A 57,671-nucleotide genomic window follows, 5' to 3' on the forward strand; every position below is an offset into this window, starting at 1 on the left:
TCACCCAGCTCGTCCTTGCCGCTGTAGTCCAGGCGTTTGGTCAGGTCGCCTTCGCCGCTGGCAATGTTGCGCAGCATGGCGGCGACGTTGAGGATCGGCCGGGTCACGCCGCGGGCGGTGAGCCACACCAGCAGCAGGCCGACGATGGCGGCGGCGAGGCCGAACAGGGTCTGCCACAGCGCGCCGCTGGAGTTGCGTTCATCCAGTCGCTTCTGCAGCTCCAGCGCCGGAGCCAGCAGCACGCCCTGCGGCACGTCGAGTACTACCGCCCAGGGCTTGGTGGCATCCGGGATCGGCAGCAGCGGCTCGAGCACGCGCAGCTGGCCGCCCTGCTCCAGCACCTGCGGACGACCGCCGGCCTGCAGGGACAACAGCTCGGCGGCCTGGTCGGGAATGGCCTTGGCCAGCGGCTGGCCGAGCAGCGCTTCGTCGCTGCTGTAACCGGCGAGCAGGCCCGCCGGGCTGACGATGCTGACGCTGCCGGCGCCGTCGTAGAGTTGGTTGTCGCCATCGACAGAGAGCTTCTGCAGGCGGCTGAGGCTGATATCGATGCCGATCACGGCGACGACCTTGCCCTGGTCGATCAGCGGGAAGGTCACGGTGGTCATCAGCACCTTGGTGCCCGAGGCGCTGTCGAAATAGGGATTGAGCACGCAAGCCTTGCGGGTCTGCAGCGGGCACAGCTGCCAGGTGTTGAACGGGCTGCCGTCGAGCATCGCCGAGGTGTCGGCGATCATGTCCTCGGTCACTGCCAGGCCGGTCATCTCGCCGGAGGCCTTCTGCGCCCAATAGGCGCCGAAGCGGCCCTTCTCATTGCTGCCGGCGTCGGGCTGGTCATGGAAGGCAGCGTCCTGGCCGTCCAGCGCGTCGGGCTCGAAGACCACGTAGAGGCTGAGCAGGTTGGGGTTGCTCTTCAGACCATCGCGCACCAGCTGGTTGAGGTCCTTGCGCACGCTGGCGGCGTCCGCGCCGTGCTGGGTTGTCTGCTCGCGCAGCTGGGCGACCTGGCGGGAGAACTGGTTGCCGAAGTGGTAAACGTCGGTGAAGAAGCGCTGGATGATCTCCGCCTGCTGCTCGCTGCGCGCCTGCATCCGCGACTTGGCCGCGTCCTTGAGCATGTCCGCGTTGGCCGCCTTGATCAGCTGCGCATCATGGTTCATCCGGAACAGCGAGAGGCCGACCAGCAGGCAGACGATGCAGAGCAGGCAGAGGCCGGTCAGCAGCGTGATCTTCCACTGGATCGAGAGGCGGGACAGGGGCATGGTTGGCGTCCTTGAGCAACAAGCAATTCTTTGAGGTTTTATCGGCTTGTAAGGCGGCTACTTGAGCTGCGCCCTTAAATTTCAGGGCTCCTGGCGGATCAGCGCGCGGTACTGCCCGGGCGTCGATCCGGTCCATTTGCGGAAGGCCTTGTAGAAGGCGCTGGTGTCGGCGAAACCCAGCTCCTCGGCCAGGTCGGCGAAGTTGCCGTCGTCGCTGTCCAGCCTGGCGATGGCGAGGTCACGGCGCAGCTGGTCCTTGAGCGCCTGGTAGGACTGCCCTTCGGCGGCGAGCTTGCGGCGCAACGTCGAGGGCGCCATGTAGAAGTGCCCGGCGAGGGCGTCGAGGTCCGGCCAGCGTTCGAACTTCAGGCTGCGCAAATAGGCCTTGGTGCGTGCGGCAAGACTCTGCGGGTCGCGGTAGCGCACCAGGATGTTCGCTGGCGCGCCACCGAGGAAACGCCGCAGCTCGCGCTCGTCACGGCGCACGGGGAGATCGAGCGCCTCGGCGTTGAACAGCAGGCGCGACTGGCGACGGGCGAAATTGAGGTTCTCGGTGAACATCACCCGGTAGTCGGCGATGAAGTCCGGCTGCGGGCAGCGCAGCTCGATGGCAAGCACCGGGATGCGCCGCCCCACCAGCCAGCAGGCCAGGCCGTGCAGCATCAGCCACAGGGTGAAGTAGCAGAAGGCGCGCGGCGCCGGGCCTTCGGGCTCATCGAGGACGATGGCGGCCAAGCCTTCCTGGCGAGTCAGGCGCGGGGTGAAGTCGTCGAACACCAGCCCCATGAAGCGCAGCGCGGCGTTCATCGCCGTCTCCAGGGTCGGCTCGCGGACGGCAGCGGCAGTCATGAAGTTGAAGCTGCCGGATTTCATCCGGCGGGCGTTCATGCCGAAGAACTCGTCGTCCATCTCCCTGGCCAGGCGCAGCCAGAGCCGCGCATAGGCCTGGCTGGAAACCCGCGCGTAGGGCTTGCCGAACAGCTCCGGGGCAATGCCGGCGGCGGCCAATAGCGCGCCGTCGTCGCGGCCGGCGCGACGAAACTCAGCCAGCGCTTCGCTGACCAGGCGGATGGAGATGGTGCCCTTTTCTACGCCCATGGCGCCCCGGCAGTCCGGGCACGCGCCAGGGCGCAGGCAGGCATCGGGCGATCAACCACGCTGGCTGCGCACCTCTTCGATGCTGATCTCGCGCATGCGGAACTTCTGGATCTTGCCGGTCACCGTCATCGGGAACTCGTCGCAGAAGCGGAAGTGGCGCGGCACCTTGAAGTGGGCGATGGCGTTCTTGCAGAAGGTCCGCAGCTCGTCTTCGGCGACGCTGTGGCCGGGGTGGAACTTGACCCAGGCCACCAGTTCCTCGCCGTACTTCTCGTCGGGGATGCCGATCACCTGGGCGTCGGCCACGGCGTGGTGGGTGTAGAGGAACTCCTCGATCTCGCGCGGATAGATGTTCTCGCCGCCGCGGATGATCATGTCCTTGCTGCGGCCGACGATACGAACGTTGCCGGCTTCGTCCATCTCGGCGAGGTCACCGGTGAGCATCCAGCGCGCCGGACTGATGGCCTCGGAAGTCGCCTGCGGGTTGTTCCAGTAGCCGAGCATCACGCTGTAGCCGCGGGTGCACAGTTCGCCGATGGTGCCGCGCGGGACGATGCGGCCGTCGGCGTCGATGATCTTGCTTTCCAGGTGCGGCTGGGTGCGGCCCACGGTGGTGACGCGGGTTTCCAGGTCGTCTTCCGGGCCGGTCTGCAGCGACACCGGGCTGGTCTCGGTCATACCGTAGGCGATCTGCACTTCGGCCATGTGCATCTCGTCGATAACCCGGCGCATCACCTCGATCGGGCAGGTGGCGCCGGCCATGATCCCGGTGCGCAGGCTCGACAGATCGAAGTCGCGGCGGGTCGGGTGGTCCAGCTCGGCGATGAACATGGTGGGCACGCCGTACAGCGCGGTGGCCTTCTCTTCCGCCACTGCCGCCAGGGTCGCCTCGGGCTCGAAGCTGGGCGCGGGGTAGATCATGGTGGAGCCGTGGGTCAGGCAGCCGAGGTTGCCCATCACCATGCCGAAGCAGTGGTACAGCGGCACCGGGATCACCAGGCGGTCGTGCTCGGTGAGGCCGAGGCTGTCGCCGACCATCAGGCCGTTGTTGAGGATGTTGTAGTGGCTGAGCGTGGCGCCCTTGGGGAAGCCGGTGGTGCCGGAGGTGTACTGGATGTTGATCGGCTCGTCGAACTGCAGCAGCGCCTGGCGCTCGGTGAGTTCGACGGCGGCGATGCCACGACCCAGCGGCTCCAGCTGACTCCAGCGCAGGAAGCCGGCGGGCGCGGTATCGGACAGGCTGATCACCCCGCGCAGCTCCGGCAGACGATCACTGGACAGCTCGCCCGGTCGCCCCTGCCCCAGCTCGGGCAGCAGGTCGGCGAGCATGCCGTGGTAATCGGAGGACTTGAAGGCGTCGGCGCACACCAGCCAGCGGCAGCCGGATTGCTTGAGAGCGTATTCGAGTTCGTTCACCCGGTAGGCCGGGTTGATGTTGACCAGCACGGCGCCGACCTTGGCGCTGGCGAACTGGGTGACGCACCACTGCGCGCAGTTGGGCGCCCAGATCCCCAGGCGGTCGCCGGGACGCAGGCCGAGGGCGAGGAAAGCACGGGCGATGCCATTGACCACCTCGGCCAGCTCGGCCCAGGTGTAGCGCAGGTTCTGGTGACGCACGACCAGCGCCTCGCGCGCGGCGAAACGCTCGACGGTGGCGTCGAAGGCAGCGCCGACAGTCATGGCCAGCAGGGATTTGTCCTGCGGGCCGCGGGTGTAACTCAGGTGGTTCATGGCTTTCCCTTGTTGTGCTTGTTCTGGGATCAACACTGAACGATCGGTTCGGGCAGCGACGCAGAGCGTCGGGAACCGCGCTTACTTACCGGCAGCCGCGCGGCTGACTGGCCGGTCGCGGGCTGCGGAACATGTTTACGTTAACGTAAAGGTAAACGCAACCCCGACCATCGACAGCGCAGCAGGCCGGGCGCCTCCGCTCATTGCAGGATAGCCACTCACAAAGCGTGCCATCCGGCCTGAACGCCATATGCAGCGCGGCTTTGAGAAGGTTTTCAGTCGTTCGGGGGGAAGCCGTCCCGGTTGCATTTCGCAACAGCTCGGGCAAGCTTCCGCGCCGCGACTGCCAGCACGGCGCACGGCCTCTGCGCAGCGGGCGGCGCCACGTCTCAATCTGTCGCAATCTGAGACGCCCCGCGCCGCGTGCGCTATGACGGACCTTGCATTAGAATTCGCCGAAAATGCCTACATGGATGTAGATACATTCCCACTCACGCTTGCGAATCCCGTCCATGACTAGTCGTCGTTCGATACTGAGCCTGCTGTTTGCCTGTGCCGCTGTTGTCTGTTCATCGAACACCTTCGCCGCCTCCCCCGCCAAGGCAGCTTCCCCCAAGGAGCTGGTGCTCGCTTCCGGCAGCGCCCTGGTGGTCGATCTGGAGAACGGCAAGACCCTCTACTCCAGCAATCCCAACCTGGTAGTACCCATCGCCTCGGTGACCAAGCTGATGACCGCCATGGTCACGCTGGACGCCAAGCTGCCGATGAACGAACTGATCCCCGTGGACATCTCCGAGACCGCCGAGATGAAGGGCGTGTTTTCCCGCGTCCATCTGGGCAGCATGATCAGCCGCCAGAACATGCTGCTGCTGGCCCTGATGTCCTCGGAAAACCGCGCCGCCGCCAGCCTCGCCCACAACTATCCGGGCGGCTCAAAGGCCTTCGTCGCGGCGATGAACGCCAAGGCGAAATCCCTCGGCATGACCAGCACCCATTACGTCGAGCCCACCGGTCTGTCGATCCACAACGTCTCCGACGCCAATGACCTGATCCGCCTGGCCAAGGCCGCCTACACCTACCCGCAGATCCGCCAGCTGAGCACCACGGCGACCAGCGACGCGCGCTTCAGCAAGCCCAGCTACTCGCTGAGCTTTTTCAACACCAACCCGCTGGTGCGCAACGGCAAGTGGGACATCCGCCTGACCAAGACCGGCTTCACCAACGACGCCGGCCACTGCCTGGTGATGGTCACCATGATGAACGGCCGCCCGGTCGCCCTGGCCCTGCTCGATGCCTTCGGCAAGCGCACCCATGTGGCCGACGCCGGCCGCATCCGCCGCTGGGTGGAAACCGGTGTCGCCTCGCCGGTGCCCGCCGTCGCCCTGCAGTACAAGGCCCAGCGCAGCCAGGCGCGTGCAGCCAACATCACGGCCACCGCCGAGTAAGCCCCTCCCCGCGCTGGCGGAGCCCACTCCGCCAGCCGCGCTTTTTCTCCCCTCCCCCTCCTCTCGCACTGTCGTTTCAGCCCTGCTGGATGGCGCTTCCGTCACTTATATGCAGATCATCATTCAATGCTAGTATGACGACCGTAATATTTGATTGCCGGAGCCTTGCGATGACCGAACTGACACTCACCCGTGAACAGAAGATTGCCGCCTGGGAAGCGGCGGCTGCGCAGATGCGCCAGCGCCTGGCCGAGCCCGGCGTGGTTTCGCTGCAGGAGTTGCGCGGCAAGACGCCCCAGGAGTTCTTCGACGGCATTGGTGCCGGCGAACTGCCGGCCCCACCGATCAATGCGCTGATCGGCTTCGTCCCGCTGGAATGGGGCCAGGGCCGCTTCATCTTCCAGGGCACCCCGGACATGCGTCACTACAACCCGCTGGGCAGCGTGCATGGCGGCTACGCGGCGACGCTGCTGGACTCGGCCATGGGCTGCGCGGTGCACACCATGCTCGAACCGGGACTGGGCTACACCACCACCGACCTGCGCATCAGCTACATCCGCGCACTGACCCGCGATACCGGGCCGATCCGCGCCGAAGGCACCCTGGTGCACATTGGCCGCTCCACCGCCCTGGCCGAAGGCCGCCTCTACGACGTGGACGGCCGGCTCTACGCCACCGGCTCCACCACCTGCCTGATCCTCGGGCGCTGAACCCTCAGGAGACTGACCATGACTTCCGTCGTCATCGCGGGTTATGCCCGCTCCCCGTTCCACTTCGCGAAAAAAGGCGCGCTGGTCGACGTGCGCCCGGACGACCTCGCCGCGCAGACGGTCAAGGGGCTGGTCGCGCGCAGCGGCCTCGATGCCCGTTTGATCGAGGACCTGGTCATGGGCTGCGCTTACCCCGAGGCCGAACAGGGCATGAACCTGGCGCGCATCACTGGCTTCCTCGCCGGCCTGCCGGAAACCGTGGCCGGCGCCACGGTGAACCGCTTCTGCGGCTCGTCCATGACCTCCATCCACTTCGCCGCCGGGCAGATCCAGCTCGGCGCCGGGGATGCTTTCATCTGCGCGGGCGTGGAGTCCATGACCCGCGTGCCCATGGGCGGCTTCAACCTCTCGCCCAACCCGCGCCTGCTGGCGGAATTCCCCCAGGCCTACATGCCCATGGGACAGACCGCCGAGCTAGTCGCCGAGCGCTTCGGCATCTCCCGCGCGGACCAGGAAGCCATGGCCGTGGACTCCCACGCCAAGGCCGCCCATGCCCGCGAGCAGGGCCTGCTGGCGGCGGAGATCGTGCCCATCGACACGCCCAATGGGGTGGTCAGCGAGGACGGCTGCATCCGCCCCGGCACCAACCTGGAGGCACTGGCGCAGCTCAAGCCGGCCTTCGGCGGCAGCGTCACCGCGGGCACCGCCTCGCCGCTCACCGATGGCGCCGCGGCCGTTCTGGTGTGCAGCGAGGACTTCGCCCGCGCCAACGGGCTGGACATCCTGGCGCGGGTAAAAGCCGTCGCGGTGGTCGGCTGCCCGCCGGAAATCATGGGCATGGGCCCGCTCTACGCAACCCGCAAACTGCTCGACCGCACTGGACTGCGCATGGCCGACATCGACCTGGTGGAGATCAACGAGGCCTTCTCCAGCCAGGCACTGGCCTGCCTGCGCGGGCTGGAGCTGGATAGCGACCGGGTCAACCTGCACGGCGGTGCCCTGGCCATCGGCCACCCGCTGGGCGCCACCGGCGCTCGCATCACCGGCAAGGCGGCAGCGCTGCTGAAGGAAACCGGCGGGCGCTACGCCATCGCCACCCAGTGCATCGGCGGTGGCCAGGGCGTGGCGACCTTGCTCGAAGCCGTTCGCTGATCTCCATGCCCGTAGGGCGCATAACGCGCCAACGTTATGCGCCGCAAATCTGCCGGCGGATAACCTGTGCCAGGTTATGCGCCCTACGGTGCTGATGATTCCCCTGTAGGAGCGCGCCATGCGCGCAATCGCGGGCACGGCCCGTTCCTACAGGTTAAATCCATGCCCCGAATCACCTCCCCTCGCCCTCCCTGCGTTAGAATGACATCCAGCATTCCATGATCCGCAGGAGACCGGTCATGCGTTACTCCGAAGACCACAAGGCCCAGACCCGCGAACGCATCATCAACGAGGCGGCGCAGCGCTTCCGCAGCGAGGGCGTGGACGCCACCGGCCTGCAGACGCTGATGAAGGCGCTGGGCCTGACCCACGGCGGCTTCTACGCGCACTTCAAGTCCAAGGACGAGCTGGTGGAGATCGCCCTGCAGCAGGCCGCCGAGCAGCTGCGCCCGGTCGTCGACCAGCAGTTCGAAAAGGCCGAGCCGCTGCCCGGCTTCATCGACCAGTACCTCTCCCCCGGCCACCGCAATGCGCCCGGCAAGGGCTGCCCGCTGCCGACCATCTCGGCCGAGCTGGGCGCGCGCGGCCATGCCAGCGCCACCACCGACGCCATCGTCCAGGCACGCATCGACGCCATCGAAAAGGCACTGCCCAGCGAGCATGCCGAGGATGAGAGCGTGGCCATGCTCGCCACCCTGATCGGCGCGCTGGTGCTATCGCGCAGCGTGGCCGATCCGGAGATGTCTGACCGCATCCTGGAGAGCACCCGCCGGCACCTGAAACGCGAGATCGGCGCGGCGGAGTGAGGCGCTTTTGTAGGGGGCATACCGCGCCAGCGTCATCCGCCGTTCAAGGGCCGGCGAATAACCTGTTCCAGGTTATTCGCCCTACGCTCCTGCGTATTCCCCTACCCTAACTCTCTCCCCCTGGGAGAGGGTTAGGGTGAGGGCCAATCCGAGCGCGGATGCTCATCCCGAGCGGCCATGACCCGCTCCCACGAAAGCCGCGCATAAAAAAGCCCCGGCGCAAGGCCGGGGCAAGCTTTTCGCCACTCAGTTATCGATCAAGCCACCGCCACGCCATAGCGCTGTGCCGGGGCGCTGCGCGACAGGTTCGGCGCCATCTTCAGGCGCGCGGCAGTAAAGGCTTCGAATTCGCTCGCATCCGGCAGCGCCGGCAGGGTCACCACTTCACCCTGGGCCAGGCCGGCCAGTGCGGCGTCGACCATGTGGTTCACGTCCATCAGCATCTCCGCCGGCAGTGCGGAGATGTCGGTGCCGGCGCGGTCCCAGATTTCGGTGCGGGTGGCGCCCGGCAGCACGGCCTGGATACGCAGGCCCAGCGGCGCCAGTTCCTGCTGCATGGATTGGGTCAGGTTGAGCACGAAGGCCTTGGTGGCGCTGTAGCTGCCATTGAACAGTTCCGGCGCCAGCGCCAGCACCGAGGCCACGTTGATGATGGTGCCGCGGCCACGCCCGGCGAAAGCCTTGGCAGCAGCGCCAGCCAGGCGCGCGGTGGCGATGACGTTCAGCTCGATCATGCTTTCCAGGCGGTCCAGGTCGGTTTCCAGCAGGGTGCCGTTGATCGCAACGCCGGCGTTGTTCAACAGCAGGCTGAGACTCGTATCCTCGGCCAGGCGGGCCTCGATACGGGCGCGGTCTTCGCGACGGGTCAGATCGGCCTTCAGCACATCCACCGAGACGCCGTGTTCCTCACTGAGGCGCGCGGCCAGGGCGTCCAGGCGTTGCTGGTCGCGGGCCACCAGCAGCAGGTCGTAGCCCTGCGCGGCGAGGCGCTGCGCGTAGGTGGCGCCGATGCCGGAAGAAGCACCGGTGATCAGTGCGCGGCCCAGTTCGGATTTGGCATTCATGGTTCTTGCTCCAGGGAGGCGGTTGCCCCGCTTGCAGGATTGAGTGGGCCGGGTGGCCGTCTGGAATGTCCGGCCACTGGAATGATGGCCGTCATCTGAAGGTTAATATTATGCTTATAATATTATCTGTCAAGACCTGCCATGCGGTGCTGACGAACGGCCAGGGAGTCGCTGGCAAGCCTTGCGGGGCGGGCGCCGGGTGCCATCCGGCAGTTTAGGTTGCCCATTCCAGAGCGCTCGCGAGAGGCTCGCTGGGTCTCCACACAAGAACAATCCCGGAGCGTCACCTGCACCCTGCTGCCTGTCTATGCACCGGAGCGATCCGGAGGAGGACACATGCGATTGCGCTGCTTTTTCCTGGGATGTGTTTGGGATGAAGGGAATCTGACCGAAGTCGGCCGCGTGCCGATGCTCTGCCAGCGCTGTGCGCGCTGCGGTGCGCAGCGGTACCTCAGTCCCGAACCGGAAATTTGAAGTCGGCCCAAAGAAAATGCCCGGAGCACGTTCGTGCTCCGGGCATGGGGTGCTGCTCGATAAGGATCAGTTGGCCACGAACGCCTGGCTGGTGGTGATCGCCATGTCGCCGCCGGGCAGCTTCAGATCGCCGATGCGCTCCAGGCTGTCAGCATCGAAGATCGCCACGTCGTTCAGGGTGCCGGTCAGGTACAGCTTGTTGCCGGCCTTGTTGGTCGACAGGCAGTAGTAGGAGTGGTCCAGGTTCGCCGCCTTGACCAGTTTCTGCTCCTTGATGTCGTACTTGGCCAGTCGATTCAGCACGCCGTAGACGATATTGCGGTCCTTGGCCGAGCGGATGCCGCTGAAGTACACCTCGGTGACCGGGCCGAAATCGACGGTCTCGGTCTTGCCGGTGGCCAGGTCGATGTTGAAGAAGCCATAGAGGAAGTCGGCCGTGGCCATGTCCTGCTTGGCGTCCTTGAACTTCGCCGTGGTGTAGAGCAGCGAGAAGTCACGCGGGTAGGTCTGCTGGTTCCACACGTAGAGCACATCTGGCGGCGCGTAGTTGGGGCGCTTCCAGTTGCGGCTGGGGATTACCACGTCGAATTTGCCGGTCTTCACGTCCACCTTGTAGATGTCCGGGCCCGCCACGTAGAGGGTGCCGTCGTCGCCGCTCTGCATGATGGTCAGCTGGCGCGGCGCCGGGAAGGTGCGCACCGGCTTGGCGTCCATGCCGTCGGCGACGGAATACACCTGCAGGCGCGGCTGCTGCACCTCGTAGTGCTCGGCAAGGATCAGCGTCGGGTTGGCGATGGCGTAGATCTCCTTGCCGTCATGGCTGACGGTCATGGAGAACATCGCCCGCGCGTTCTCGCCCGGTTTCTGCGCGATGGTGGCGTGGAACACCGGTTTGCAGTCATCGAGCTGGATGCCGTAGATGTCCGCATAGTGGTTGCTGAGGATGTAGACGGTCTTGCGGTCCGGCGACAGCTGGGTCATGCCCGGGCCGTAGGCGCCGGGGATGGTGCAGGTCTTGAACAGCTTGTCGGTCTGCATGTCGATGACGTGCAGGTTGTTCGGATAGTTGGTGCTGATCAGGTACTCGTGGCCACTTTCCAGCGCTTTGCTCACGTCTGCGCCGGCGTCGGCGGCTACAGCTTGCAGCGCGCAGGCCAGCGAGAGGCCGCCGAGGGCGGCGGCGAATGCTTTTCTGGACATGCAGGTTTTCCTCTTGTTCTTCTGTCCCATATGTTTCAGGGCGATCATTTGTCGTCCGGGAATACGGTGCCGAGGTTGCGCCAGTTCTCGGCCGAGGCCTGCGCATCCTTGTTCCAGTCGGGGTAGGTGCTCATCATGTCCGGCACCTGGGCCGGCCACCAGCAAGGATCGGAGCAGCCGTAGAGGTCCGCTTCCATCGGCTGGCAGAGCGAGGACACGCCGCCGAACACGTCGACTTCCCAGCCCGGGTCGGTGGTCGCCGCGCAGCCGGCCACGGAGTTCATCGCCACCACGTCCTCGATGCGATCCTCGGCGGCGGCCTGTTCGAGCTTCTGTGCTTTGGTGTTGATCGCTTTCAGATGTTTCATGTCAGTGCGCCTTCCGCGGAGTGATGTGGCGGTCGATGAAGCTGGGGTTGGAAGCCATGATCCGGCTGTAGACCTCGATGCCGAAATCGACCCAGTCCCTCATCAGTTCGCAGTAGTGGTAGGTGGGGTGCGCCGGGTCGCCGTAGCGCGCGTAGCTCTCGTGGTAGCAGCCGCCGGAGCAGAGGTTGCGGATGTGGCAGCTGGCGCAGCCGGTGTCGGTGCGGTCCAGGCGCTGCGAGAGGAACTCGTTCAGCTCGGCCTGCTTCACCCCTTCATGCACGTTGCCGAAGGTCGGCAGCGAAGAACCGGTGAAGCGGTGGCACAGGTTCAGCTCGCCCTTGTGGTCCACCGCCAGCATCTTCAGGCCGGCGCCGCACGGCAGGGCCTTCTTCTGCCCTTCGTGGATGTCGGTGATCAGCTGGTGCAGGTTGGAGAAGCCGATGTTGCGCCCTTCCAGCGCCTCGTCCAGGTAGCGGCGACCGAGGGCCTTCATGCCGGCGAAGACAGCCTTCAGCTCATCGGTGGTGAGGTTGTAGCTGCTGATGTCGCCCGAGGTGACCGGGGCAAAACCGACTTCGGCGAAACCCATCTCGTTGAACAGGTGATTCCAGATGGTCTCGACGTCGGTGACGCCGGTGGTCAGGGTCACCCGTGCGCCCACCGGCCGCGCGGTGTAGCGCGACAGCAGCATGTCGGCCTTGCGCCGCACCACGTCATAGGTGCCCTGCCCGCCCACGGTGATGCGGTTGCGGTCGTGCACCGTCTTCGGCCCGTCGATGCTGATGGACAGCCCGAAGCGATGGGCATTGAGCCAGTCGACGATTTCCTCGGTGAGCAGCGTGGCGTTGGTAGTCATGACGAAGTCCACCGTCTTGCCCAGCTCGCCGAAACGGCGCTCGCAGTACGCGACCATGTGCTCGATCAGCGGACGGTTGGACAGCGGTTCGCCGCCGAAGAACACCACGGTGTAGCGCTGCTCGTCGGGGGATTCCTGGATCAGCATTTCCACCGAGGCCTCGGCGGTTTCCGCGCCCATCTTCTTGCCGGCGGAGGGCTTGTCCAAGTCTTCCTTGTAGCAGTAGGTGCAGCTGAGGTTGCAGCCGGTATTGACGTTCAGCACCACGGTGTTGAGCGCGGTGCGGTCAACCTTCTTGATGCCGATTTCAGGGGTCAGCGGCGAGCCGTCGCTGACCAGTTCCAGCGCGATCAGCTCGCGCAGGGTCTCGTCGATATCCTCGGCGGCGAAGCGGCCACTCAGACGCTGGGTCAGCTCGTCCGGCGAACAGGCATGCCCGCGCAGCGCGTCGATGATCCCGCCGGTCAGCTCGTCGCTGGCGAACAGCGAGGAGCTGGGGATGTGGAACAACAGGCGGTCGGCGTCGACCTGCACTTCATGCAGGTTGCGTTCGACCAGATTCAAGATGGCGCCCATGGCGACCTCCCGGAACTTGCTTGGTACGCCCGCCCGCAGGCGGGGCTCATGCGTTCAGTTCATCCGATACCGACGGTTACGGGATCGGCGGGTTGTTCCAACGCTGCACGGTGACGATCATGTGCCCTTCGCCCTTGTGCGACTGGCCGGCGTCGTCCACCGCGGCGATCACCTTCAGGTTGCCGGCGTTGTTGGTCATCATCTTGCGTTCCGGGTTCGGGCCGGCATCGCCCGGGGTGAAGATGCCAGTGGCGGCGTCCATCGCGCCGGCGAACTTCACATCCTGGTCTTCCTTGGCGCGGTCATCGAAGGGTTCGACCGACCACTGCGCCGGGAACACGCCGATGCGGAACGGCTTGCCGTCGGCGCCCTTGCCCCAGGCCTCGGCATCGAAGCTGCCCTGGACCTTGGGCGTGGAGCCGCCATTGCCGCCGATGCGGGAGATGGAGAATTCCGGCACCACCTTCACTTCGGCGATGTCCTTGTACACCGCGAGGCTGCCGCCCTTGGCGGTGCCCACGGTGACATCGCGCTCGCCGGCGGCGGCCGCATCGCTGGCCTTGACCTTGACGGTCACGCGCTCGGGTGTCTCGGAAACCACCGACACCACCTCCACACCCTTGCCGAACGACGGCTTGCCCTTCAGGCCGGTGCCGACCACGCTGACTTCGGTCTCCGCCCCCGCCTTGATATAGGCCGGCTGCACACCCAGCACGTGGCTGGTGCCGTCCTTCGCCGCGACGAAGTCCAGGCCGCGCTCGTCGTGGGCCTTGTCGAACATGCGGCCCTGCATCTGGCCATTCAGTGCGGCGAATACCTGACGCATGGTCACGTCACCGACGGTGATCGCGCCGCGCCATTCGTAGCCGTTGTAGAGCACCGCGCTGCCCTCGCCGCTGAACGGCGAGCCGTCGGCGTACTGGCCCTTCACGCTGACCTTGAAGGCGTCGGCGCCGTCCTTGCTCACGCTCATGCTGCCGGCCAGGTCGCCCTTGCCCGGCATGTGCCCGGCGAAGCTCCAGTTACCCGCCAGGGATTCGGCCTTGGGCCGATTCTTCTGCCAGTCGGACCAGGCCTTGCTGTCCAGCGGGTAGCGCTTGGCGAGCTCGGGGACCATCTCTTTCTTCGCCAGGTCGAACCAGTCGCGGTCGCGGGCCAGGGCCTGGTACTCCAGCGACGGCCAGCGGCCGAGGTGGAAGTTCACCAGCTTCTCCCACTCCGCCGCCGGGCGGCGCTGCAGGGCGATGCGCGCACCCGAGTGGCAACGGGCGCACATCTGCTCGAAGTTCGTATCGAATTTCTCGACGGTGTTCAGCCGGCGCTCGAGGGCGTAGCGCACACCTTCGGTTTCGCTGGGCGCCAGGCCCTGCTTGTCGGCGAGGAACTTGACCACCGAGCGACGTTCCTCGTCGGTGATCTTCAGGCCGTACATCACCTGCATGCGGGCGATGCTCATCAGCCAGCCTTCGGGGGTCTTGCGCTGGTGGCTGATGCGACTGAGCGAATTGTTGCCTTCGGGCGTGTGGCACGCCTGGCACTTGGCGTTGATGATCGCCTGGCCTTCGGGTGCGGCCTGGGCCGTCTGGTGGAGCGCAAGGGCCAGTGCGGCCAGGGTTCCGGCACCCAGATAGTGCCGAAGTCGTGTCATCTTCAAGGTCAGGCCTCCTCGGTATTCTTGTTGGTTATTCGCGCCCACCGATGGGCTAAGAGCGAGCTCTTGAAAGCGGTTTTGCAGGTTGTGTGCCACTACTGCGCAAACCCCGCCGAATCAGGCTTTCGGCGGGATTTGCAGGCACGCCCGGCAGAGGACACCGGGATTGCGACGTCACATTTCGCGATTGCTGTCTAACTCTGAGACAGGGCCCGTGAGACACCCTGCGAAGCAGTATGGTCCGGCTTGCGCAAAGCGCCGCCCGCCGGCAGCAACAAGGCGCCGAACAGCATGGTCAGCAGGCCGATCCAGACCAGCGAGAGGAACGGGAAGCGGCGTACCACCACGACGCTCTCGATATCGTCGCCGGGCTGCCTGAGCAGACGAGCGGAGGCCGGCACCCAGATCTGCAGGTCACCGCTCCAGCCACGGACGATGAACGGATGCAGCACGTAGCCGCGATCCGAGGCGAAGCGCGCATAGTGGTAGTCGAGGATTTCGCAGAGCTGGCGCACCGGGCCCTGGTAGGCCGGCGGGTTGCCCCGGCTGTCCTGGAACAGCGCGTGGCCGGCGAGCGTCCGATCACCGTCACGCAGTTCGACCTTGGCCACCGCGTGGTAGCCGGAGAAATCCGGGCGGCTGGCATCCGGCGAGACGCGCATCTGCATGCCGCCGATCACTGCGTGCCACTGCTCGAAGGACGTGCCCGGCGGGATGCTGATCTGTTGGTAGCTGTTCAGCGCCGTGGCGGCCAGCCCGCCCACCAGCGCGATTACCGCGCCGCCATGTACCAGCGCCAGCCCGCCGCTGTAGCGCAGGTTGCCGAGGCGCCGGCTGCGCCACATCGTCAGTACGCCCCAGAGCAGGCAGCTGAGCATCAGGAAGGCGCCGCCCAGCAGCGCCGCATCCAGCCACGGCAGCACCCGCACGATGTTCTGCGAGAGCATGCCGTCGCCGTTGTAACTGTCGTTCAGCCAGCCGCCGTGCCAGCCGGTCCAGAGCATCACGGCAGCCATCAGCACAGTCGCCAGCAGTGCCAGCCGTGGCCGTCCGCAACGGCGCAGGAAGCTGTAGCCGCCCATCAGGCCGAGCGCCGCCAGCAGCGGCACCACCCAGTGCGCCAGGCCGTAGCCGTTGACGTCCCACTGGTCGAAGGCGCGGCGCAGGCTGTCCATCTCGGCGGTGGTAGCCCAGGCGGTCAGGGTCTCGAAGAAGGGCTTCAACTCGCTCGGCCGCTCCATCCCCAGCCACTCGTAGAGGTGCGCCTGGAGCAGCGCGCCGAGGGCCAGCAGGCCGGTGCCGGCGAACAGGTAGATGGCCACGTCCAGGGTCCAGTCCGACGCCCCGCGCCGCCGCCCTGCCCGCTTGCGCGACCGCCACCCGGCCAGCAGGTGGAATGCCGCGAGGGCCAGCAGGATCGCCGCCAGCGCCAGGTGGCTGAGCCAGGAGGTGGTGCCGATGTAGCGGTGCGAACTGGCGAGCACCGTGCTGCGGGTCACCGCCATGGCGCCGCAGGCCATGGCCGCCGCCAGCAGGCTGAGCACTGGCAACGACCGTGCGTAGGAGCCGTCCGCGCGCCAGCGGCGGGCACCGTGCAGCACCGCGCCGAGCAGCGCCCAGATGATGAAGGCCGAGGTCTGTACCGGGTCCCAGTGCCACAACTGGCCGTAGGTGAAGTCCTCCATGGCCCAGGCCATGCCGACACCGATACCGGCGCTGAGGATCAGCCAGGCGCGGCGGCTGTAGCGCGGCATCACCCAGGCGTAGGCGTGCCCTCCTCGGCCCAGCGCTTCCAGCGCGGCACCGGCCGGCGCCAGCACCCAGGCATACGCGCAGAGGATCAGCGGCGCGTGCAGGGACATCCAGAAGGTCTGCAGGTGGGCGTTCATGCCCTGGCTTGGCTGCGCCACTAGCCAGTCCGCCGGCGTCGCACTGAAAGGCCCGAGCCAGGCGGCGGTGGCGACGTACCAGGCGGCGATCAGCGCCATGCCGCGCCCCGCCCAGCCGGGCAGCGCCGAACTTTTCAGGGCGATGGCCATGCAGAAGGTCGCCAGCAGCAGCACCGTGCCCTCGTCGCCGCCCCAGAGGTTGGAGAACTTCAGGTAGGCTGGCAGCGCCGCGCTGCTGTAGAGCCAGGCGTAGCGCAGCTGGAAGTGGTCGGCTACCAGGTGCAGGCCAAGCGCCAGGCAGGCGCCGCACAGCGCACCGAGGGCAACCGGCCACGTCAGCCCGCGCCACTCCTGGCGAATGGCGCCCAGGGCAATCAGTGCCATCAGGACCCAGAGCAACCCATTGCCCACGCCGGGCAGCAGCCACAACAACAGGCAGGTCAGCGTGGCAGCCAGCGGCCCCGCAATCCACGGCAACGACAGGTGCATCCTCTTCAAGCCAGGCCTCCTTGTGCAGCGCCGATGTGGCGCTGGGCGAAACCCGGAGCGCTTCACGTTGCGTGCCAGCCGGAAAAGTCCTTGCGAAACAGCAGCCTGCGCGCGTTCCAAGCCCCTCTGCGCGTGGCAGATCGCGACAGCTGTAGCAGTCTGAGACAGCCCTGACCGTTATAGACGATGGTCTAATTGCGCGTCTTTCCCTCAGGGAAAATCCCGTCATCGAGGCGCCAGCCAGACGCCTCGCGTCATCCGGCCTGTCCGGAACAGGTGCCGATCCGCGCCAGCCGGGGCTTTGCCGGGTGGCGCGGGTGGCCAGACGCGTGAGAACGATTATGCTTTCAGATGACCTTGCGCCATCCGCAGGGCCACCTGACTTCACGCATCGCGCAATCCGTACGACCTGTCATCAGCCCTGGGCTCGAGTGCGGTAACGGAAAATCGAGGGACTCCGGCCCAAAACAACAACAAGACGGAGACGAACATGGCGCAGACATACAGCCCGGCCGCGGGCAACGCTCCTCACAGCGGGATCACCAAGGAGGAGCGCAAGGTCATCTTTGCCTCGTCCCTGGGGACGGTGTTCGAGTGGTACGACTTCTACCTCTACGGCTCCCTGGCGGCGATCATCGCCAAGCACTTCTTCGCCGGGGTCAATGAAACCACCGCCTTCATCTTCGCCCTGCTGGCCTTCGCCGCCGGCTTCGCGGTGCGGCCCTTCGGCGCCATCGTGTTCGGCCGCCTGGGCGACATGATCGGGCGCAAGCACACCTTCCTCATCACCATCATCATCATGGGCATCTCCACCGCCGTGGTCGGCCTGCTGCCCGCCTACGCCACCATCGGCGTGGCCGCGCCGATCATCCTGATCACCCTGCGGCTGCTGCAGGGCCTGGCGCTGGGCGGCGAGTACGGCGGCGCGGCGACCTACGTCGCCGAGCATGCGCCCAAGGGCAAGCGCGGCTTCTTCACCTCGTGGATCCAGACCACCGCGACGCTGGGCCTGTTCCTCTCGCTGCTGGTGATCATGGCCTGCCGCACCGTGATGGGGAACGAGGCGTTCGAGGCCTGGGGCTGGCGGATTCCGTTCCTGCTGTCGATCCTGCTGCTGATCATCTCGGTGTACATCCGCCTGCAGCTCTCCGAGTCGCCGGTGTTCCTGAAGATGAAGGAGGAAGGCAAGGCATCCAAGGCGCCGCTGACCGAATCCTTCGGCCGCTGGGAGAACCTCAAGGTGGTGATCATGTCGCTGCTCGGCGGCACCGCAGGGCAAGCCGTGGTCTGGTACACCGGACAGTTCTACGCGCTGTTCTTCCTGCTGCAGACGCTGAAGATCGACGCGCAGACCGCCAACCTGCTGATCGCCGGCTCCCTGCTGCTGGGCACGCCGTTCTTCGTGTTCTTCGGCAGCCTGTCCGACCGCATCGGCCGCAAGAAGATCATCATGGCCGGCTGCATCCTTGCCGCGCTGACCTACTTCCCGATCTTCCACGGCCTGACCCAGTTCGGTAACCCGGACGTGTTCGCCGCCCAGGAGAAGAACCCGGTCACCGTAGTGGCTGACCCGAACGCCTGCTCCTTCCAGTTCGACCCGGTGGGCAAGGCGAAATTCGTCAGTTCCTGCGACATGGCCAAGAGCCTGCTGGCCAAGCGCGCCATCCCCTATGAGAACCTCAAGGCGGAAACCGGCGCACTGGCCCAGGTACACATCGGCGACAAGGTCATCGCCAGCTTCGAAGGGGCCGGCATGCCAGCGGCGGAGTTCAAGGTGCAGTCGGAGGTCTTCACCGCGCAGCTCGCCGCCTCGCTCAAGGAAGCCGGCTACCCCGAGAAGGCAGATCCCTCGAAGATCAACCACCTGATGATGCTGGTGCTGCTGACCATCCTGGTGATCTACGTGACCATGGTCTACGGGCCGATTGCGGCGTGGCTGGTGGAGCTGTTCCCGACGCGCATCCGCTACACCTCCATGTCACTGCCCTACCACATCGGCAACGGCTGGTTCGGCGGCTTCCTGCCCACCGTTGCCTTCGCCATGGTGGCCGCCACCGGAGACATCTATTACGGCCTCTGGTACCCCATCGTCATCGCCGTGATGACGGCCATCCTCGGCATCTTCTTCCTGCCGGAAACCAAGGACCGGGATATCACCAACACCTGAGCCCTGCGTCTCAGCCGCTGTCGCACAATGCGACAGCGGCTTTTCTCCCGCTCGCCAAAAACCTCAATTAAATCCTTTTAATTCAATACGTTATAAAAAACAGTCAGCCTTGGCACAGCCGTTGCGATGCTCCGCCTCAGCGACTCCCAGACCGGGAGCACGAACAGACAACAAGAGGCCAACGCAATGCTCGCTTCCCTGCCCATCAAGCCCGAATCCCGCGCCTTCCTGCAGCGCGCTCCGAAGATGCTGATCGGTGCCGACTGGACTTCCGCCAGCGACGGCGCCCTGATGGACCTGCGCAACCCGGCTACCGGCGAAGTGCTCTGCCAGGTGCCGGCCGGCACCGCCGCCGACGTCGACCGCGCCGTGCGCGCCGCGCGCCAGGCCTTCGATGACTCGGCCTGGAGCCGCACCCGCCCGCGCGAACGGCAGAACCTGCTGTGGAAGCTCGCCGACCTGATGGAGCGCGATGCCGATCTGCTGGCCGAGCTGGAATGTCTGAACAACGGCAAGAGCGCCGCCGTCGCCCGCGTGATGGACGTGCAACTGGCCATCGACTTCCTGCGCTACATGGCCGGCTACGCCACCAAGATCGAAGGCACCACGGTCGACGTGTCCATGCCGCTGATGCCCGACGGCGAATTCCACGGCTACATCCGCCGCGAAGCCGTCGGCGTGGTGGGCGCCATCGTCGCCTGGAACTTCCCCCTGCTACTGGCCTGCTGGAAGCTCGGCCCGGCGCTGGCCACCGGTTGCAGCGTGGTGCTCAAGCCTGCCGACGAGACCCCATTGTCCGCGCTGAAACTTGCCGAGCTGGTCCTGGAAGCAGGCTACCCGGCGGGCGTATTCAACGTCGTCACCGGCGCCGGCATCACCGCGGGCGCCGCCCTCTCCCACAACCCGCTGGTGGACAAGCTGACCTTCACCGGCTCGACCCCGGTCGGCAAGGAAATCGGCAAGGCGGCCATGGACAACATGACCCGCGTAACCCTGGAGCTGGGCGGCAAGTCGCCGACCATCGTTATGGCCGACGCCGACCTCGCCACCGCCGCCGCCGGTGCTGCCCAGGCGATCTTCTTCAACCAGGGCCAGGTCTGCTGCGCCGGCTCGCGCCTGTATGTACAGCGCAAGCACTTCGACAATGTCATCGCCGACATCTCCGGCATCGCCAACGGCATGAAGCTGGGCAACGGCCTGGACCCGAGCATCGACATGGGCCCGCTGATCTCCGCGAAGCAGCAGAAGCGCGTGTTCGACTACATCGAGCTGGGTCGCGACAAGGGCGCCACCATCGCCTGCGGCGGCGAGCAGTTCGGCCCCGGCTATTTCGTCAAACCCACGGTGATCGTCGACGTCGACCAGAAGAATCCGCTGGTGCAGGAGGAAATCTTCGGCCCGGTGCTGGTCGCCATGCCCTTCGACGACATCGAGGACGCCCTGCGCCTGGCCAACGACAGCCCCTACGGCCTGGGCGCGAGCATCTGGTCCAACGACCTGGCGGCCGTGCACCGCATGGTGCCGCGCATCAAGTCCGGCTCGGTGTGGGTCAACTGTCACAGCGCCCTGGACCCGGCGCTGCCCTTCGGCGGCTTCAAGATGTCGGGCGTCGGCCGCGAGATGGGTGCCGCGGCCATCGAGCACTACACCGAGCTGAAATCGGTGCTGATCCGCCTGTAACTCTCCGCTGGTCTACCTCGCCCGCGCGGTCCCCCTGCGCGGGTGTTGCATCCCCCGGTCGCGGCAGCGCACGGGGGATTTTTTTGCCCGGTTCAATCCCGATCCGGCGCCCCCAGCGGGAACAGAGGCCGGTGCGGCCGCGCCTCCTCCACCGCGCGGGCGAAGGATGGGCGCGCCAGCAAGCGCGAGCGGTAAGCGCGCAGTGTCGGATACTGGTCGCCGATGGGATGGGTCCAGTCCGCATAGAACAGCGAAGGGGCCGCCGCACAGTCGGCGAGGCTGAAGCTCTCCCCCGCCGCCCAGGTACGCCCGGCGAGTTCCTCTTCCAGCCAGGCGTAGGCCAGTTCCAGCTTGCTCACCGCATGGGCCAGGCCTTCCGCACGCTTGCCCGCTTCGCCGCTCATGGCGCCCAGAACGGCGTGCTGCACTGGGGTCATCACGTGCCAGTCGAAGAAGCGGTCGAGGAAACGCACGTCCAGCGCCTTCAGCGGGTCGTCCGGCAGCAGGCGCACCGGGCCGGGATGCTTGAGGTGCAGGTACTCGATGACGATGCTGGTCTCGGCGACGCTGTGCTCACCGTCCAGCAGCACCGGGAACTTCGCCAGCGGCCACAGGCGCAGCCAGTGCGCGCCGTTCTCCGGCTGATCCGGGCCGAGGCTGCGGAATTCGAAGGGCGTGGAGTTCTCGTAGAGGGCGATCAGGACCTTCTGCGTATAGGAGGAAAAGGGATGGCCGAACAGGACGAGGGACATGGCAGGTCACCTGGGCAGACGAAAGTACTCAGCCTAGACCCGAATGCCGGCGGGCGAAGCGGGCATGACCGCCGATCCGATCAGGCCACCGTGCAAAGCCGTCCACTACGCATGGAACCTCCGTCCCAGAGCGGCCTATCGCCACTACGCCAGCCGCCGCCCATGTCGTTTTTGGTCATGCCCACGGCGATTTCGAGCAACTCGCCGCCCACCCGGTGCCTTAGCTTGAGCCCCGCGTGAAGCGCATAGCCGCCACGCGGACTCCCCGGCCTCTACCAGCGCACCAGCGGTTGCGGGGAAGCCGCAGCCGGCCACGCGTCGCCGCGCCCTACATAACAATTTCAATAAAAGGCCGACAGATGAGTGCTCCCAGTGCAAAAGGCGCCAATGGCGATCTGGTGCAGGGCTTCAAGCCCCGCCACGTAACCATGCTCTCCATCGCGGGAATCATCGGCGCAGGCTTGTTCGTCGGCTCCGGCCACGCGATTGCCGCCGCCGGTCCCGCCGCCATCGTCGCCTATGCCCTCTCCGGGCTGCTGGTGGTGCTGGTGATGCGCATGCTCGGCGAGATGGCCGTGGCCAGCCCCGATACCGGCTCCTTCTCCGCCTACGCCGACCAGGCCATCGGCCGCTGGGCCGGCTTCACCATCGGCTGGCTGTACTGGTGGTTCTGGGTGCTGGTCATTCCCATCGAGGCCATCGCCGCCGGGGTCATCCTCAACAACTGGTTCCCGCAGGTCGAGACCTGGGTCTTCGCCCTGTCGATGACGCTGCTGCTCACCGTCACCAACCTGTTCAGCGTCGCCAAGTACGGCGAGTTCGAATTCTGGTTCGCCATGCTCAAGGTGGTCGCCATCGTCGCCTTCATCGGCCTGGGCGCCGCCGCGCTGTTCGGCCTGCTGCCGGGGCGCGAGGTCAGCGGCCTGCACAGGCTGATGGGCGAACACGGCGGCTTCATGCCCAACGGCTGGACGGCCATCTTCAGCGCGCTGATCACCACTCTGTTCAGCTTCATCGGCACCGAGGCGGTGACCATCGCCGCCGCTGAATCCAGCGACCCCAGCCGCAACATCGCCAAGGCCACGCGCTCGGTGATCTGGCGCATCAGCGTGTTCTACCTGCTGTCGATCCTGGTGATCATCTCAGTGGTACCGTGGAACGACCCGCGCCTGGTGGAGATCGGCTCCTACCAGCGCACTCTGGAACTGCTGAACATCCCCAACGCGCAACTGCTGATGGACCTGGTGGTGCTGGTCGCCGTGGCCAGCTGCCTGAACTCCTCGGTGTACATCGCCTCGCGGATGATCTATTCCCTGAGTCGGCGAAACGATGCGCCGGCCTTCATCCAGCGCACCTCCGCCGCCGGCGTGCCGCGCGCGGCGGTGATCGCCAGCACGCTGATCGGCATGTTCACCACCCTGCTCAACTTTTTTGCACCTGGAAGACTCTTCGAATTCCTGCTGGCCAGCTCCGGTTCCATCGCGCTGCTCGTCTACCTCGCCATCGCCGTGTCGCAGCTGCGCATGCGCGGCATCCTGCGCCGACGCAACCACGAGCTGGTGTTCCGCATGTGGCTGTTCCCCTGGCTGACCTGGCTGGTGATCGGGATCATCAGCTTCATCCTCGCGGTAATGTTCATCATGCCGACGCACCGCATCGAGGTGAGTTCGACCCTGGCGCTGACGGTGATCATCATCCTGCTCAGCCAGACCAGCCGGCGCACTTCACCCTCAGGCCAATCCGCCCTCGGCCGCCGTGCCGTGCGCGGCTGAGCCGGTCACCAAACCACGCAGACGAGGTGCCGATTGGTCGAACGCCGCCAGTTCAGTGGGGCCATGCAGGGCCGCAACCTGCGCTACCTCGACGGTGATACCAGGGAGCCCGGTCGCCTCGCGCGGGTTGGCTTCCTGCTGCTGGAACATTTCTCCCTGCCCGCCTTCACCCAGGCGCTGGACACGCTGGTCACCGCCAACCTGATCCGCACGCAGACGTTCGCCACGCAGACTTTCAGCCTCGATGGTGAGTCCGTCACCAGCGACCTCGGCCTGGTGATCTGCCCCGGCGCCATGCTGACCTCGACGCAGCTCGCCGAGCTGGACCTGCTGGTGGTCTGCGGCGGCCTGCGCACTCCGCTGCGCGCATTATCCGAACTGACCCGCCTGCTGCAAACGGCCGCCGACAAGGGCATCGCCCTGGCCGGCCTGTGGAACGGCGCCTGGTTCCTCGGTCAGGCCGGCCTGCTCGACGGCTACCGGTGCGCCATCCACCCGGAGAACCGCGCGGCGCTGGCGGAAATCGCCCGGCACAGCGAAGTCACCAGCGAGAGCTACCAGGCCGACCGCGACCGCCTCACCGCCGCCAGCCCCACGGGCGCCTTCAACCTGGTACTGGAGTGGATCAACGCCCGCCACGGCCGCGAACTGGTGGACGCCATCGTCGACATCCTCGCCTTCGAGGAATCACGCTTCCGCCGCACCCGCCCGGCGCTGCACGAGAAGCTCAGCGAGCCGCTGCGCGAGGCGATCAACCTGATGAGCGCGAACATCGAAGAGCCGCTGAACCAGGACCAGCTGTCGAGCTACGTCGGGCGCTCCAAGCGGCAGATCGAGCGACTGTTCCAGGAGCAACTGGGGACCACGCCGGTGCGCTACTACCTGGAGCTGCGCATCACCGAAAGCCGCCGCCTGCTGCAGCACTCCAGCCTGCCGATGTACGAGGTCGGCCTGGCCTGCGGCTTCGTCTCGCCCAGCCATTTCAGCAAGTGCTACACGTCGTTCTATGGCTACTCGCCGTCCAAGGAGGCGCGCTACGGCTGCGTGAAAGCCCAGCGCACCCTGTAGGTGCCGGGAAATGCCGGCGCCAGCCATAAAAAAACCGCGCCCTGGGGCGCGGTTCTTCATTCTGCAGCCGGTCAGGCCAGTGGCGGCGTGCTCGGCGGTACCAGGCGCTTGGAGCCGGTCGCTTCGAAGGCCGCGGCGAAGCGCAGCAGCGCGGAGTCGTCATAGGCGCGACCGGCGAAGGTCAGGCCCACCGGCATACCGATATCGGCCATCACGCCCATCGGCACGGTGACGGTCGGCACGCCCAGGTGACGGATCGCCAGGTTGCCGTTGGCGACCCAGATACCATTGCTCCAGGCGATGTCGGCCGACTCCGGATTGACGTCGGCGTCCGCCGGGCCGACGTCGGCCACGGTGGGGAATAGCACGGCGTCGAGCTTCAGGCCGTCCATCCAGTCTTCCAGGTCGAGCTTGCGGGTCTTCTCCAGGCCGCGCAGGCCGTCAGGCAGGGACTCGATCTGGTCCCAGGTCTTCAGGCCGCGCTTGGCCATGTTGACGTACTCGTCCATGCCGGCGACCAGGTCGTCCTCACGGTTCGGCAGCGTGCCCGGGTCATGCGGGAAGATCTGCGGGCCATCGACGTCGGCCAGCTTGTTCAGCTTGGGGTCGCCGTTGGCGCGGAGGAAATCGTCAAAGCCCCAGCCGGACAGCTCCCACAGTTCGTCATGCATGAACTGCTCGGTGACGAAACCACGGTTGAACACGGTCGGCGCGCCTGGGCGGTCGCCCTCGCAGTTGGAAACCAGCGGGAAGTCCACTTCGACGACCTCGGCGCCGGCGGCTTCCAGGGCCTTGCGGGCCTGTTCCCAGAGATCGATGACCGAAGCGCGGGTGTTGATGCGCTGGCCGGTAGGGCCGCCGATGCCAGGCTTCTCGCTGGTGCCGGCCAGTTCGTCCTTGTTGATGAACATGCGCGGCACGCCCAGGCGCTTGCCCTTGAGGGCTTCGGGGCCTGCAGCGAGGTCCAGGTAGGACGCCGGGCGCACGTCGGCAACGGCGGGGATCGGCACCCACGGCTGCAGGCGCCAGAGGTCGCCACGCTTGTCGGTGTCTTCAGCGACGACCACGTCGAGCACTTCCAGCAGGTCGGTCATGGTGCGCGCATAGGGCACGACCACGTCCATGGTCGGGGTCAGCGGCCAGTTGCCGCGCACCGAGATCACGCCACGGGACGGGGTGTAGGCGCACAGTCCGTTGTTCGAGGCCGGGCCACGACCGCTGGACCAGGTTTCCTCCGCCAGGCCGAAGGCCGAGAAGCTCGCGGCAGTCGCGGTGCCGGCGCCGTTGGAGGAACCGGAGGCGAACGGCGCGGTGAGGAACTTGCGATTGTACGGGCTTTCAGCACGGCCGTAGACGCCGCGCTGCATGCCACCGTTGGCCATGGGCGGCATGTTGGTCTTGCCCAGGCAGATGGCGCCGCCGGCGCGCAGACGCTCGACGGTGAAGGCGTCGCGGTAGGCGACCAGGTCCTTGAAGGCCGGGCTGCCGGAGGCGGCGGTCAGGCCCTTGACCAGGTAACTGTCCTTGGCGGTATAGGGGATACCGTCCAGCGGGCCGAGTGTCTCGCCACGGGCGCGGCGGGCGTCCGAGGCTTCGGCTTCCTGCAGGGCCTGCGTGTTGCGCACGACCACGGCATTGAGCTTGCTCGGGCCATCGTAGGCATCGATGCGCGCGAGGTAGGCCTTGACCAGTTCGACCGCGGTGGTGCGGCCCGACTCCAGGGCTTCACGCAGCTGCGCAATGGAAACTTCGGTTACCTCGATCATGCTTTCACCGTCGGCTGAAGGGTGGTGGGAAGGGGAAGGTCTGCGTCGCGACGGACCCAGACGGCGCAAGTCGGAAAATGCGTGTTCATCTCGATTCTCTTGTACTTCTGTTACGCGACGGGAGTGAGTGTACCGTCGGCCGGCGGCAGCGTTCAGCGCCCGGCGGACAAACCGGATGCGCATCCTGGGCACGGAAAGGCGAATACAGCCGCCAGGGCGCACACACTGGCATGACCGATCAGAATACACAACAGTCGTAAATTAAAAAAAACGCCCATCAAGTGGGGGCTCGACGGGCGATAGGTGGGCGCTGGGGGGAGCGCCCCTGGAGAGTGAATCAGCGGCAGCCCGAAGGCAGACACTGACGCAGGCTATTCGCCGCCTGCCGGCGCTGGGCGGGCCGCTGGGGGGAGCGGCCCGCTCGAAGTCGGTTCAACTGTGCTGTGCGCACTGGTAGGCGGCATCCAGCAGCTCGCCCTTGTCCTGCCAGGCACTGCGCTGGTAGGCGCTGAAGTGGTTGCCACCGGCGATCGGGGTCACCTGGACGATGCCACTGGCCTGCCGCGGATCGGCGCTGCCGGTGAGCAGCTGGCGGGTGGCGCCGCTGTCACTGACGAAGGTAGCAGTGCCGGGGGTGAGCCGGCCGTCGACACAGCTCAGGTAGGTGCTGCTGTCCTGGGCGGTGGTACCACCCAGGCTGTCCCAGCTCAGCCGGGTTTCCGAGGTCGCCGCGCAGCCGGTCAGACTGGCCACGGCCAGCAGCAACGGACCAAGGGCGATGCGGGCGGCCAGGCGATTGGGTGTGGGGCGCTGTGTGTTCATCGTTTCTGTCCCTTGCTCGGTTCGACAAGCTCTTGGGACAGATAGTCAGCTGCGCCCGGCCGGCGCACCACTCGATTGCATCGATAGTGAAGCTCGACGTCGTCGATGGTTGCGCGGCTACGGGTTGGCGCACCGCCGCGCAGGAAGTTCGAACCCTACCCGCCCGGCCGGGTCGCAACTCAGGAAGGCCCTGCATTGATGACCCCGGAGGACACGCCATGAGCTATGACTGGGACCTGATCGAACGCCTGCTGCTGCGCGCCCAGGAATGCGCCGACCAACCCTACAAGGCCCGCGAGTGCGGCGAGGAAGTGGCCGAGCAGCACCGGCTGCAGGGCGAGCCGGTGGACGGCAGCGTCGATCACCTGAAGAAAGTCGCCGGCGACCTGGAAGGCGACCTGCTCGCCAATGGCTACATCCAGGAACGCCCGCGCGAGCACGGTGGCACCGGCAACAACTTCGAACTGACCGAACGCGGCACCGAGCTGCTGACCCTGATCAGCCGCAGCTTCCCGGACCATCTGGTGTTCCGCCAACTGCTCGACGAACAGGGCGAAGCCGCGTTGCTGCCGGAAACCTTCGACCTGCTGGCCGAGCGCGCCACCCGCGACCGGGTGAACGACCGGCCGGAACGCTGACGCGCCAGCCGCCAAGCATCAGGTATCAAGCATCAGGCGGCAGGCAGTTCCATCACCATCTCGTGCCACGCCATGCCGCCGTGGTCGGACGCCGACGGCTTCACGTAGCGGAAGCCGAAGCGTTCGTAGAGCGGTACGTGGCGGTCCTTGCACATCAGGTGAATAGTGCGCTTGCCCAGGCCGGCCATGCGTTCGATGAAGGTACGCATCAGCAATGTGGCGTAGCTCCTGCCCTGCTGCGCAGGGTCGATCACCACCGACATGATCACCACGTTGGGCGCCGCCGCATCGTGGCCGATGAGCTCCTTGAACTCCTCGTCGGACATCACCACCTCGAACGCGCAGCCGCTGTTGATGAAGCCGATGATCTCACCGCCCAGCTCCATGATCAGGAAGCCTTCGGGGTACTGTGCGATGCGCGTGGCGATCTTCTCCCGCGTCGCGGCCTCGTCACCTTCGTAGGCGGCTATCTCGATCTCGAAGCAGCGGTCGGTGTCGGCCGGGGTGGCGATGCGGAAAGTCGGTTGGCTCATGGTGATGTTCCGGTGGATCAGATGGATCGGAGACAGCAGGATAATGAAAGCGCAGAATGCACGTACTGCATTTTTTTCACCGGATACTGAACATCATGCATGCCAACCTGCGCCGTCTCGACCTCAATCTGCTGCTGGTGTTCGACGCCCTGTTCCGTCACCGCAGCGTGGTGAGCGCCGCCGACGAACTGGCCATGAGTCCCTCCGCTTGCAGCCACGCACTGGGCCGCCTGCGCGACACCCTGGGCGATGAGCTGTTCGTCCGTGCCGGTAGCGCCATGCAGCCCACCGCCCAGGCCGAGCTGATGGCCGAAGGCATCGGCGAGGCCCTGGCCCTGCTCGCCGAACGACTGTCCAGCGCCGCGCCTTTCGACCCGGCAAGCACCACCCAGACCTTCGTCTTCGCCGCCACCGACTACACCAGCTTCACCCTGCTGCCGGGGCTTGTTTCGCGGATCGAGAAACTCGCCCCGCACCTGCGCATCAAGGTGGTCTACGCGACCCAGCAGGACTCGCTCGACGACCTGCGCGAAGGCCGTGTGCACTTCGCCTTGGGGGTTACCCACGAGCGCAGCGAAGGCGATGCCCTGGAGGCCATCGAGTGCTTCAGCGACGACTACGTGGTAGTCGCGCGCAAAGGGCACTCGCGGATCAGCGGCGGGCTTTCACTGCAGCATTACCTGGCCGAGCGGCACGTGGTGGTGCTGCCCTGGAGCGACGCCGTCGGCGTGATCGACGCTGCCCTGGCGCTCCAGGACATTCAGCGCGACGTGGCGGTACAACTGCCCAGCCTGCTGGCCGCACCGAGCCTGGTCGCCGCCTCCGATTACCTGCTCACCCTGCCCCGCCGCGTGGCGCAACAGCTCAATGCCGACGGTGCGCTGGTGTTGTTCCCGGCGCCCATCACGCTGCCGCGCTACAGCCTGCGCATCCTCTACCACCCGCGCCATGCGAGCCGCCCGGCGCACCGCTGGCTGCGCGAGCAGATGCTGCAGGCGCGGGGCGACACCTAGCGGCCCTCCGGCAGTCTGGCGATCACCTTGATCTCGAAGTCGAAGCCATACAGCCAGGTCACGCCCACCGCCGTTGCCGTCGGATAGGGCGCCATGCCCCAGTAGTCGGCAGCGACCTGCCAGGCACGCTCGAAATTCATCTGCGGATCGACCATGAATACCGTCACGTCGATCACGTCCTCGAAGCTGCAGCCGGCGGCGGCGAGTATCGCGTTGAGGTTGTCGAAGGCCCGGCGCACCTGGGCTTCCAGCTCCGGTTCGGGCGAGCCGTCCTCGCGGCTGCCGACCTGGCCGGAGACGAACAGCAGGCCGTTGCTGCGGATCGCCGGGGAATAGCGATTACGTTCATAGAGGGCCTGGCGGCCAGCGGGAAAAACCACGTCGCGAGTAATCATGGACTTGCTCCATCAGAGGGGGCCAAAGCCCCGGTTTCAACGATGGAGTCAGGTTAGGGCGCGGCGCACCGGCGATAATCGGGCAATACGGATCAGCATTGTTTGTAGAATCCAAACAATCAGCCCTGGGACAGCCTCTCTTTCACCAACCAGCCGGAGCCACCATGGACCGTTTCGATGCGATGCAAGCCTTCGCCCGCGTGGTGGAAACCGGCAGCTTCACCAAAGCCGCCGACACCCTGCACATGAGCCGCACCAGCGTGACCCAGCTGATCCAGCAACTCGAGGCGCGGCTGCGTGTGCGCCTGCTCAACCGCACCACGCGCAAGCTCAATCTCACCGCCGATGGCACGGCTTACTACGAGCGCGTGGTACGCCTGCTGGCGGACATGGACGATGCCGAGACCAGCCTCTCCAGCGCTGCCGCCCTGCCGCGCGGGCGCCTGCGAGTGGACGTCCCCAGCCCGCTGGCGCGCCTGCTGCTGATCCCCGCGCTGCCCGACTTCCACGAGCGCTATCCGGACATCCAGATCGACCTGGGCGTCAGCGACCGCATGGTCGACCTGATCGACGAGAACGTCGACTGCGTGGTGCGCGGCGGCGAGCTCGCCGACCTGTCGCTGATGGCGCGCAAGGTTGGCGAGCTGCAACTGGGGGTTTTCGCCGCTCCCGCCTACCTGCAACGCGCCGGTGTGCCGCAGCACCCGAGCGAGCTGGAGAACAGCCAGCAACGCATCGTCGGCTACCTCTGGGCGCGCACCGGCAAGCCGCTTTCCTATGCCCTGCAGAAGGATGGTGAGAGCGTTCAGGTCCACGGTCGCCCGGTGCTCACGGTGGACGATGGCAACGCCTACCTGGCCGCCGGGATTGCCGGCATGGGCGTGCTCTGGTTGCCGCGTTACATGGCGCTGGATGCCCTGGCGCGCGGCGAACTGGTGGAACTGTTCGGTGACTGGAGCATGGAGAGCATGCCGCTGTACCTGGCTTTCCCGCCCAATCGCCACGTCAGCGCCAAGCTGCGGGTCTTCATCGACTGGGTCGCCGAGCTGATGGCGCGGCATGCCCCAGTGGCCCACCCGCCGCTCTAGCCCGCGCAGCTTCAGCCCAGGCGCATGGACAGTTCCACATCGTCCGCGAAGGGAATCGACAGGTAGCGCCCGCCCGGCAGGCGAACTTCGGCGAGGTACTCCGGGCAGTAGTCGGCGTTGTCGGCGATGACCATCGCGCCGGGGCGCAGGCGGCTTTCCACCAGGGCGAGGATCTCCGGATAGAGCGACTTGGCGCCGTCGAGCAGCAGCAGGTCGATGCTCTCCGGCAGGTCGCAGGCCAGGGTCTGCAGCGCGTCGCCCTGGCGGATTTCCACCAGGTCGGTCAAGCCGCCGGCCTCCAGGTTGGCTTGCGCCCGCGCTACTTTCGACGGCTCGAACTCGCTGGTGATCAGCCGGCCACCGCCGTTGTCGCGCAGCGCCGCCGCCAGATGCAGGGTGGAGATGCCGAACGAAGTGCCGAACTCGACAATGTTCTTCGCGCCGATGCCGCGCGCCAGCATGTACAGCAGCGCACCGGTTTCCCGCGAGACGGGCAGCGGCTGGTCCTTCAGTTGGCCGTAGAGTTCGCGGTACTGCGTCTTGCTCTGCATCAGGCGGGTCAGCGCGGCCTGGTCGAGGTTGGCGAAGGCCGGGCTGGACTGCGGAGAAGCCGCGTCGGCCTCCTCGAACAGGTGTTGCAGCAAGGGCGCCACGGGGGCGGAAGTGAGGGTTGTCATGGTGGGTTTCCCGTGTGGAATTTGAGTGCGCAAAAGCGCCCGACTAGAATGCGATCTTTTCGTCAGGTTTTACTATTCGCATTGTCGGAGCCAGCCATGAGCGAACGCCGCAGCCCGCGTATTTCCACGCGCAAGGAGCCGAAACAGGCCCGTTCCAACGACCTCGTGACGGCCGTTCTCGACGCTGCTGTTCAGGTTCTGGAGAAGGAAGGCGCCCAGCGTTTCACCACCGCGCGGGTCGCCGAGCGCGCCGGGGTCAGCGTCGGTTCGCTGTACCAGTACTTCCCGAACAAGGCCGCGATCCTGTTCCGCCTGCAGAGCGACGAGTGGCGGCAGACCACCGAGATGCTGCGCGGCCTGTTGGTCGATGAAAGCCAGCCGCCGCTGCAACGCTTGCGCAACCTGGTGCACGCCTTTATCCGCTCAGAGTGCGAGGAAGCGCGCATGCGCATCGCCCTGAGCGATGCCGCCCCGCTCTACCGCGACGCCCCCGAGGCCAGGGAAGCCAAGGCTGCCAGCGAAGGCGTCTTCCAGGCGTTCATCGCCGAAGTCCTGCCGCAAGCCAGCGACACGCAGCGCACGCTGGCCCGCGAACTGATCACCACGACGCTGGGTTCGGTGGGCAAGCAGTTCTCGGAAAGCCCGCGCAGTGCGCAAGAGATCGAAGCGTTCAGCGGAGCGATGGCGGATATGTTCTGCGCATACCTGGAAAGCCTGGTGAAGTAACGGCTCACGCCCTGCAATGCACCAGCAGCACCTCGGCCCGAGCCCCCGGCATCATCGCCAGCAATCCGGCGACAAGCTGGTCACCCGCTTCGCGCAGGGCCTCCAGCGGCATCTCCGGCAGGCTTTCGAGGATGAACCACATACGCTGCGCCTCGGCATCCAGACGGGTGCGTACGCCCTGTCGCCAGTTCCAGCGCCGGCAGGTGACGCCGAAGTCGTCGCGCCAGATGACTTCGCCGGCATCGGGTGATTCATGGGCCGGCGCACCGTCCTTCACGGTGTCGAAGGTTTCGCTGCCTTCGGCGATCACCAGGCGCGGAGTACCGGCGTAGGCGGCGAGGTTTTCTCCGCCCACCGGGATAGCGAACTGCACGCTGATGGCGTTGTACAGGTCCACTACCGGATCGATGCTCGGCAAGCTGCCGTCACGCAGCGCGCGTTTGCGCAGCGCTTCCGCCGAACAGGGCGTGCGCTGGGGCTTGGCGCCGAAGCGGCGGAACACCTCGGCCCAGGCCGCCAGGTGCGCGTCACCCCAGGCCGGCTCGCCCGCCGCCAGTGCCGCGCAGGCTCGCTGCAGCGCCAGCTCCGCCACCTCCGGATGGAGGATCGGTGCGGCGTCCAACGTGATGCTCAGGGCTAGAAAGCCAGGAGCGATGGCGGCGATGGCGGGATCGATCTGGGGCGTGACGCGTTGCATGGCGAAATCCTTGTACGGTGAAACGGGGCGATTCGGACTCTCAGGTTGCCCGCCTCAGCGGCGGACGAAGTTGCGCTTGTTGTAGTCGCCCCAGGCGACGGAGAGGGTTTTCAGCACACACAGCAAGGCGGTCCATCTGGACTTCATTGGAATAGCTCCGGAACAGTAGGAATGGGCACGAACAGCGCACCCGACCCAGATAGTTCTACCGGCATAGCCCCGTTGCTGCCATGAAATCCCCGAATGATTGATTAGCCCTGCTTATGCGGAACCGTGAAAATCATCTTTGCTAATTCCGCCAGGCTTTAGCTGAACTGAACTGTCGGGCCGCAGAAATCGTGCATTGAAGTACACCCTCGCCAGCGGTGAGATGGGCCGGCGGACAACCCGCCGCCCTGACAACAACGAGAAAGAGGTTCGCGCCCCATGCGCACGCTGATCAAAGTCCTGGCCCTGGCTTCCACCACCCTCCTCGGCGCGCCCTTCGCCACGACCGCCGCGGAAGCACCCAAGTCCGAAGCCCCCAAGGCTGAAAAGCCGGCCTTCGTGGTACACAAGCTGACGGACTTCCTCTACGCCATCGGCGAGCCGAACTACTACCAGAAGAATTATTCGTACCTGCTGGTGGGTGCGAACCAGGCGCTGATGTTCGACTCCGGCGCCAACCAGAAGGAAGACATCACCCAGGTCGCCCACCAGATCACCGACAAGCCGCTGTCGGTGCTGCCTTCGCACCTGCACTTCGACCACCTGGGCGGGCTGCACAACTTCCAGAGCATCTACCTGGTGGATACGCCCTTCACCGCGAAATTCCGCCGTGCCGACGGCCTCTTCCAGGTGCCCGAGCCGGTCTACCTGGGCAACATCGACCACATGACTCTGGCACCCTTCAAGGTCTCGCGCCTGGTGAAGCCCGACGAGGTGATCGACCTGGGCGGCCTCAAGCTGCGCCTGCTAAGCATGCCCGGCCACACGCCGGACGAAGTGGCGCTGTTCGATGAGGCGCACAACATCCTGCTCTCCGGCGACCACCTCTATCCGTCCTGGCTGCTGGCCGGGAACCTCAAGGACTACGTGGCCTCACTGGATTCCACGCTGAAGGTGATCAACCCGCAGACCACCCTTTACGGCGCCCACGCCGACGAGGACCCGAGCAAGGTGCCGGCCATGACCTACGCCGACGTGGTGGCAGTGCGCGACAAGATGCAGCAGATCCAGGCCGGTCGCGCCAAGGGCGAAGCCTTCAGCGACCCGGAGCTGATCAGGAGCTCGGAGCTGTACAAGGTAGAGAAGGACATCAGCATCCTCACCGACATCCAGTTCACCGATGGGCGCGGTTACGGCTACTGAGCCGGCTCGCTGATCGACAGCAACCACTCGATGAACGCCCGGACCTCCGGGCGTTCACGTTTCGCCTCGGGGCAGACCACGTAGTAGTTGTGCACCGCCGCCACCGAGATCGGCAGCGGGCGCACCAGCCGGCCTTCGTCGAGGTCGCGCTGTGACACCGTTTCATCGCTGAGCGCCACGCCGAAACCATCGCGCGCTGCCTGCAGGACCATGCCGAAGTCTTCGAAATGGATGGCCTCGGCACCACCCCGACTGTATCCAGCCTCGGCCAGCCATTGCTGCCACTGGCTGCCGTCATCCTCATGCAGCAGCCGGTGCCGCGCCAGGTCGGCAGCCTCGACGATGGCCAGCGGCCCACGCAGGTATTGCGGGCTACACACCGGCGTCATGCGGATGCCATGCAGCAGGCGCCACCAGACACCCGGCCATGGTGGCGTGCCGTAGATAACCGCCACGTCGGCGCGGCGCCAGTCCACCTGCGGCATGCCCGGAGCGGTGATCACGCTGACCCGCACCGAGCGCGACACCTCCATGAAGCGCAGCAACGGCCGGGTCAGCCACTCCACGCCTTCGGCCGGCGGGATCGACAGGCAGATGTCCACCCTGTCCTCGTCCAGCCGGACGCCCGCCTGCAACGCCTGGACGGCCCCGGTGATCTCGCCCAGCGCACTGGCCACGCGCCTCTGCAGCTCGCGGCCGCTGTCGGTCAGTACCAACTGGCGGCCACGCTTCTCGAACAGCTCCACGCCCAGGCTGGCCTGCAGCGCCTTGACCTGCTGGCTGACCGCGCCTGTGGTGACGTGCAGCTCGACGGCAGCCGCGGCCAGGCTACCCAGGCGGGCCACGCTTTCGAACACCCTGAAACTGTGCAGCGGTGGGAGGGCCATCTCTTTTCGAAATCCGGCAATAACCAAGGCGGACGGTTATAGCAGGAGCAGCCTTCGTCGGGGAGAACGACGAGCTCGGAGCATGACTGGCCCGCAATTTGCGATGACCTGTGTACAGGGGGCCGGCAAGAACCTTTCGGAGCTTTGCATGCAGCCAAGTAGTGCTTTTGGATTCAAACATGCACACATTTCGTGCAAGACACACCGAGTCAGGTTTTCTTGCAGAACACCTATTGCAGAGCCATCGCCCCTGAGAAAACACATAACCGACCGGTCAGATTCCGGACCACTGGCCGAAAACATGTATACAAAACAGTGGATATTCACCACTAACTTTGTCTACAGTGGCCCCACAACAAAAACAAGCGAGTCCTCAGCCATGAATGATCGTTCAGCTGTAGCGTCCGCCGGAGCACGCCCGGAAGACGAGAACCTCGGAATCGGCGCCAACCTGGCGTACGGCCTGCAACACGTTCTGACCATGTACGGTGGTATCGTCGCCGTGCCCCTGATCCTCGGCCAGGCGGCCGGGCTCTCCCCCAGCGAGATCGGTCTGCTGATTGCCGCCTCGCTGTTCGCCGGTGGCCTCGCCACCCTGCTGCAGACCCTCGGCATTCCCTTCTTCGGCTCGCAGATGCCGCTGGTGCAGGGCGTCTCCTTCGCCGGTGTCGCCACCATGATCGCGATCCTCGGCGGCGGCTATGAGGGCGGCGGCCTGAACGCCGTGCTCGGCGCGGTAATGGCGGCCTCGTTCATCGGCTTCCTGATCACGCCGATCTTCTCGCGCATCACCAAGTTCTTCCCCCCGCTGGTCACCGGTATCGTCATCACCACCATCGGCCTCACGCTGATGCCGGTAGCGGCGCGCTGGGCCATGGGCGGCAACCCCAAGGCACCGGACTTCGGCAGCATGGCCAACATCGGTCTGGCCGCGCTCACCCTGGTGATCGTCCTGCTGCTGAGCAAGCTGGGCAGCGCGTCCATCTCGCGCCTGTCGATCCTGCTGGCCATGGTGATCGGCACCCTGATCGCCGCCGCTCTTGGCATGACTGACTTCTCGCGCGTGGCCGAGGGCCCGATGGTCGCCTTCCCGGCGATCTTCCACTTCGGTATGCCGACCTTCCACATCGCCGCGATCCTCTCGATGCTGATCGTGATCATGGTGACCCTGGTGGAAACCTCGGCGGATATCCTCGCCGTCGGTGAGATCATCGGCACCAAGGTCGACTCCAAGCGCCTGGGCAACGGCCTGCGCGCCGACATGGCGTCGAGCATCCTGGCGCCGATCTTCGGCTCCTTCACCCAGAGCGCCTTCGCCCAGAACGTCGGCCTGGTAGCCGTGACCGGCGTGAAAAGCCGCTACGTGGTCGCCACCGGCGGCCTGATCCTGGTGACCCTCGGCCTGCTGCCGGTGATGGGCCGGGTGATCGCCGCAGTACCTTCCTCCGTGCTCGGCGGCGCCGGCGTGGTGCTGTTCGGCACCGTGGCGGCCAGCGGTATCCGCACCCTGTCCAAGGTGGACTACCGCAACAACATGAACCTGATCATCGTCGCCACCTCCATCGGCTTCGGCATGATCCCGATCGCCGCGCCCAGCTTCTACGAGCACTTCCCCAGCTGGTTCGCCACCATCTTCCACTCGGGCATCAGCTCGGCGGCGATCATGGCCATTGGTCTCAACCTGTTGTTCAACCACCTCAAGACCGGCAACTCCAATCAGCAGTCGGTGTTCGTCGCCGCCGAGGAGCGCACCCTGCGCTACCGCGACATCGCCGCGCTGAACGAGGGTGACTACTTCCAGAACGGCAAGCTGTACGACGCCGAAGGCAACGAGGTCCAGGTGGTCGGCGACGATCACGACCACGACGAGCACCACGCGCCAGCCGCCAGAACGGTGAAGCGCGAGACGGTGAACAGCAGCGCCTGACGCTCAGTCAGACGCCCATGAGAAAGGCCCCTTCCGGGGCCTTTTTCGTTCTTGCCAGCCAAGAGCAGCTTCAGTGCAGCGCCACCGCCGAGTCTTCTTCGGCCGAAGCCACTACCATCGCCACCGGTTCAGCATGCAGCGGTTCTGACTCCGTTTCTGCCTGCGGCGGCGCGCTCACTTCCAGCATCAGCGATGCCGAAGGCCCGCCACCCGGCGGCGGGTTGACCACCACCACGGCCAGGCTGCCGCCAACAGCCACATCCTCGGGCAACAGCTGGAAAGCCAGGCGCGAACTGTCGGCCAGCGACGTTTCGCGCTCCTTTCCATTCACCTGCACCCGTGCGCCACGGCTGAAACCCTTGCCACGCAAGGTGACGTAAAGCGACTGGGCATCGAGGACTGGCGGCTGTGCTTCGGTGATGACGGCAAGGGGGTTTTCCAGCGGGTCCTTGCGCCGCGCGTCACCGGCCGGATGGCGGGTGCGAAACAGCGCATCCAGGAGGACGGCGAACTTGTCGGTGCCCTGCTTGGACGCCATCCCCACCAGAGCGGCCATGGCCATCAGCCCATAGAGATTGACGCTGGCCGGTTCGCTGGCGCCGCTCACCGTGAGGAACACCGCGCGCACGATCAGGTAGAGCATCAGCGCCAGCGCCATGCCGATACAGGGCTTGAGCAGGTACCACCAGATCCAGCTGGCCATGAAGCGGTCGTTGCCGACGAAGTCGCCGAAGGACTTCGCGACATGGACGAAACTGCCCAGCGCGCCTGCGACCATGACCATCACCAGCAGCCGCGCGTCCGGGCCCGGACACCAGCCGATCAGGCATTGCACGCCGGGGTCGCCGACTGCGCCGGCGTGAGGAAACTGCGGGTAGGACTGCGGCCACAGGCCGACCAGGGCGACCGCGAGGGCCAGGGCGAGGAGCATCAGCCCCGCCCCCATCAGGGTGATCTGCAGGGTATTGGCGCGTCGTCTCTTGCTGCGTGTCTCCATCATGCGCTCCGGGCAGAAGGTCAGCGGGAAAAACGCCCTGCCGCGAAGGGTGTTTCCCGCCTTCGCACGACGAACAGAGAAATTCACGTTAGCGCAGCGCCAAGCCGCTGCAAGAGGCCCTGGTGATTTTTTAACCGCTGTCTCGGGGGCGTTACGTAACGCTGGCGAAACAGCGCGCGCGAAGGCCCGCGCTCAGGCCACTTCAGCCTCGGACTGGGGTGCATCCAGTAGTCCGATAAATGCCCGCAGCGCCGGCGTATCGGTGCCGCGCCGCCAGAACAGCCAGGTCGTGGCGTCGGCATGCTGCGGCGCCAGGCGGTGGATCGCCACGTTGCGCCCGCCGGCCAGGCTCTCGAACATCGCCCGCGGGATGATCGCCACGCCGCCGCCCGCCGCGATGCAGGCGAGCATGCCGTGGTAGGACTCCATCTCCATGATCTTGCCCGGCACCACGCGGTGCTCGGCGAACCAGCCTTCCAGGCGCTTGCGATAGGAGCAGGTATCGCGGAAGGCGAACACCGTCTCCCCCGCCACGTCCCGCGCGTCATGCACCGGCGCGTGGTGCCTGGCGCTCATCAGCACCAGCTCCTCGCGGTATACCGGCTTGCCGTCCAGCTGCGGGTGGTTGGCCGGGCCGTCGGCAAAGGCGGCGATGAAACGGCCGGAGAGCACGCCGTCGATCATCTCGCCCGAGGGGCCGGTGGACAGGTCCAGCTGCACCTTCGGGCACTGCTGGTGATAGCGCGCCAGCATTTCCGGGATGCGTACCGCCGCCGTGCTCTCCATCGAGCCCAGGGAGAAGCCGCCATGGGGTTCGGCGCCCACCGCCACCTGCCGGGCCTCCTCCACCAGATCGAGGATGCGCTCGGCATATTCGAGGAAGCTGCGGCCGGTCGGCGACAGACGGAGGCGCAGCTTCTCGCGGATGAATAGCTCGGTGCCCAGCTCCGCTTCCAGCTGTTTGATCCGCGTGGTGAGGTTCGACGGCACGCGATGTAGACGGGCCGCAGCGGCAGTGATGCTGCCCTCGTTGGCGACGGCGCGGACGATTTCCAACTGGGTGAGGTCCATGATTCTCTCCGAGAGAAAGAGTCTTTCTTGATTATTCATTTTACATGAATGGTTGCGCATCTTAATTTCTGCGCCATCCCGGAGCCATCCCGCCCGGACGAACGACCGGCCTTGCGCCTCCCCATAGAACAAGCAGGACTCACCATGAACCAGATCGCCGCCATCCCCGCTGCCATCTCCCGCAGCCCCGCCACCGGCCAGGAACTGGCCCGCTACACCTTCGAAGATGCCGCCCAGCTGGAGACCTCGCTGGCTCGCACCGATGCCGCGTTCCGCCAATGGCGCGACACCAGCATCGCCGAACGTGTCGCCGTGCTGCGCAAGATGGCCGAAGTCCTGCGCGCCAACGTCGAGCCGATGGCCCGCATGGAAGCCCAGGAAATGGGCATGCCGGTCACCCAGGCCCGTGGCGAGATCAACAAGTGCGCCAACCTCTGCGAGTGGTACGCCGACAACGGCCCGGCCATGCTCGAAGACGAGAAGACCAGCATTGAAGGCGCATACATCTCCTATCTGCCGCTGGGCCCGGTCCTGGCCGTGATGCCGTGGAACTTCCCCACCTGGCAGGTCATGCGTGGCGCGGTGAGCATCATCCTGGGCGGCAACACCTACGTCCTCAAGCACGCGCCGAACGTCATGGGCTGCGCCTATCAGCTGCGCGACGCGTGGCTGCAGGCCGGCCTGCCCGAAGGCGTGTTCGAGGTACTGAACGTCGAGCCGCCGCTGGTCTCCAAGGCCATCGCCGATGACCGCATCGCCTCCATCGCCGTGACCGGCAGTGTCGGCGCCGGCGCCGCCATCGCCTCCCAGGCCGGTGCCGCGCTGAAGAAGTGCGTGCTGGAGCTGGGCGGTTCCGACGCCTTCATCGTGCTCGCCGACGCCGACCTCGACGCCGCCGTGAAAGCCGCCGTCGCCAGCCGCTTCGGCAACTGCGGCCAGGTGTGCATCGCCGCCAAGCGCATGATCCTCGAAGAATCCATCGCCCCGGCCTTCACCGAGAAACTGCTGGCCGCCGTCAAGGCGCTGAAGATCGGCGACCCGCTGGCGGACGACACCTTCGTCGGCCCGATGGCCCGCTTCGACCTGCGCGAGGAACTGGACGGCCAGGTTCAGCAGGCCATCGCCGATGGCGCCACTCTGCTGCTGGGCGGCCACAAGCTCGAAGGCGAAGGCAACTACTACGCGCCGACCGTGCTGGCCGACGTGAAGCCGGGCAACACCGCGTTCAAGAAGGAAATCTTCGGCCCCGTCGCTTCGCTGATCGTCGCCCGCGACGCCGAGCATGCCCTGGAGCTGGCCAACGACAGCGAGTTCGGCCTCTCCGGCGCGATCTGGAGTGCCGACAAGGCCAAGGCCCAGCACATGGCCCGTCGCCTGGTCAGCGGTGGCGTGTTCATCAACGGCTTCTCCGCCTCCGATCCCCGCGTACCGATCGGCGGCGTGAAGAAGAGCGGCTTCGGTCGCGAGCTGTCGCACTTCGGCCTGCGCGAGTTCACCAACCCGCAGACCGTGTGGATCGACCGCAAGTAAGTCGCCCCAAAAAAAAGGCCCCTTCCAGGGGCCTTTTTTTTGCGTGCGTGGCAGAGCGTCCGCATCGGTGCATCAACTGCAGGAGCGGGCCACGCCCGCGATCGCGCGCACGGCCCGCTCCTGCAATCTACGTCAAGGCTTGCTCGCGCCCTTCTTCAGCTGAAGAAGTTCCTGGGTGCTGTGCCGCAGGTTCTCGGCCAGGCTGCCCCGCTCGTTGAAGCAGTCTTCGACGAGCCAACCGCCAGCCGTGCGATGCAGCAGCAGGCCAAGATCGCGGTCCTCACCCGTCAGGGCATCCTTGAGCACCACCCGCGCCTTGAGTCGGTCCTCGTCGACCGTGTCGAACTGCAGCGTCTTCACCTTGATATCGCCCCAGTCCTGGCAATCGCACAACGGGTCGCCACCGAGGTAGCCCAGCTCGCCATCAGCGGCGTCCTGGTCAGCCTTCATCAGTGCGATCAGCGAGGCATCGTAGACGTCCTCTTCCTTCAATGTCGGGTTCGGCACGCCCGGGCCGTCCGGCGTATAGCTGGCGTACAGCCGGCGCAGGAAGCGTTCCGCGCTGGCGCTATCGGTCGCCGAAGTCGAGGCCGCGAGCGAAGTATCGAAGAGCGTCAGCAGTATCAGCGACAGGGCGAAAGCGGATCGCAGGAAGGCCATGGGATTCTCCATCGGTCAGCCGGGCATCATCGCCCAGTGCAGCCTCGAAAATCCGTGATGTGGTTAAAGCTGCGGCCGATAGCCTCGGGGCAACCGCCAGCCCCACCGGCAAGGCCCCCGGCTAGCACCTGAGTAGGATGGGCGGAGCTTGCGATACCCATCGAGCGGATCGGAAAGTTAAGCGATGGGTATCGCTACGCTCCACGCCATCCTACGACGAGCGCAAAGGCGAACGTCCGATGGGGCCGTAGGGCGCATAACGTCAGCGGCGTTATCCGCCGGGTCGGTTCGATCAGGATCGAGGATGATAGCCCTGGGCGAGCAGCCAGCCCTGGAAAGCACGCCGTTGCGCCACAGGCAGGTCCGCCAGTACCTGGGCCTCGGGCTCCGCCCGCAGCCGCCGCAGCCAGGGCGCCAGCTCCAGCCCGTCGAGGTGCCAGATGCCCAGCGGCTGGTCGGCGCTGACCACCACTTCCGCCTCATCGACGAACTCGCCCTTCAGCACCGGGGCGCGCTCGATGCGCAAGCTGGCGAAGTCCGCCGGCACGTGGCTCGGCTGTTCGTCCGGCCAGGCGCGACGGGCCTGCCAGAACGGCTGATCGGCCCACCGCGTTTCGCTGGCATAGAAGTCGCGGCCGACGCGGGCAAAGCGCAGGAACAGTTGCTCGACCCGTTGCTGATGGAAGCGCCGGGCCAATGCCGCGCGCTCCGGCGCGCGCAGCAGCGTGTTGATCACCAGCGGCGCCTGCAGGGCCGAAGACAGCGACTGGAAGATGCCATTGCCGGACAGCGGGTCCACCGCCATCGCCGCATCGCCCACGCGAATCCAGTTGTCGCCACAGGCTTCCAGGCAGAGGATCGCCGTGCTGCTGCGGGCGTGCAGGTCCAGCTCGTGCTCGGCGGCATCGCCGAAGAACTGTCGGACCAGCGTCGACGCATTGCGGCGCTCGCGGCAGTAATCGAGCAACTGCTCGCGGGGCGGCAACTGGCTGCTCGCGACATCCAGGGTGAGCTGCCAGTAGCAGCGCCCGTCCTCCAGCCGCGCCATCCACGCCCAGCCATCGGCCAGGCTTTCCACCGCCGTCGCCAGCGGGCCAGGCCCGCCCTGCCAGCGATTGAGCAGGCTGAGGGTCTCCGGGCCACGTCGGGCCTTGGCTCCCTTCTGACTCAGCGGCGCCTGCCGGCCTCGGGCCTCGACCAGAAAGGCGCCCTGTACTTCCCGGCCGCCTTCGAGCTTTATGCGCCACCCAGAGGCTTGTTCGGCCACGGTCAGCACCTGGGCTTCGATCAGCCCGACGCCGGCCTGCTTCAGGTCCTCGCGCAGCCCGGCATCGAAGCGCGGGCGGTCGAGGACGCATTCGATGTTCTGCGCGCTTTCCACGCCATTCCACTGCACGCGCCGTTGCGAAGGCGGCGCGGCGCACTCCAGCGCGCGCTTCAGGCCGGAATTGCGCAGACCTTCCAGCACGCGCTGGGACACACCTTCCACCGCAGCGAAGCGACGCCATTCACTGATCACGGTAACGGGATGGCCCAGGCGGCGCAGGCCGAGGGCAACCGCCGCTCCGGCAGGGCCGGCACCGAGGATCAGGATGGGGAGATCACTCATGCTCCGGATGCCCTCACCCTAACCCTCTCCCAGAGGGAGAGGGGACTGTTCGGTGCTTTTGGAGGTTTCTGCGCACGCCGATAGCAATGGACAAACGCCAGAGATGAGCCCCTACGGAGGACGGCCCCCTCTCCCTCCGGGAGAGGGCTGGGGTGAGGGGGACGGACTCGACCTCCACTCACAACCCCACCCTCCGCTCAATCCCCCGAAAAGCCGCCCGCGCCCGCATCAGCTCGACGAGCTGAACATTCGACAGCTCCGGCCGCTGCGCCAGCAACGCCGCCAGATGCCCGGCGAAAGCCGCACATCCCAGGCTCGCACCGGAGCGCCCACCCACCTTCACCGCCGCACCGAAATCGGCCTGAGGGCTGTCCAGCCAGGACCACTCGCCCTCGCCGCAACGGGCATCGCCCGTCACCCGGATCACCCCCGCGTAGCTCGCCGGAAACACCGGCTCGCCCCGCGCCGGGCTGGAGGCGCAAACCAGTACGCCGGCCTCGATCAGCTCCGCCACGGCCTCGCGCAGGATCGGCCGGTCCTGTCGCACGCCCAGGCTCAGGTTGATCACCCGCACGCTCTGCTCGCCGAGCCAGTGCAGCGCGGCGGCGATCTGCAGCGGGCTGGTCACGCCACGCTCATCGAAGACCTGGGCGACGCACAGACGAGCTTCAGGTGCATGGGAAAGAATGGCTTCGCAGACGACGCTACCGTGACCCAAAGCATCCGCCGCAGCCTCGTCGTCAGCGTGGCCGTCGTCAGTCAGGAAGAACCGCCGCGCACCGCTGACGCTCGCGGACTGGGAGTCAGCGAAACCACTGTCGACCACGCCAACCCGCAGTTCAGGCCTCATGGTGCTGCACCGGCTGCGCCTCACGCACACGCATCTGCCCATCCTGCAATTCCAGGTGCAGGTCGGCGGCGGCCAGGGTCGAAGTGCGGTGGCTGATCAACAGGCGCGTGCGCCCGGCGAACAACTGGTCGATGGCCGCGATCACCTCGCGCTCGGTGCTCTCGTCCACCTGCGACGTGGCTTCGTCGAGCACCAGGATCAGCGGGTCCTGCAACAGCGCGCGGGCGATGGCGATGCGCTGTTTCTGCCCCCCGGAAAGCTGCTGGCCACGCTCGCCCAGCGGGCTGTCGAGGCCTTCGGGCAGGCTGGCGATCAGGCTGTCCAGCTGCGCCGCGCGGGCGGCCTTTTCGATGGCGTCGCGGCTCGATTCGGGTGCGCTGTAGGCCAGGTTGTCGGCGAGGCTGCCGCGGAACAGCACGATGTCCTGGCTGACCACCGCCACGCGCCGGCGCAGGGCATGCAGGTCAAGTTCGCGCAGGTCGATACCGTCCAGCAGAATGCGCCCCTGGTCCGGGTCGTAGAAGCGTTGCAGCAGATCGATCAGGGTGCTCTTGCCCACCCCGGACGGGCCGCTCAGCGCGACCTTGAGGCCGGCGGGAATCACCGCCTGCACAGCCTGCAAAACCGGCTGCACACGGCCCGGCCAGGCGTAGTGCAGATTCTCCAGGCGCAGCTCGCCCACCGCCGGCATCGGTCGCGGCGTGGCGGGCGAAACAATGGTCGCTTCCTCGCCGCGCAGTTCCATCACCCGGCCGAGGCTGACGGTCATGCGCTGCAGCGCAACGTACAGGCCGAGCAGGCTCTGCACCGGCCCGATGGCCATGCCCAGATAGGTGGAAAAGGCGATCAGCGACCCCAGCTGCCAGGTGCCCTGCACCACCCAATAGCCACCGACCAGGAAGGCGCAGGCACGGGACAGCGACATCAGCGTGCCGGGCACCGCCTGGGTGAAGAACTCGGTGAGTTGCAGGCGCAGCAGTTGGCCGAGGTAGCCCTGCCCCAGCCCTTCCAGGCGCCCGGACTCTCGGGATTGCTGGCCGGCGGACTGGATGAATTTCATCGCCGGCAGCGTCTCGACGAAGAACGACGACAGGTCCGCCGAACGCTCGCGCAGGCCGCGCGCCTCGCGCTCCACCTTGCGCCGCATCCAGCGCAGCCAGAGCACGTCCAGCGGGATCAGCAGCGCCACCAGCAGCGAGAGCTTCCATGACAGGGTGAGCAGCAACACCAGCGCGCCAACCAGGCCAATCACGCTTGAGACGGCGGAGAACAGCGAGTCCACGGCGAAGCGCTGGATTTCGGCGACGTCGCCGTCGAGACGGGACATCAGGTCGCCGATGCGGCGGCGGCCGAAGAAGCTCGGCGAGAGCGTCTGCAGGTGGCGGTACAGCGCGTCGCGCAGGGAGAACAGGATGCGCCCGGACAGGCGCGTGTGCAGGTAGCGGTTGAGGCCGGACAACGCCGTGCCGACCAGGCCGACGACGATCATCGCGCCGGCCACCATCACCAGCACCGGGAAATCCTTCGCCAGCAGGCCGTCGTCGATCAGCGTCTTGGTCAGCCAGGGCTGTGCGAGCACCAGGATCGAGGCACAGAACGACAACCCGAGCAGCCCGGCGATGGCTGCCTTGTGCGGCTTGACGAAGCCGTACAGCCAGCGCAGCGAGGCCTTGAGTTGCTGCGGGTCGTCGCTGTCGATAAGGCGGGTGAAGAACATCAGCCCACCTTGAGTTGCTTGAGCTTGCGATACAGCGTGGCGCGGCTGATGCCCAGTGCGTCGGCGGCGGCGGAGACGTTGCCCTGGTGGCGCTCCAGCGCCTGGCGGATCAGCTCCAGTTCGTTCTCGCGGATGCTGCCGCTCTGCGGGCGCTCGCCGGCGGCGAGTTCGTCCAGGGTGCTGTCGGGCAGGTGGTCGAGGCTCAGTTGCTCCTCGCCCTCCTCGCGCATGGCCAGCGCGGTGCGCAGGACCATCTCCAGCTGGCGGATGTTTCCAGGCCAGTGGTACTCGCGCAGCAGGCCGAGCAGCTCGGCGGAGAGCTTCACCTTGGGAGCGCCCAGGCGCGCCAGCAGACCGGTGGCCAGCTCGGCAAGGTCGTCGCGCTCGCGCAGCGCCGGCAACTTCACGCTGATGCCGTTGACGCGGTAGTAGAGGTCCTCGCGGAAGTGCTTTTCCTCCACCAGGCGCTTCAGGTCGCGGTGCGTCGCACAGATCAGCGCGACGTCGATGTCCTGCTCCTCGCCGGCACCCAGCGGCGCCACCTTGCGCTCCTGCAGCACGCGCAACAGGCGCGCCTGCAGGGCCAGCGGCATGTCGCCGATTTCGTCGAGGAACAGCGTGCCGCCATGGGCCTGCTGCAGCCGGCCGACCATGCCGCCGCGCCGCGAGCCGGTGAAGGCGCCGTCGCGGTAGCCGAACAGTTCGGATTCGATCAGGCCCTCGGGGATCGCCGCGCAGTTCACCGCGACGAAGGGTTTGTCGCTGCGCGAGCTGGCCTGGTGCAGGGCGCGGGCGACCACTTCCTTGCCGCTGCCGGTTTCACCCAGCAACAGTACCGGCAGTTCGTTGACCAGGCCCTGACGCGCCATGCGCAGGGCGCGGGCATAACGCGGGTGGCTGCCGGCGAGAGCTTCGAGTTCCGGGCCGGCGGCCGGGCGCGGTGCGCGGGCGCTGACCGGCACCGCGTGGCTGCGCAGCGGCGCCTGCAGCGTCTTGTAGAACAGCTCGCCCTTGGGCGTCTGCAGGCTGCCGACGCCGCCCTGGTAGAGGCGGCCGAGCAACTGATCGCCACGCAGGCCGAGGAAATCTTCGCTGCGCCGGCCCACCAGGCTTTCGCGGTGGGCGCCGAGCAACTGGCAGGCCTGGCCGCTGACGGCCAGTATCTTGCCGTCCAGTCCCAGCGCCAGCAGGCCCTGCCAGGCGGAATCGAGGTATTGGCGGCGGTAATGGAAGGCGATCACCACCTGCCCCGGATGGCTGACGGCGAACAGCCGCGCCTCAATCTGGAACACCGCGAGGCTGAGCAGCGAGAGGCTTTCGCGCGGGCCGGAGAGCGGCCCCTCACGGGTCATGTCGAGCACGCCGAGCAGCGTGCCCTGCGGACCTTCGATGGGCACCGAGGTGCAGGAGAAGCGGCTCAGGCGGTCGAGGAAGTGCTCACCGCAGTCAATCTGCGTGGCGCGCTTTTCCACCAGAGCGGTGCCCAGGGCGTTGGTGCCGCGCGAGGCTTCGCTCCAGCAGGCGCCCTGGACGATATCGGCCAGGCCCTTGCTCTGCATGCGCTCGCGGGCGCCCTCGACGCAGAGGATGGTGGCGTCGGCGTTGGCCAGGATGATCACGCCATCATGGCCCTGGCGCTGTTGCAGGTAGTCGAGTTCGGGGGTGGCGGCGTCGAGCAGCAGGCGGTTGCCAGCCAGCAGCACGTCGGGTTTCACCCGCGTATCGAGGCCGTGCTCGGTGCCGCTGGCGCAGTCCAGGCCATGGCCGACGCTGCGCCGCCAGGAAGCGTCGATTTCCTCGCGGAGCACGCCGCTGGGGACTTCGCCTTCCTGTTGCAGGCGTTCACGGGCCAGGTGGGCTTCACGCAGCAGGTCGCTGCTTATTGTTCTTGTAGTCATGCATCGCTCCGGTAGGTTCCGTGCCCCTTTTCAGGGATGTCGGGGCGCGGAACTCGCAGGCTGGTCAGGGCTGTGTACACCCGCAGACGGCGTCAGTAAAGGGGAAGCCCCAGGTAGGAAAGTCTAGTAGGGAGCAGCAGGCAATTCCCGCGCCACTCCCCCTTCCTACGCCGCCTTCGAGTTGTATTGACACTGACTCAAGGCAGGTTTACGTTAACGTAAAGGTAAACGACCTAGCAAGAGCATTCCCATGGCCACGACCTACACCATCTCCGAGCTTGCCCGCGAACTGGACGTCACCACCCGCGCCATCCGCTTCTACGAGGAGCAGGAAATGCTCAGCCCCGAGCGCCGTGGCCAGGAGCGCGTCTACAGCGCGAAGGACCTGGTGGCGCTGAAGCTGATCCTGCGCGGCAAGCGCATCGGCTTCTCGCTGGCCGAGTGCAAGGAGCTGATCGACCTCTACGACCCCAGCAGCGGCAACACCAAGCAGCTGCAGACCTTCCTCGACAAGATCACCGCGCGCCGCGCACAGCTGGAACAGCAGTTGCTCGACATCGAGCAGATGAAACTGGAACTGGACACGGCCGAGGAGCGCTGCCTGGCGGCCATGGCCGAGACCGACAAACCCCGCAAGCAGCGCGTGCCGAGCTGACCTCGACGCCCTGCTCCGCTCTCTCATCAGATTACAAATACAAGTACAGGTGATTCCATGAGCTATCCCTCCCTCAACTTCGGCCTCGGCGAAACCATCGACATGCTGCGCGAGCAGGTGCAGGGCTTCGTCGCCAGCGAACTCGCCCCGCGCGCCGCGCAGATCGACGCCGACAACCTGTTCCCCATGGACATGTGGAAGAAGTTCGGTGACATGGGCCTGCTCGGCATCACCGTCGCTGAGGAGTACGGCGGCGCCAACATGGGTTACCTGGCCCACGTCATCGCCATCGAGGAGATCAGCCGGGGTTCGGCTTCGGTCGGCCTGTCCTACGGCGCGCACTCCAACCTGTGCGTCAACCAGATCAAGCGCAACGGCAACGCCGAGCAGAAGGCCAAGTACCTGCCCAAGCTGATCAGCGGCGAGCACATCGGCGCCCTGGCCATGAGCGAGCCCAACGCCGGCTCCGACGTGGTGTCGATGAAGCTGCGCGCCGAGAAGCGCGGCGACCGCTTCGTCCTCAATGGCAGCAAGACCTGGATCACCAACGGCCCGGACGCCAACACCTACGTCATCTACGCCAAGACCGAGCCGGAGAAAGGCGCCCACGGCATCACCGCGTTCATCGTCGAGCGCGACTGGAAAGGCTTCAGCCGTGGCAGCAAGTTCGACAAGCTGGGCATGCGCGGCTCGAACACCTGCGAGCTGTTCTTCGATGACGTGGAAGTGCCGGAAGAGAACGTACTGGGCGCAGTCAACGGCGGCGTGAAGGTGCTGATGAGCGGCCTGGACTACGAGCGCGTCGTCCTCGCCGGTGGCCCGATCGGCATCATGCAGGCCTGCATGGACGTGATCGTTCCCTACATCCACGACCGCAAGCAGTTCGGCCAGAGCATCGGCGAGTTCCAGCTGATCCAGGGCAAGGTCGCCGACATGTACACCCAGCTCAACGCCAGCCGCGCCTACCTCTATGCCGTGGCCCAGGCCTGCGACCGTGGCGAGACCACCCGCAAGGACGCCGCCGGGGTGATCCTCTACACCGCCGAGCGCGCCACCCAGATGGCCCTGGACGCCATCCAGATCCTGGGCGGCAACGGCTACATCAACGAGTTCCCCACCGGCCGCCTGCTGCGCGACGCCAAGCTCTACGAGATCGGCGCCGGCACCAGCGAAATCCGCCGCATGCTGATCGGCCGCGAGCTGTTCAACGAGACCCGCTGATCAGCCGGAAAGCACCCTCACCCTAACCCTCTCCCAAAGGGAGAGGGAACCGGGCGGTGCCGGCTGAAATCCCAGCGTTCCGATTGCGCCCCCTCTCCCTCCGGGAGAGGGTCGGGGTGAGGGGAAAGCCCCCGCGCCCAGCTCAACCTGATGGAGCCAACCATGGCCATCCTGCACACCCAGATCAACCCGCGCTCTCCCGACTTCGCCGCCAACGCCGCGACCATGCTGGAGAACGTCCAGGACCTACGCGCCGTCCTCGGCCGCGTCCATGAAGGCGGCGGCGCCGCCGCCCAGGCCAAGCACACCGCGCGCGGCAAGCTGCTGGTGCGCGAACGCATCAACCGCCTGCTCGACGCCGGCTCGCCCTTCCTCGAAGTCTCCGCCCTCGCCGCCCATGACGTGTACGGCGAAGACGTCGCCGCCGCCGGCGTGGTCGCCGGCATCGGCCGCGTGGAAGGCGTGGAATGCATGATCGTCGGCAACGACGCCACGGTGAAAGGCGGCAGCTACTACCCGCTGACCGTGAAGAAGCACCTGCGCGCCCAGACCATCGCCCAGCAGAACCGCCTGCCGTGCATCTACCTGGTGGACTCCGGCGGCGCCAACCTGCCGCGCCAGGACGAAGTCTTCCCCGACCGCGAACACTTCGGCCGGATCTTCTTCAACCAGGCCAACATGAGCGCCCAGGGCATCCCGCAGATCGCCGTGGTGATGGGCTCCTGCACCGCTGGCGGCGCCTACGTGCCGGCCATGAGCGACGAGACCATCATGGTGCGCAACCAGGCCACCATCTTCCTTGCCGGCCCGCCGCTGGTGAAGGCCGCCACCGGTGAAGTGGTGAGCGCCGAGGACCTGGGCGGCGCCGACGTGCACTGCAAGACCTCCGGCGTGGCCGACCATTACGCCGAGGACGACGAGCACGCGCTGGCCATCGCCCGCCGCTGCATCGCCAACCTCAACTGGACCAAGCAGGGCAAGCTCAACACCCGCGCCCCGCGCGCCCCGCTGTACGCCAGCGACGAGCTGTACGGGGTGATCCCGGTGGACAGCAAGCAGCCCTTCGACGTGCGCGAGATCATCGCCCGCCTGGTCGACGGCAGCGAATTCGACGAGTTCAAGGCGCTGTTCGGCACCACCCTGGTGTGCGGCTTCGCCCACCTGCACGGCTACCCGGTGGCGATCCTCGCCAACAACGGCATCCTCTTCGCCGAGGCCGCGCAGAAAGGCGCGCACTTCATCGAACTGGCCTGCCAGCGCGGCATCCCGCTGGTATTCCTGCAGAACATCACCGGCTTCATGGTCGGCCAGAAGTACGAGGCCGGCGGCATCGCCAAGCACGGCGCCAAGCTGGTCACCGCGGTGGCCTGCGCCCAGGTGCCGAAGTTCACCGTGATCATCGGCGGCAGCTTCGGCGCCGGTAACTACGGCATGTGCGGCCGCGCCTACGACCCGCGCTTCCTGTGGATGTGGCCCAACGCGCGGATCGGCGTGATGGGTGGCGAGCAGGCCGCCGGCGTGCTCGCCCAGGTCAAGCGCGAGCAGGCCGAACGCGCCGGTAACGCGCTGTCGGCCGAGGACGAGGCGAAGATCAAGGCGCCGATCCTCGAACAGTACGAGCGCCAGGGTCACCCCTACTACTCCAGCGCGCGCCTGTGGGATGACGGTGTCATCGACCCGGCGCAGACCCGCGACGTGCTCGGCCTGGCCCTCTCCGCCTCGCTCAACGCGCCTGTCGAAGCCACGCGCTTCGGCGTCTTCCGCATGTAAGGCCGCTGCCATGACCGACTATCAGACTTTCTCCTTCGAGAACATCGAGCTCGATATCGACCCGCGCGGCGTTGCCACTCTCTGGCTGAACCGCCCGGAGAAGAACAACGCCTTCAACGCCCAGACCATCGCCGAGCTGATCCAGGCGCTGGCTGCCGTGGCCAGCGACGAGCGCGTGCGCCTGGTCGTGCTGCGCGGCCGCGGCCGGCACTTCTGCGGCGGCGCGGACCTGGCGTGGATGCAGGAATCCGTGCAGCTGGACTACCAGGGCAACCTCAACGACGCTCAGCAGCTCGCCGAACTGCTCTACAACCTGCACCAGCTGAACAAGCCGACCCTCGCCATCGTGCAGGGCGCGGCCTTCGGTGGTGGCGTCGGGCTGGTGGCCTGCTGCGACATGGCGCTGGCCGCCGAGGATGCGCAGTTCTGCCTGTCCGAAGTGCGCATCGGCCTGATCCCCGCAACCATCGGCCCGTTCGTCACCAAGGCCATCGGCCAGCGTGCCGCCACCCGCTACGCCATGACTGCCGAACGCTTCAGCGGCCTGCGCGCCCGCGAACTGGGCCTGGTGGACGAGCACTACCCGGCCGCCGACCTGGATGACGAAGCCGACGCCTGGATCGCCAACCTGCTGAACAACAGTCCGGCGGCCCTGGTGGCCTGCAAGGCGCTGTTCCACGAAATCGGTGCCGGCGAACTCACGCCCGAGCGCCGCCGCTACACCGAAGCCGCCATCGCCCGCATCCGCATCAGCCCCGAGGGGCAGGAAGGCCTGCGCGCCTTCCTGGAAAAACGCAAACCGGCCTGGCAGGAGCAAGTCTGATGAAGAAGATCGATACCCTGCTGGTGGCCAACCGCGGCGAGATCGCCTGCCGCGTGATGCGCACCGCCAAGGCCCTGGGCCTGACCACCGTGGCCGTGCACAGCGCCACCGACCGCAACGCCCGTCACGTCGAAGAGGCGGATATCGCCATCGACCTGGGCGGCGCCAAACCCGCTGAAAGCTACTTGCGCGCAGACGCCGTGCTCGCCGCCGCGAAAGCCGCCGGCGCCCAGGCCATCCACCCCGGCTATGGCTTCCTTTCGGAGAACGCCGGCTTCGCCCGCGCCTGCGAAGAGGCCGGACTGGTGTTCCTCGGCCCGCCGGCCAGCGCCATCGACGCCATGGGCAGCAAGTCCGCCGCCAAGGCGCTGATGGAAACCGCCGGCGTGCCACTGGTACCCGGCTACCACGGCGAGGCGCAGGACTATGCGACCTTCCAGCGCGAGGCCGAGCGCATCGGCTACCCGGTGCTGCTCAAGGCTGCCGCCGGTGGCGGTGGCAAGGGTATGAAGGTGGTCGAGCGCGAGGCCGAACTGGCCGAGGCGCTGGAGTCCGCCCAGCGTGAAGCACAGTCGGGTTTCGGCGACTCGCGCATGCTGGTGGAGAAGTACCTGACCAAGCCGCGCCACGTGGAAATCCAGGTATTCGCCGACCAGCACGGCAACTGCCTGTACCTCAACGAACGCGACTGCTCGATCCAGCGTCGTCACCAGAAAGTGGTCGAAGAAGCCCCGGCTCCGGGCCTCTCCCTGGAACTGCGCCAGGGCATGGGCGAGGCCGCCGTGCGCGCCGCCCAGGCCATCGGCTACGTCGGCGCCGGCACCGTGGAGTTCCTCTACGACGAAGGCAGCGGCCAGTTCTTCTTCATGGAAATGAACACCCGCCTGCAGGTGGAGCACCCGGTCACCGAAGCCATCACCGGCCTCGACCTGGTCGCCCTGCAGATTCGCGTTGCCCGTGGCGAACCGCTGCCGATCACCCAGGAACAGGTGCCGCTGATCGGCCACGCCATCGAAGTGCGCCTCTACGCCGAAGACCCCGAGGGCGGCTTCCTGCCTGCCAGCGGCCACCTCGCGCTGTACCGCGAACCCGCTGCCGGCCCCGGCCGCCGGGTGGACAGCGGCATCCGCGAGGGCGACGACATCTCGCCGTTCTACGACCCGATGCTGGCCAAGCTGATCGCCTGGGGTGAGAACCGCGAGGAAGCCCGCCAGCGCCTGCTGTCGATGCTCGGCGAAACCGCCGTCGGCGGCTTCAAGACCAACCTGGCCTTCCTGCGCCGCGTACTGGCCCATCCGGCCTTCGCCGAGGGCGAGCTGGATACCGGCTTCATCGGCCGCTACCAGGATGACCTGCTGCCCGCGGCCACCGCCCTGCCCGAACGCTTCTGGCAGCTCGCCGCCGAAGCCTGGGTGCAGAGCGAAGCCGCCCGCGTGCGTGGCGACGATGCCCATTCGCCGTGGTCCGCCCAGAGCGGCTGGCGCAGTGGCCTGCCGGGGGAAACCGACCTTCACCTGCTGGCCAAGGGCGAGTCGCATGTCGTACGCCTGCGCCACGCCGACGGCCAGCGCATTGCGAATCTGGACGGCCAGTATCTGGACGTGAAGGACGGCGACATCCGCCGCCGTCACCAGGTCATCCGCCGTGGCGACAGCCTCTACCTGGAATGGAACGGTGAGCTGGTCAGCGTGCAACGCTTCGACCCGATCGCCGAGGCCGAAGCCGCGCACTCGCACCAGGGTGGCCTGGGCGCGCCCATGAACGGCAGCATCGTGCGCATCCTGGTCGAACCCGGCCAGAGCGTCGAAGCCGGCGCCGCGCTGGTAGTGCTCGAAGCGATGAAGATGGAACACAGCATTCGCGCGCCGCACGCTGGCGTGGTGAAATCGCTGTATTGCAGCGAAGGCGAACTGGTGTCGGAAGGTACGGCGCTGGTGGAACTGGAAGAAGCGTCGGAATAACGACCGAAAGCCCCTCTCCCCCGCCCTCTCCCTGAAGGGAGAGGGAGTATCCGTGCCACGCGGACCTTCCGCGTGAACCGGAAGCCTCCCGCCGCTCAGGACAGTCCCCTCTCCCTTCAGGGAGAGGGTTAGGGAGAGGGTGCCGAGCATTGCGCACCCTCCTCCACGGAACACTACGAGGACCGCAAATGACCCTGCCCCCATCCGTCCGCCTGGTCGAAGTCGGCCCGCGCGACGGCCTGCAGAACGAGAAACAGCCCATCGCCGTCGCCGACAAGGTGCGCCTGGTGGACGACCTCACCGCCGCCGGCCTGAGCTACATCGAGGTCGGCAGCTTCGTCTCGCCCAAGTGGGTGCCGCAGATGGCCGGCTCGGCGGAAGTCTTCGCCGGCATCCAGCAGAAGGCGGGCGTCACCTACGCCGCGTTGGCGCCAAACCTGAAGGGCTTCGAGGCCGCACTGGAATCGCAGGTGAAGGAAGTCGCGGTATTCGCCGCCGCCTCCGAGGCCTTCTCGCAGAAGAACATCAACTGCTCGATCAAGGAGAGCCTGGAGCGCTTCGTCCCGATCATGGAAGCGGCGCGCCAGCACGGCGTGCGCGTGCGCGGCTACGTCTCCTGCGTGCTCGGCTGCCCCTACCAGGGTGAGGTGGACGCGGAACAGGTCGCCGCCGTTGCCGCGGAACTGCACGCCATGGGCTGCTACGAAGTCTCCCTGGGCGATACCATCGGCGTCGGCACCGCCGGCGCTACCCGGCACATGTTCGAAGTCGTCGGCCAGCGCGTGCCGCGTGCGCAACTGGCCGGGCACTTCCACGACACCTATGGCCAGGCCACGGCGAACGTCTACGCGAGCCTGCTGGAAGGCATCGCGGTGTTCGACAGCTCGGTCGCGGGCCTCGGCGGTTGCCCCTATGCCAAGGGCGCCACCGGCAACGTCGCCACCGAGGACGTGCTCTACCTGCTTAACGGCCTGGGCATCCACACCGGCATCGACCTGGACCTGCTGATCGACGCCGGCCAGCGCATCTGCGCCGTACTCGACAAGCCCAACGGCTCGCGCGTGGCCAAGGCGCAGCTGTCCAAGCGCTGACAGGGATCCACGACACTCGTCGCAGACCGCAGGGCGCATAAAGCGGAACGCTTTATGCGCCGCCGAAGGATCGGCGGATAACGCCCTACCCGGCTGACCTCATCTCCACATCCCGGTACAGTGCGCCCTCTGCCCTCCTCGCGCACGGCCCACCGATGACCGATACCGACAGCCTCAAGGACTACCCCAGCGTCCGCCAACTGGCGATCCGCTCGCTGTTCGAGATCTTCGAGCAGTTCAGCGAAGGCACGGTGATAGTCGACCGCGAGGCGCGCATTGTCTGGATCAACCAGCGCTACGCCCAGCGCTTCGGGCTGGACAGCGCCGAGCAGGCCGTCGGCCGCCCGGTGGAGCAGGTAATCCCCGGCAGCCTGATGCGCGAAGTGGTCAGCAGCGGCCGGCCGATGCTGCTGGACATCCTCGACATGGCCAAGGACCCGCTGGTGGTCATGCGCGTGCCGATCCGCGACGATTCAGGCGTTGTCATCGGCGGCATTGGCTTCGCCCTGTTCGACGAACTGCGCGCACTCTCGCCGCTGCTCACCCGTTACCAGCGCATGCAGGCCGAACTGGCCTCGACCCGCTCGCTGCTGCAGGCGCGCCAGGCCAAGTACAGCTTCGCGCACTTCATCGGCACCAGCGCGGCCAGCCTGGAAGTGAAGCGCCGCGCCCGCCGGGGGGCCGCCAGCGAGGCGCCGATCCTGCTGCTGGGCGAGACCGGCACCGGCAAGGAACTGCTCGCCCATGCCATCCATGCATCTTCGCCACGCGCAGACAAACCCTTCGTCAGCCTCAACGCCGCCGCCATCCCCGAGACCCTGCTGGAAGCCGAGTTCTTCGGCACCGCACCGGGCGCCTTCACCGGCGCCGACCGCAAGGGCCGCGCCGGCAAGCTGCAGATCGCCCAGGGCGGTACGCTGTTCCTCGACGAGATCGGCGACATGCCGCTGACCCTGCAGAGCAAGCTGCTGCGCGTGCTGCAGGAAAAGGAATTCGAGCCGGTGGGCTCCAATGAGGTGCTGCGCAGCGACATCCGCCTGATTGCTGCCACCTCCATCGACCTCGACGCCGCCGTGCGCGAAGGGCGTTTCCGCGCCGACCTGTTCTACCGCATCAACGTCCTGCCCATCGAGATTCCGCCGCTGCGCGAGCGCCTGGAAGACCTGCCGGCGCTTTGCGAAGCCATCCTCGACGGCCTGCGCGACGACCGTCAGACCCTCTTCGAGCTGGATGCCGGCGGCCTCGCCCTGCTCGCCCGGCACGCCTGGCCGGGCAACGTGCGCGAACTGCGCAACCTGCTGGAGCGCACCGTGCTGCTGGGCGACCGCCCGCAGATCGACGCCGCCGGCCTGCGCTCCGCACTGGGAGAACTGCAACCGCTGCCGCCCGGCATGACAGCGCCGTCAGCCAGGCTGGGCGAAGGGCAGGATTTCTATGCGGCACGGGATGCCTTCGAGCGCGAGCTGATCGCCAACACCCTGGCCGAGCAGGCCGGCAACGTCGACGCCGCCGCGCAGCGCCTAGGACTGGGCCGCTCCACCCTGTACAAGAAGATGGCGGCGCTGGGTTTGCAACCCTGACCCGATAATCCCGAAACAGAGACAAGTCTCAAAAAAGAGACAGTTCGGTCTCTCCGCAAAATCAATGCCCCCTGGCAAAGCTTTGCGGAAATTCGTCTCCATTCAGAGACAGATACCATCTTCCGGCAGCCGTTATTCTAAAAATAAGACTTAAAAATCAGATAGTTACAATCCTGGCACGGTCCTGGCTATGTCACCTCTCGCGGCCTTCGCGCCGCACAGCCGACATAACAACAATCAACGCAGCCCGAACGCGAACAGACCCCAGCGGACACCACGGCTAGTCCCGCTTCGCACACGGCGCCGCGCCAGGAGATCACCGATGAGCCGCTCCACGCTCAATCATGCCGCCGTTCTGACCGCCCTCGGCTCCACCCTCGCCCTTTCGCCCCAGGCCTTCGCCGAATTTCTTGCCGACAGCAAGGCCAGCGTCGAACTGCGCAACTTCTACTTCAACCGCGACTTCCGCCAGGACAACGCCACGCAGTCCAAGCAGGACGAATGGGCCCAGGGCTTTCTGCTGCGCTACGAATCCGGCTACACCGAAGGCACCATCGGCGTGGGCGTGGATGCCCTCGGCCTGCTCGGCGTGAAGCTGGATTCCAGCCCCGACCGCGCTGGCTCCGGCCTGCTGCCGCGCGACAAGGACAAGGTCAACGGCGCGCCGGACGACTACAGCGAGCTGGGCCTGACTGCCAAGCTGCGCGCCTCCAAAAGCACACTGAAGATCGGCACCCTGCTGCCCAAGCTGCCCACTGTGCTGGCCAACGATTCGCGCCTGTTGCCGCAGACCTTCGAAGGCGCGCACCTGAATTCCGCCGAGTTCGCCGGCCTGACCTTCGACGGCGGTCGCCTGCGCCAGGTGAGCCAGCGCGACTCGTCCAACCGCGAGGACATGACCGTCACCAGCGGCAGCGCGCGCGGCATCGTCGCGACCGACACCAGCGACCAGTTCGACTTCGCCGGCCTGAGCTACAAGTGGACGCCGCAACTGACCACCGGCTACAGCTATGCCAAGCTCGACGGGCTCTACGACCAGCACATCGTCAACCTGGTGCACGTGCTGCCTCTCGCCGCCAGCCAGTCGCTGAAGACCGACCTGCGCTACGCGCGTTCCGACGACGACGGCCACAGCAACGTCGACAACCGCGCCTTCGGCGCGATGCTCACCTACACCCTGGGCGGCCACGGCTTCGGCGTCGGCTACCAGAAGATGAGCGGCGACACCGGCTTCGCCTACATCAGCGGTACCGACGCCTTCCTGGTCAACTTCGTGCAGATCGGCGACTTCGCCAACCGCGACGAGAAATCCTGGCAGGCCCGCTACGACTACGACTTTGGTGCCCTCGGGGTTCCTGGCCTGACCTTCATGACGCGCTACCTGTCCGGCGACAACATCGAGCTGGGTGCAGGCAAGCCCGAAGGCAAGGAATGGGAACGCGACACCGACATCGGCTACGTGGTGCAGAGCGGCCCGCTGAAGAACGTCGGCGTGAAGTGGCGCAACGC

General features: G+C 66.5%; 48 protein-coding genes (1 of these 48 running past the window's edge). 24 read left to right on the forward strand and 24 right to left on the reverse strand.

Translation table 11 applies throughout. The annotated features are described in order from the left end of the window. The 3 genes from IB256_RS23585 to IB256_RS23595 all read right to left on the reverse strand — a co-directional run. Positions 1-1,262: methyl-accepting chemotaxis protein (locus IB256_RS23585; RefSeq protein ID WP_192404305.1), on the reverse strand; the 1,262-nt coding region annotated here is incomplete at its 3' end. A gap of 81 nt (positions 1,263-1,343) precedes the next feature. Then, positions 1,344-2,360: an AraC family transcriptional regulator gene (locus tag IB256_RS23590; protein WP_192296308.1), complete on the reverse strand. Its 1,017-nt coding sequence runs from the start codon at positions 2,358-2,360 to the stop codon at positions 1,344-1,346. Between the two features lie 51 nt (positions 2,361-2,411). Next, on the reverse strand, positions 2,412-4,091 hold the full coding sequence (locus IB256_RS23595) for an AMP-binding protein (RefSeq protein ID WP_192404308.1): 1,680 nt from the start codon (positions 4,089-4,091) through the stop codon (positions 2,412-2,414). Between the two features lie 512 nt (positions 4,092-4,603). Here IB256_RS23595 and pbpG point away from each other — a divergent pair. The 4 genes from pbpG (at position 4,604) to IB256_RS23615 (ending at position 8,204) form a co-directional block, all read left to right on the forward strand. Next, on the forward strand, positions 4,604-5,536 hold the full coding sequence (gene pbpG, locus IB256_RS23600) for a D-alanyl-D-alanine endopeptidase (RefSeq protein ID WP_081516653.1): 933 nt from the start codon (positions 4,604-4,606) through the stop codon (positions 5,534-5,536). Between the two features lie 170 nt (positions 5,537-5,706). Next, positions 5,707-6,246, forward strand: coding sequence for a PaaI family thioesterase (locus IB256_RS23605; protein WP_405307889.1), 540 nt, complete (start codon positions 5,707-5,709; stop codon positions 6,244-6,246). Between the two features lie 12 nt (positions 6,247-6,258). Further along, positions 6,259-7,398 carry a thiolase family protein gene (locus IB256_RS23610; RefSeq protein ID WP_192404512.1) on the forward strand — a complete coding sequence of 380 codons (1,140 nt, stop codon included), beginning with the start codon at positions 6,259-6,261 and terminating at the stop codon, positions 7,396-7,398. Between the two features lie 239 nt (positions 7,399-7,637). Beyond that, entirely contained in the window at positions 7,638-8,204 is a 567-nt protein-coding gene (locus IB256_RS23615; RefSeq protein WP_192296306.1) for a TetR/AcrR family transcriptional regulator, read from the forward strand. Between the two features lie 257 nt (positions 8,205-8,461). Here the strand turns inward: IB256_RS23615 and IB256_RS23620 are convergent, their stop codons facing one another. After that, positions 8,462-9,268, reverse strand: coding sequence for an SDR family NAD(P)-dependent oxidoreductase (locus IB256_RS23620; RefSeq protein ID WP_192404310.1), 807 nt, complete (start codon positions 9,266-9,268; stop codon positions 8,462-8,464). Positions 9,269-9,604: 336 nt separating this feature from the next. Here IB256_RS23620 and IB256_RS30885 point away from each other — a divergent pair, with 336 nt between their 5' ends. After that, positions 9,605-9,742, forward strand: a complete 138-nt coding sequence (locus IB256_RS30885) for a PSPA7_2676 family Cys-rich small protein (RefSeq protein ID WP_277873433.1) — start codon at positions 9,605-9,607, stop codon at positions 9,740-9,742. 66 nt (positions 9,743-9,808) lie between these two features. Here IB256_RS30885 and peaD read toward each other — a convergent pair whose 3' ends face one another. From peaD to ccsA, 5 genes are all read right to left on the reverse strand, one after another. Further along, on the reverse strand, positions 9,809-10,942 hold the full coding sequence (peaD, locus tag IB256_RS23625; RefSeq protein WP_192404312.1) for a quinohemoprotein amine dehydrogenase subunit beta: 1,134 nt from the start codon (positions 10,940-10,942) through the stop codon (positions 9,809-9,811). Between the two features lie 44 nt (positions 10,943-10,986). Next, positions 10,987-11,310 (reverse strand): quinohemoprotein amine dehydrogenase subunit gamma, encoded by a 324-nt coding sequence (gene qhpC, locus IB256_RS23630; protein ID WP_015477047.1) that lies wholly within the window; start codon positions 11,308-11,310, stop codon positions 10,987-10,989. 1 nt (position 11,311) lies between these two features. Further along, entirely contained in the window at positions 11,312-12,742 is a 1,431-nt protein-coding gene (gene peaB, locus IB256_RS23635; protein ID WP_138216214.1) for a quinohemoprotein amine dehydrogenase maturation protein, read from the reverse strand. A 76-nt stretch (positions 12,743-12,818) separates the two neighbouring features. Then, on the reverse strand, positions 12,819-14,390 hold the full coding sequence (peaA, locus tag IB256_RS23640; RefSeq protein WP_192296303.1) for a quinohemoprotein amine dehydrogenase subunit alpha: 1,572 nt from the start codon (positions 14,388-14,390) through the stop codon (positions 12,819-12,821). Positions 14,391-14,587: 197 nt separating this feature from the next. Further along, the gene (gene ccsA, locus IB256_RS23645; protein WP_192404514.1) at positions 14,588-16,771 is read right to left on the reverse strand and encodes a cytochrome c biogenesis protein CcsA; all 2,184 of its coding nucleotides are present in this window, start codon (positions 16,769-16,771) and stop codon (positions 14,588-14,590) included. A gap of 490 nt (positions 16,772-17,261) precedes the next feature. Here ccsA and IB256_RS23650 point away from each other — a divergent pair, with 490 nt between their 5' ends. Beyond that, a complete protein-coding gene (locus IB256_RS23650; protein WP_192404314.1) occupies positions 17,262-18,938 on the forward strand; it encodes an MFS transporter in 1,677 nt (558 codons plus the stop codon). A 186-nt stretch (positions 18,939-19,124) separates the two neighbouring features. Beyond that, positions 19,125-20,618 carry an aldehyde dehydrogenase family protein gene (locus tag IB256_RS23655; protein ID WP_192404316.1) on the forward strand — a complete coding sequence of 498 codons (1,494 nt, stop codon included), beginning with the start codon at positions 19,125-19,127 and terminating at the stop codon, positions 20,616-20,618. 92 nt (positions 20,619-20,710) lie between these two features. Here IB256_RS23655 and IB256_RS23660 read toward each other — a convergent pair whose 3' ends face one another. Further along, on the reverse strand, positions 20,711-21,370 hold the full coding sequence (locus IB256_RS23660; RefSeq protein ID WP_192296301.1) for a glutathione S-transferase family protein: 660 nt from the start codon (positions 21,368-21,370) through the stop codon (positions 20,711-20,713). A 359-nt stretch (positions 21,371-21,729) separates the two neighbouring features. On the opposite strand from IB256_RS23660, the gene gabP reads away from it, so the two are divergent. Together gabP and IB256_RS23670 are read left to right on the forward strand one after the other, a co-directional pair. Then, positions 21,730-23,142, forward strand: a complete 1,413-nt coding sequence (gene gabP / locus IB256_RS23665) for a GABA permease (RefSeq protein ID WP_192296300.1) — start codon at positions 21,730-21,732, stop codon at positions 23,140-23,142. A 63-nt stretch (positions 23,143-23,205) separates the two neighbouring features. Then, complete coding sequence (locus IB256_RS23670; protein ID WP_192404516.1) at positions 23,206-24,210, forward strand: GlxA family transcriptional regulator; 1,005 nt, start codon at positions 23,206-23,208, stop codon at positions 24,208-24,210. A 71-nt stretch (positions 24,211-24,281) separates the two neighbouring features. On the opposite strand, the gene IB256_RS23675 is transcribed toward IB256_RS23670, so the two are convergent. After that, positions 24,282-25,976, reverse strand: coding sequence for an amidase (locus IB256_RS23675; protein ID WP_192404318.1), 1,695 nt, complete (start codon positions 25,974-25,976; stop codon positions 24,282-24,284). 432 nt (positions 25,977-26,408) lie between these two features. Then, positions 26,409-26,798 carry a hypothetical protein gene (locus tag IB256_RS23680; RefSeq protein WP_225601930.1) on the reverse strand — a complete coding sequence of 130 codons (390 nt, stop codon included), beginning with the start codon at positions 26,796-26,798 and terminating at the stop codon, positions 26,409-26,411. 218 nt (positions 26,799-27,016) lie between these two features. On the opposite strand from IB256_RS23680, the gene IB256_RS23685 reads away from it, so the two are divergent. Then, positions 27,017-27,436, forward strand: coding sequence for a transcriptional regulator (locus IB256_RS23685; protein WP_081516638.1), 420 nt, complete (start codon positions 27,017-27,019; stop codon positions 27,434-27,436). A gap of 32 nt (positions 27,437-27,468) precedes the next feature. On the opposite strand, the gene IB256_RS23690 is transcribed toward IB256_RS23685, so the two are convergent. Further along, positions 27,469-27,969 carry a GNAT family N-acetyltransferase gene (locus tag IB256_RS23690; protein ID WP_192296298.1) on the reverse strand — a complete coding sequence of 167 codons (501 nt, stop codon included), beginning with the start codon at positions 27,967-27,969 and terminating at the stop codon, positions 27,469-27,471. A 95-nt stretch (positions 27,970-28,064) separates the two neighbouring features. Between IB256_RS23690 and IB256_RS23695 the strand changes: the two genes are divergently transcribed. After that, positions 28,065-28,982, forward strand: a complete 918-nt coding sequence (locus IB256_RS23695; protein WP_225601931.1) for a LysR family transcriptional regulator — start codon at positions 28,065-28,067, stop codon at positions 28,980-28,982. Here IB256_RS23695 and IB256_RS23700 read toward each other — a convergent pair. Next, a complete protein-coding gene (locus IB256_RS23700) occupies positions 28,979-29,377 on the reverse strand; it encodes a RidA family protein (protein ID WP_192404320.1) in 399 nt (132 codons plus the stop codon). The two genes, IB256_RS23695 and IB256_RS23700, sit on opposite strands and share 4 nt — an antisense overlap. A 164-nt stretch (positions 29,378-29,541) precedes the next feature. Between IB256_RS23700 and IB256_RS23705 the strand changes: the two genes are divergently transcribed. Further along, complete coding sequence (locus IB256_RS23705; protein WP_192296296.1) at positions 29,542-30,465, forward strand: LysR family transcriptional regulator; 924 nt, start codon at positions 29,542-29,544, stop codon at positions 30,463-30,465. Between the two features lie 11 nt (positions 30,466-30,476). Here IB256_RS23705 and IB256_RS23710 read toward each other — a convergent pair whose 3' ends face one another. Then, positions 30,477-31,142: an O-methyltransferase gene (locus IB256_RS23710; RefSeq protein ID WP_192404322.1), complete on the reverse strand. Its 666-nt coding sequence runs from the start codon at positions 31,140-31,142 to the stop codon at positions 30,477-30,479. A gap of 96 nt (positions 31,143-31,238) precedes the next feature. Here IB256_RS23710 and IB256_RS23715 point away from each other — a divergent pair, with 96 nt between their 5' ends. Beyond that, positions 31,239-31,868 (forward strand): TetR family transcriptional regulator, encoded by a 630-nt coding sequence (locus IB256_RS23715; RefSeq protein WP_192404325.1) that lies wholly within the window; start codon positions 31,239-31,241, stop codon positions 31,866-31,868. Between the two features lie 4 nt (positions 31,869-31,872). On the opposite strand, the gene IB256_RS23720 is transcribed toward IB256_RS23715, so the two are convergent. Then, entirely contained in the window at positions 31,873-32,565 is a 693-nt protein-coding gene (locus IB256_RS23720) for a B3/4 domain-containing protein (RefSeq protein WP_192404327.1), read from the reverse strand. Positions 32,566-32,991: 426 nt separating this feature from the next. Here IB256_RS23720 and IB256_RS23725 point away from each other — a divergent pair, with 426 nt between their 5' ends. Further along, entirely contained in the window at positions 32,992-33,915 is a 924-nt protein-coding gene (locus tag IB256_RS23725; protein ID WP_192404329.1) for an MBL fold metallo-hydrolase, read from the forward strand. Here IB256_RS23725 and IB256_RS23730 read toward each other — a convergent pair. Beyond that, a complete protein-coding gene (locus IB256_RS23730) occupies positions 33,909-34,802 on the reverse strand; it encodes a LysR substrate-binding domain-containing protein (protein ID WP_192404331.1) in 894 nt (297 codons plus the stop codon). The two genes, IB256_RS23725 and IB256_RS23730, sit on opposite strands and share 7 nt — an antisense overlap. A gap of 379 nt (positions 34,803-35,181) precedes the next feature. Here IB256_RS23730 and IB256_RS23735 point away from each other — a divergent pair, with 379 nt between their 5' ends. Then, positions 35,182-36,729, forward strand: a complete 1,548-nt coding sequence (locus tag IB256_RS23735; RefSeq protein WP_192296290.1) for a nucleobase:cation symporter-2 family protein — start codon at positions 35,182-35,184, stop codon at positions 36,727-36,729. Between the two features lie 70 nt (positions 36,730-36,799). Here the strand turns inward: IB256_RS23735 and IB256_RS23740 are convergent, their stop codons facing one another. Then, positions 36,800-37,726: a hypothetical protein gene (locus IB256_RS23740; RefSeq protein ID WP_192404333.1), complete on the reverse strand. Its 927-nt coding sequence runs from the start codon at positions 37,724-37,726 to the stop codon at positions 36,800-36,802. A 192-nt stretch (positions 37,727-37,918) separates the two neighbouring features. After that, a complete protein-coding gene (gene ptrR, locus IB256_RS23745) occupies positions 37,919-38,797 on the reverse strand; it encodes a putrescine utilization regulator PtrR (RefSeq protein ID WP_192296288.1) in 879 nt (292 codons plus the stop codon). A gap of 144 nt (positions 38,798-38,941) precedes the next feature. Here ptrR and IB256_RS23750 point away from each other — a divergent pair, with 144 nt between their 5' ends. Next, positions 38,942-40,327, forward strand: a complete 1,386-nt coding sequence (locus IB256_RS23750; protein WP_192296287.1) for an NAD-dependent succinate-semialdehyde dehydrogenase — start codon at positions 38,942-38,944, stop codon at positions 40,325-40,327. A 132-nt stretch (positions 40,328-40,459) separates the two neighbouring features. On the opposite strand, the gene IB256_RS23755 is transcribed toward IB256_RS23750, so the two are convergent. From IB256_RS23755 to IB256_RS23775, 5 genes are all read right to left on the reverse strand, one after another. Beyond that, the gene (locus IB256_RS23755) at positions 40,460-40,987 is read right to left on the reverse strand and encodes a DUF3828 domain-containing protein (RefSeq protein ID WP_192296286.1); all 528 of its coding nucleotides are present in this window, start codon (positions 40,985-40,987) and stop codon (positions 40,460-40,462) included. Between the two features lie 292 nt (positions 40,988-41,279). Further along, a complete protein-coding gene (locus IB256_RS23760) occupies positions 41,280-42,596 on the reverse strand; it encodes an NAD(P)/FAD-dependent oxidoreductase (RefSeq protein ID WP_192296285.1) in 1,317 nt (438 codons plus the stop codon). 178 nt (positions 42,597-42,774) lie between these two features. Next, a complete protein-coding gene (locus IB256_RS23765) occupies positions 42,775-43,446 on the reverse strand; it encodes a S8 family serine peptidase (protein WP_192404335.1) in 672 nt (223 codons plus the stop codon). Next, positions 43,436-45,163 (reverse strand): ABC transporter ATP-binding protein, encoded by a 1,728-nt coding sequence (locus tag IB256_RS23770; RefSeq protein WP_192404337.1) that lies wholly within the window; start codon positions 45,161-45,163, stop codon positions 43,436-43,438. The genes IB256_RS23765 and IB256_RS23770 overlap by 11 nt, the downstream gene beginning before the upstream one ends. Then, a complete protein-coding gene (locus tag IB256_RS23775) occupies positions 45,163-47,061 on the reverse strand; it encodes a sigma-54-dependent Fis family transcriptional regulator (RefSeq protein ID WP_192404339.1) in 1,899 nt (632 codons plus the stop codon). The genes IB256_RS23770 and IB256_RS23775 overlap by 1 nt, the downstream gene beginning before the upstream one ends. Before the next feature lie 250 nt (positions 47,062-47,311). On the opposite strand from IB256_RS23775, the gene IB256_RS23780 reads away from it, so the two are divergent. The 8 genes from IB256_RS23780 to IB256_RS23815 all read left to right on the forward strand — a co-directional run. Next, positions 47,312-47,716 carry a MerR family transcriptional regulator gene (locus tag IB256_RS23780; protein ID WP_192296281.1) on the forward strand — a complete coding sequence of 135 codons (405 nt, stop codon included), beginning with the start codon at positions 47,312-47,314 and terminating at the stop codon, positions 47,714-47,716. Between the two features lie 57 nt (positions 47,717-47,773). After that, entirely contained in the window at positions 47,774-48,937 is a 1,164-nt protein-coding gene (locus IB256_RS23785) for an isovaleryl-CoA dehydrogenase (RefSeq protein WP_024765596.1), read from the forward strand. 162 nt (positions 48,938-49,099) lie between these two features. Further along, positions 49,100-50,707, forward strand: a complete 1,608-nt coding sequence (locus IB256_RS23790) for a carboxyl transferase domain-containing protein (protein ID WP_192404341.1) — start codon at positions 49,100-49,102, stop codon at positions 50,705-50,707. A gap of 10 nt (positions 50,708-50,717) precedes the next feature. Beyond that, positions 50,718-51,530: a gamma-carboxygeranoyl-CoA hydratase gene (locus tag IB256_RS23795; protein ID WP_192404343.1), complete on the forward strand. Its 813-nt coding sequence runs from the start codon at positions 50,718-50,720 to the stop codon at positions 51,528-51,530. Beyond that, positions 51,530-53,491: an acetyl/propionyl/methylcrotonyl-CoA carboxylase subunit alpha gene (locus tag IB256_RS23800; protein ID WP_192404345.1), complete on the forward strand. Its 1,962-nt coding sequence runs from the start codon at positions 51,530-51,532 to the stop codon at positions 53,489-53,491. The genes IB256_RS23795 and IB256_RS23800 overlap by 1 nt, the downstream gene beginning before the upstream one ends. Before the next feature lie 188 nt (positions 53,492-53,679). Beyond that, positions 53,680-54,582: a hydroxymethylglutaryl-CoA lyase gene (locus IB256_RS23805; RefSeq protein WP_192404347.1), complete on the forward strand. Its 903-nt coding sequence runs from the start codon at positions 53,680-53,682 to the stop codon at positions 54,580-54,582. A gap of 155 nt (positions 54,583-54,737) precedes the next feature. Next, positions 54,738-56,162: a sigma-54 interaction domain-containing protein gene (locus tag IB256_RS23810; protein ID WP_192296277.1), complete on the forward strand. Its 1,425-nt coding sequence runs from the start codon at positions 54,738-54,740 to the stop codon at positions 56,160-56,162. A gap of 322 nt (positions 56,163-56,484) precedes the next feature. Then, positions 56,485-57,671 carry the 5' portion of an OprD family porin gene (locus tag IB256_RS23815; RefSeq protein WP_192404349.1) on the forward strand. It continues 79 nt past the right edge of the window, so the window shows 1,187 of its 1,266 coding nt (coding positions 1-1,187); it begins with the start codon at positions 56,485-56,487; its stop codon lies beyond the right edge, outside the window.

The organism is Pseudomonas sp. PDM17, assembly GCF_014851985.1.
Taxonomy (GTDB): Bacteria; Pseudomonadota; Gammaproteobacteria; order Pseudomonadales; family Pseudomonadaceae; genus Pseudomonas.

Coding starts and splice junctions, on each gene's coding strand:
- IB256_RS23760 (WP_192296285.1), bottom strand. CDS start 42,596: ATGAGTGATCTCCCCATCCTGATCCTCGGTGCCGGCCCTGCCGGAGCG.
- IB256_RS23680 (WP_225601930.1), bottom strand. CDS start 26,798: ATGAACACACAGCGCCCCACACCCAATCGCCTGGCCGCCCGCATCGCC.
- IB256_RS23605 (WP_405307889.1), top strand. CDS start 5,707: ATGACCGAACTGACACTCACCCGTGAACAGAAGATTGCCGCCTGGGAA.
- IB256_RS23775 (WP_192404339.1), bottom strand. CDS start 47,061: ATGACTACAAGAACAATAAGCAGCGACCTGCTGCGTGAAGCCCACCTG.
- IB256_RS23735 (WP_192296290.1), top strand. CDS start 35,182: ATGAATGATCGTTCAGCTGTAGCGTCCGCCGGAGCACGCCCGGAAGAC.
- gabP (WP_192296300.1), top strand. CDS start 21,730: ATGAGTGCTCCCAGTGCAAAAGGCGCCAATGGCGATCTGGTGCAGGGC.
- IB256_RS23650 (WP_192404314.1), top strand. CDS start 17,262: ATGGCGCAGACATACAGCCCGGCCGCGGGCAACGCTCCTCACAGCGGG.
- IB256_RS23690 (WP_192296298.1), bottom strand. CDS start 27,969: ATGAGCCAACCGACTTTCCGCATCGCCACCCCGGCCGACACCGACCGC.
- IB256_RS23685 (WP_081516638.1), top strand. CDS start 27,017: ATGAGCTATGACTGGGACCTGATCGAACGCCTGCTGCTGCGCGCCCAG.
- IB256_RS23700 (WP_192404320.1), bottom strand. CDS start 29,377: ATGATTACTCGCGACGTGGTTTTTCCCGCTGGCCGCCAGGCCCTCTAT.
- IB256_RS23660 (WP_192296301.1), bottom strand. CDS start 21,370: ATGTCCCTCGTCCTGTTCGGCCATCCCTTTTCCTCCTATACGCAGAAG.
- IB256_RS23740 (WP_192404333.1), bottom strand. CDS start 37,726: ATGGAGACACGCAGCAAGAGACGACGCGCCAATACCCTGCAGATCACC.
- qhpC (WP_015477047.1), bottom strand. CDS start 11,310: ATGAAACATCTGAAAGCGATCAACACCAAAGCACAGAAGCTCGAACAG.
- IB256_RS23770 (WP_192404337.1), bottom strand. CDS start 45,163: ATGTTCTTCACCCGCCTTATCGACAGCGACGACCCGCAGCAACTCAAG.
- IB256_RS23805 (WP_192404347.1), top strand. CDS start 53,680: ATGACCCTGCCCCCATCCGTCCGCCTGGTCGAAGTCGGCCCGCGCGAC.
- IB256_RS23755 (WP_192296286.1), bottom strand. CDS start 40,987: ATGGCCTTCCTGCGATCCGCTTTCGCCCTGTCGCTGATACTGCTGACG.
- IB256_RS23725 (WP_192404329.1), top strand. CDS start 32,992: ATGCGCACGCTGATCAAAGTCCTGGCCCTGGCTTCCACCACCCTCCTC.
- IB256_RS23695 (WP_225601931.1), top strand. CDS start 28,065: ATGCATGCCAACCTGCGCCGTCTCGACCTCAATCTGCTGCTGGTGTTC.
- peaA (WP_192296303.1), bottom strand. CDS start 14,390: ATGACACGACTTCGGCACTATCTGGGTGCCGGAACCCTGGCCGCACTG.
- IB256_RS23670 (WP_192404516.1), top strand. CDS start 23,206: ATGCAGGGCCGCAACCTGCGCTACCTCGACGGTGATACCAGGGAGCCC.
- IB256_RS23730 (WP_192404331.1), bottom strand. CDS start 34,802: ATGGCCCTCCCACCGCTGCACAGTTTCAGGGTGTTCGAAAGCGTGGCC.
- IB256_RS23780 (WP_192296281.1), top strand. CDS start 47,312: ATGGCCACGACCTACACCATCTCCGAGCTTGCCCGCGAACTGGACGTC.
- IB256_RS23620 (WP_192404310.1), bottom strand. CDS start 9,268: ATGAATGCCAAATCCGAACTGGGCCGCGCACTGATCACCGGTGCTTCT.
- IB256_RS23790 (WP_192404341.1), top strand. CDS start 49,100: ATGGCCATCCTGCACACCCAGATCAACCCGCGCTCTCCCGACTTCGCC.
- IB256_RS30885 (WP_277873433.1), top strand. CDS start 9,605: ATGCGATTGCGCTGCTTTTTCCTGGGATGTGTTTGGGATGAAGGGAAT.
- IB256_RS23720 (WP_192404327.1), bottom strand. CDS start 32,565: ATGCAACGCGTCACGCCCCAGATCGATCCCGCCATCGCCGCCATCGCT.
- IB256_RS23785 (WP_024765596.1), top strand. CDS start 47,774: ATGAGCTATCCCTCCCTCAACTTCGGCCTCGGCGAAACCATCGACATG.
- pbpG (WP_081516653.1), top strand. CDS start 4,604: ATGACTAGTCGTCGTTCGATACTGAGCCTGCTGTTTGCCTGTGCCGCT.
- IB256_RS23810 (WP_192296277.1), top strand. CDS start 54,738: ATGACCGATACCGACAGCCTCAAGGACTACCCCAGCGTCCGCCAACTG.
- ccsA (WP_192404514.1), bottom strand. CDS start 16,771: ATGCACCTGTCGTTGCCGTGGATTGCGGGGCCGCTGGCTGCCACGCTG.
- IB256_RS23800 (WP_192404345.1), top strand. CDS start 51,530: ATGAAGAAGATCGATACCCTGCTGGTGGCCAACCGCGGCGAGATCGCC.
- IB256_RS23795 (WP_192404343.1), top strand. CDS start 50,718: ATGACCGACTATCAGACTTTCTCCTTCGAGAACATCGAGCTCGATATC.
- IB256_RS23590 (WP_192296308.1), bottom strand. CDS start 2,360: ATGGGCGTAGAAAAGGGCACCATCTCCATCCGCCTGGTCAGCGAAGCG.
- peaB (WP_138216214.1), bottom strand. CDS start 12,742: ATGGGCGCCATCTTGAATCTGGTCGAACGCAACCTGCATGAAGTGCAG.
- peaD (WP_192404312.1), bottom strand. CDS start 10,942: ATGTCCAGAAAAGCATTCGCCGCCGCCCTCGGCGGCCTCTCGCTGGCC.
- ptrR (WP_192296288.1), bottom strand. CDS start 38,797: ATGGACCTCACCCAGTTGGAAATCGTCCGCGCCGTCGCCAACGAGGGC.
- IB256_RS23750 (WP_192296287.1), top strand. CDS start 38,942: ATGAACCAGATCGCCGCCATCCCCGCTGCCATCTCCCGCAGCCCCGCC.
- IB256_RS23715 (WP_192404325.1), top strand. CDS start 31,239: ATGAGCGAACGCCGCAGCCCGCGTATTTCCACGCGCAAGGAGCCGAAA.
- IB256_RS23595 (WP_192404308.1), bottom strand. CDS start 4,091: ATGAACCACCTGAGTTACACCCGCGGCCCGCAGGACAAATCCCTGCTG.
- IB256_RS23615 (WP_192296306.1), top strand. CDS start 7,638: ATGCGTTACTCCGAAGACCACAAGGCCCAGACCCGCGAACGCATCATC.
- IB256_RS23675 (WP_192404318.1), bottom strand. CDS start 25,976: ATGATCGAGGTAACCGAAGTTTCCATTGCGCAGCTGCGTGAAGCCCTG.
- IB256_RS23765 (WP_192404335.1), bottom strand. CDS start 43,446: ATGAGGCCTGAACTGCGGGTTGGCGTGGTCGACAGTGGTTTCGCTGAC.
- IB256_RS23705 (WP_192296296.1), top strand. CDS start 29,542: ATGGACCGTTTCGATGCGATGCAAGCCTTCGCCCGCGTGGTGGAAACC.
- IB256_RS23710 (WP_192404322.1), bottom strand. CDS start 31,142: ATGACAACCCTCACTTCCGCCCCCGTGGCGCCCTTGCTGCAACACCTG.
- IB256_RS23655 (WP_192404316.1), top strand. CDS start 19,125: ATGCTCGCTTCCCTGCCCATCAAGCCCGAATCCCGCGCCTTCCTGCAG.